This window comes from Brachybacterium sp. (assembly GCF_036379615.1).
GTDB lineage: Bacteria > Actinomycetota > Actinomycetes > Actinomycetales > Dermabacteraceae > Brachybacterium.
Window position 1 is genome coordinate 113,988 of record NZ_DASVGJ010000052.1, and the last position, 56,702, is coordinate 170,689.

The 56,702-nt window shown below is 71.2% G+C and carries 50 protein-coding genes (2 of these 50 cut by a window edge); 17 read left to right on the forward strand and 33 right to left on the reverse strand.

What is annotated here, in order from left to right; genetic code table 11:
- The 5 genes from VF289_RS10290 to VF289_RS10310 form a co-directional block, all read right to left on the reverse strand.
- A protein-coding gene (locus VF289_RS10290; protein ID WP_330883720.1) for a sugar-binding protein crosses the window boundary here: on the reverse strand, positions 1-1,377 show its 5' portion. 1,362 nt of this gene lie to the left of the window's left edge; 1,377 of the gene's 2,739 nt are visible here — the first part of the coding sequence; it begins with the start codon at positions 1,375-1,377; its stop codon lies beyond the left edge, outside the window.
- Positions 1,378-1,510: 133 nt separating this feature from the next.
- On the reverse strand, positions 1,511-2,698 hold the full coding sequence (locus tag VF289_RS10295) for a carbohydrate kinase family protein (protein WP_330883722.1): 1,188 nt from the start codon (positions 2,696-2,698) through the stop codon (positions 1,511-1,513).
- Positions 2,698-3,501: a carbohydrate ABC transporter permease gene (locus VF289_RS10300; RefSeq protein ID WP_330883724.1), complete on the reverse strand. Its 804-nt coding sequence runs from the start codon at positions 3,499-3,501 to the stop codon at positions 2,698-2,700. Before VF289_RS10300 ends, VF289_RS10295 begins: the two co-directional genes overlap by 1 nt.
- Positions 3,498-4,490 carry a carbohydrate ABC transporter permease gene (locus tag VF289_RS10305; protein ID WP_414644467.1) on the reverse strand — a complete coding sequence of 331 codons (993 nt, stop codon included), beginning with the start codon at positions 4,488-4,490 and terminating at the stop codon, positions 3,498-3,500. The genes VF289_RS10300 and VF289_RS10305 overlap by 4 nt, the downstream gene beginning before the upstream one ends.
- 151 nt (positions 4,491-4,641) lie before the next feature.
- A complete protein-coding gene (locus VF289_RS10310) occupies positions 4,642-6,003 on the reverse strand; it encodes an ABC transporter substrate-binding protein (RefSeq protein ID WP_330883726.1) in 1,362 nt (453 codons plus the stop codon).
- Between the two features lie 159 nt (positions 6,004-6,162).
- On the opposite strand from VF289_RS10310, the gene VF289_RS10315 reads away from it, so the two are divergent.
- Together VF289_RS10315 and VF289_RS10320 are read left to right on the forward strand one after the other, a co-directional pair.
- Positions 6,163-6,933, forward strand: a complete 771-nt coding sequence (locus tag VF289_RS10315; protein ID WP_330883728.1) for a DeoR/GlpR family DNA-binding transcription regulator — start codon at positions 6,163-6,165, stop codon at positions 6,931-6,933.
- On the forward strand, positions 6,930-8,450 hold the full coding sequence (locus VF289_RS10320; RefSeq protein ID WP_330883730.1) for a 6-phospho-beta-glucosidase: 1,521 nt from the start codon (positions 6,930-6,932) through the stop codon (positions 8,448-8,450). Before VF289_RS10315 ends, VF289_RS10320 begins: the two co-directional genes overlap by 4 nt.
- An 89-nt stretch (positions 8,451-8,539) precedes the next feature.
- On the opposite strand, the gene VF289_RS10325 is transcribed toward VF289_RS10320, so the two are convergent.
- A complete protein-coding gene (locus VF289_RS10325) occupies positions 8,540-9,373 on the reverse strand; it encodes an aldo/keto reductase (RefSeq protein WP_330883732.1) in 834 nt (277 codons plus the stop codon).
- Between the two features lie 77 nt (positions 9,374-9,450).
- Positions 9,451-10,818, reverse strand: a complete 1,368-nt coding sequence (locus VF289_RS10330) for an alpha-L-fucosidase (RefSeq protein WP_330883734.1) — start codon at positions 10,816-10,818, stop codon at positions 9,451-9,453.
- A gap of 173 nt (positions 10,819-10,991) precedes the next feature.
- On the opposite strand from VF289_RS10330, the gene VF289_RS10335 reads away from it, so the two are divergent.
- Together VF289_RS10335 and VF289_RS10340 are read left to right on the forward strand one after the other, a co-directional pair.
- Positions 10,992-12,524: a M81 family metallopeptidase gene (locus VF289_RS10335; protein WP_330883736.1), complete on the forward strand. Its 1,533-nt coding sequence runs from the start codon at positions 10,992-10,994 to the stop codon at positions 12,522-12,524.
- A gap of 194 nt (positions 12,525-12,718) precedes the next feature.
- Positions 12,719-13,807 (forward strand): hypothetical protein, encoded by a 1,089-nt coding sequence (locus tag VF289_RS10340; protein WP_330883738.1) that lies wholly within the window; start codon positions 12,719-12,721, stop codon positions 13,805-13,807.
- Between the two features lie 554 nt (positions 13,808-14,361).
- Here VF289_RS10340 and VF289_RS10345 read toward each other — a convergent pair.
- The 9 genes from VF289_RS10345 to VF289_RS10385 all read right to left on the reverse strand — a co-directional run bounded on the left by VF289_RS10345 (position 14,362) and on the right by VF289_RS10385 (position 23,906).
- On the reverse strand, positions 14,362-15,093 hold the full coding sequence (locus tag VF289_RS10345; protein WP_330883823.1) for a GntR family transcriptional regulator: 732 nt from the start codon (positions 15,091-15,093) through the stop codon (positions 14,362-14,364).
- A 273-nt stretch (positions 15,094-15,366) separates the two neighbouring features.
- Positions 15,367-16,407 carry a Gfo/Idh/MocA family oxidoreductase gene (locus VF289_RS10350; protein WP_330883740.1) on the reverse strand — a complete coding sequence of 347 codons (1,041 nt, stop codon included), beginning with the start codon at positions 16,405-16,407 and terminating at the stop codon, positions 15,367-15,369.
- A complete protein-coding gene (gene iolB, locus VF289_RS10355) occupies positions 16,404-17,300 on the reverse strand; it encodes a 5-deoxy-glucuronate isomerase (RefSeq protein ID WP_330883742.1) in 897 nt (298 codons plus the stop codon). Before iolB ends, VF289_RS10350 begins: the two co-directional genes overlap by 4 nt.
- Positions 17,301-17,324: 24 nt before the next feature.
- Positions 17,325-18,293, reverse strand: coding sequence for a Cgl0159 family (beta/alpha)8-fold protein (locus VF289_RS10360; protein WP_330883744.1), 969 nt, complete (start codon positions 18,291-18,293; stop codon positions 17,325-17,327).
- Positions 18,290-19,312 carry a 5-dehydro-2-deoxygluconokinase gene (iolC, locus tag VF289_RS10365; RefSeq protein WP_330883746.1) on the reverse strand — a complete coding sequence of 341 codons (1,023 nt, stop codon included), beginning with the start codon at positions 19,310-19,312 and terminating at the stop codon, positions 18,290-18,292. The genes VF289_RS10360 and iolC overlap by 4 nt, the downstream gene beginning before the upstream one ends.
- A gap of 147 nt (positions 19,313-19,459) precedes the next feature.
- Positions 19,460-19,849, reverse strand: coding sequence for a tautomerase family protein (locus VF289_RS10370; protein WP_330883748.1), 390 nt, complete (start codon positions 19,847-19,849; stop codon positions 19,460-19,462).
- A 25-nt stretch (positions 19,850-19,874) separates the two neighbouring features.
- On the reverse strand, positions 19,875-20,897 hold the full coding sequence (locus tag VF289_RS10375; RefSeq protein ID WP_330883750.1) for a sugar phosphate isomerase/epimerase: 1,023 nt from the start codon (positions 20,895-20,897) through the stop codon (positions 19,875-19,877).
- 58 nt (positions 20,898-20,955) lie between these two features.
- Complete coding sequence (locus VF289_RS10380) at positions 20,956-22,149, reverse strand: Gfo/Idh/MocA family oxidoreductase (RefSeq protein ID WP_330883752.1); 1,194 nt, start codon at positions 22,147-22,149, stop codon at positions 20,956-20,958.
- Positions 22,150-22,295: 146 nt separating this feature from the next.
- Positions 22,296-23,906 (reverse strand): MFS transporter, encoded by a 1,611-nt coding sequence (locus tag VF289_RS10385; protein ID WP_330883754.1) that lies wholly within the window; start codon positions 23,904-23,906, stop codon positions 22,296-22,298.
- 491 nt (positions 23,907-24,397) lie between these two features.
- Between VF289_RS10385 and iolD the strand changes: the two genes are divergently transcribed.
- The 8 genes from iolD to VF289_RS10425 all read left to right on the forward strand — a co-directional run bounded on the left by iolD (position 24,398) and on the right by VF289_RS10425 (position 34,382).
- On the forward strand, positions 24,398-26,380 hold the full coding sequence (gene iolD / locus VF289_RS10390) for a 3D-(3,5/4)-trihydroxycyclohexane-1,2-dione acylhydrolase (decyclizing) (protein WP_330883825.1): 1,983 nt from the start codon (positions 24,398-24,400) through the stop codon (positions 26,378-26,380).
- Between the two features lie 58 nt (positions 26,381-26,438).
- Entirely contained in the window at positions 26,439-27,938 is a 1,500-nt protein-coding gene (locus VF289_RS10395; RefSeq protein WP_330883756.1) for a CoA-acylating methylmalonate-semialdehyde dehydrogenase, read from the forward strand.
- Between the two features lie 258 nt (positions 27,939-28,196).
- Positions 28,197-29,144, forward strand: coding sequence for a TIM barrel protein (locus tag VF289_RS10400; protein ID WP_330883758.1), 948 nt, complete (start codon positions 28,197-28,199; stop codon positions 29,142-29,144).
- A 10-nt stretch (positions 29,145-29,154) separates the two neighbouring features.
- Positions 29,155-30,024: a sugar phosphate isomerase/epimerase gene (locus tag VF289_RS10405; RefSeq protein ID WP_330883760.1), complete on the forward strand. Its 870-nt coding sequence runs from the start codon at positions 29,155-29,157 to the stop codon at positions 30,022-30,024.
- A 64-nt stretch (positions 30,025-30,088) separates the two neighbouring features.
- Positions 30,089-31,264: a Gfo/Idh/MocA family oxidoreductase gene (locus tag VF289_RS10410; RefSeq protein WP_330883762.1), complete on the forward strand. Its 1,176-nt coding sequence runs from the start codon at positions 30,089-30,091 to the stop codon at positions 31,262-31,264.
- Positions 31,265-31,457: 193 nt separating this feature from the next.
- A complete protein-coding gene (locus VF289_RS10415) occupies positions 31,458-32,420 on the forward strand; it encodes a hypothetical protein (protein WP_330883764.1) in 963 nt (320 codons plus the stop codon).
- A gap of 46 nt (positions 32,421-32,466) precedes the next feature.
- Complete coding sequence (locus VF289_RS10420) at positions 32,467-33,690, forward strand: toxic anion resistance protein (protein WP_330883766.1); 1,224 nt, start codon at positions 32,467-32,469, stop codon at positions 33,688-33,690.
- Complete coding sequence (locus tag VF289_RS10425; RefSeq protein WP_330883767.1) at positions 33,690-34,382, forward strand: FadR/GntR family transcriptional regulator; 693 nt, start codon at positions 33,690-33,692, stop codon at positions 34,380-34,382. Before VF289_RS10420 ends, VF289_RS10425 begins: the two co-directional genes overlap by 1 nt.
- A gap of 7 nt (positions 34,383-34,389) precedes the next feature.
- Here the strand turns inward: VF289_RS10425 and VF289_RS10430 are convergent, their stop codons facing one another.
- The 5 genes from VF289_RS10430 to VF289_RS10450 are packed head-to-tail and all read right to left on the reverse strand — an operon-like array spanning position 34,390 to position 38,870.
- Positions 34,390-35,298 (reverse strand): amidohydrolase family protein, encoded by a 909-nt coding sequence (locus VF289_RS10430; protein WP_330883769.1) that lies wholly within the window; start codon positions 35,296-35,298, stop codon positions 34,390-34,392.
- A complete protein-coding gene (locus VF289_RS10435) occupies positions 35,288-36,328 on the reverse strand; it encodes an aldo/keto reductase (protein WP_330883771.1) in 1,041 nt (346 codons plus the stop codon). The genes VF289_RS10430 and VF289_RS10435 overlap by 11 nt, the downstream gene beginning before the upstream one ends.
- On the reverse strand, positions 36,325-36,660 hold the full coding sequence (locus VF289_RS10440) for an L-rhamnose mutarotase (RefSeq protein ID WP_330883773.1): 336 nt from the start codon (positions 36,658-36,660) through the stop codon (positions 36,325-36,327). Before VF289_RS10440 ends, VF289_RS10435 begins: the two co-directional genes overlap by 4 nt.
- A 12-nt stretch (positions 36,661-36,672) precedes the next feature.
- Positions 36,673-37,998 (reverse strand): enolase C-terminal domain-like protein, encoded by a 1,326-nt coding sequence (locus VF289_RS10445; protein WP_330883775.1) that lies wholly within the window; start codon positions 37,996-37,998, stop codon positions 36,673-36,675.
- Complete coding sequence (locus tag VF289_RS10450) at positions 37,995-38,870, reverse strand: fumarylacetoacetate hydrolase family protein (RefSeq protein ID WP_330883777.1); 876 nt, start codon at positions 38,868-38,870, stop codon at positions 37,995-37,997. The genes VF289_RS10445 and VF289_RS10450 overlap by 4 nt, the downstream gene beginning before the upstream one ends.
- A gap of 224 nt (positions 38,871-39,094) precedes the next feature.
- Here VF289_RS10450 and VF289_RS10455 point away from each other — a divergent pair, with 224 nt between their 5' ends.
- Positions 39,095-39,874, forward strand: a complete 780-nt coding sequence (locus VF289_RS10455) for an SDR family oxidoreductase (protein ID WP_330883779.1) — start codon at positions 39,095-39,097, stop codon at positions 39,872-39,874.
- Between the two features lie 169 nt (positions 39,875-40,043).
- Here VF289_RS10455 and VF289_RS10460 read toward each other — a convergent pair whose 3' ends face one another.
- The 12 genes from VF289_RS10460 to VF289_RS10515 form a co-directional block, all read right to left on the reverse strand.
- Positions 40,044-40,355 carry a hypothetical protein gene (locus VF289_RS10460; RefSeq protein WP_330883781.1) on the reverse strand — a complete coding sequence of 104 codons (312 nt, stop codon included), beginning with the start codon at positions 40,353-40,355 and terminating at the stop codon, positions 40,044-40,046.
- 113 nt (positions 40,356-40,468) lie between these two features.
- Positions 40,469-41,368, reverse strand: coding sequence for an NAD(P)-dependent oxidoreductase (locus VF289_RS10465; protein ID WP_330883783.1), 900 nt, complete (start codon positions 41,366-41,368; stop codon positions 40,469-40,471).
- A gap of 36 nt (positions 41,369-41,404) precedes the next feature.
- On the reverse strand, positions 41,405-42,760 hold the full coding sequence (locus tag VF289_RS10470) for a four-carbon acid sugar kinase family protein (protein ID WP_330883785.1): 1,356 nt from the start codon (positions 42,758-42,760) through the stop codon (positions 41,405-41,407).
- A 91-nt stretch (positions 42,761-42,851) separates the two neighbouring features.
- Positions 42,852-44,252, reverse strand: coding sequence for a GntP family permease (locus VF289_RS10475; protein ID WP_330883787.1), 1,401 nt, complete (start codon positions 44,250-44,252; stop codon positions 42,852-42,854).
- A gap of 167 nt (positions 44,253-44,419) precedes the next feature.
- Positions 44,420-45,391, reverse strand: a complete 972-nt coding sequence (locus tag VF289_RS10480; protein ID WP_330883789.1) for a 3-hydroxyacyl-CoA dehydrogenase family protein — start codon at positions 45,389-45,391, stop codon at positions 44,420-44,422.
- Between the two features lie 216 nt (positions 45,392-45,607).
- Positions 45,608-47,098, reverse strand: a complete 1,491-nt coding sequence (locus tag VF289_RS10485; RefSeq protein ID WP_330883791.1) for a tripartite tricarboxylate transporter permease — start codon at positions 47,096-47,098, stop codon at positions 45,608-45,610.
- A 12-nt stretch (positions 47,099-47,110) separates the two neighbouring features.
- Positions 47,111-47,638 carry a tripartite tricarboxylate transporter TctB family protein gene (locus VF289_RS10490; RefSeq protein WP_330883793.1) on the reverse strand — a complete coding sequence of 176 codons (528 nt, stop codon included), beginning with the start codon at positions 47,636-47,638 and terminating at the stop codon, positions 47,111-47,113.
- A complete protein-coding gene (locus VF289_RS10495) occupies positions 47,635-48,582 on the reverse strand; it encodes a tripartite tricarboxylate transporter substrate binding protein (protein ID WP_330883795.1) in 948 nt (315 codons plus the stop codon). The genes VF289_RS10490 and VF289_RS10495 overlap by 4 nt, the downstream gene beginning before the upstream one ends.
- Before the next feature lie 38 nt (positions 48,583-48,620).
- Complete coding sequence (locus VF289_RS10500) at positions 48,621-49,625, reverse strand: 4-hydroxythreonine-4-phosphate dehydrogenase PdxA (protein ID WP_330883797.1); 1,005 nt, start codon at positions 49,623-49,625, stop codon at positions 48,621-48,623.
- 249 nt (positions 49,626-49,874) lie between these two features.
- Complete coding sequence (locus VF289_RS10505) at positions 49,875-50,678, reverse strand: SDR family NAD(P)-dependent oxidoreductase (RefSeq protein WP_330883799.1); 804 nt, start codon at positions 50,676-50,678, stop codon at positions 49,875-49,877.
- 31 nt (positions 50,679-50,709) lie between these two features.
- On the reverse strand, positions 50,710-51,630 hold the full coding sequence (locus VF289_RS10510) for a sugar phosphate isomerase/epimerase family protein (RefSeq protein ID WP_330883801.1): 921 nt from the start codon (positions 51,628-51,630) through the stop codon (positions 50,710-50,712).
- A gap of 185 nt (positions 51,631-51,815) precedes the next feature.
- The gene (locus tag VF289_RS10515; protein WP_330883803.1) at positions 51,816-52,655 is read right to left on the reverse strand and encodes a FadR/GntR family transcriptional regulator; all 840 of its coding nucleotides are present in this window, start codon (positions 52,653-52,655) and stop codon (positions 51,816-51,818) included.
- 207 nt (positions 52,656-52,862) lie between these two features.
- Here VF289_RS10515 and VF289_RS10520 point away from each other — a divergent pair, with 207 nt between their 5' ends.
- From VF289_RS10520 to VF289_RS10535, 4 genes are all read left to right on the forward strand, one after another.
- Positions 52,863-53,687 carry a sugar phosphate isomerase/epimerase family protein gene (locus VF289_RS10520; protein WP_330883805.1) on the forward strand — a complete coding sequence of 275 codons (825 nt, stop codon included), beginning with the start codon at positions 52,863-52,865 and terminating at the stop codon, positions 53,685-53,687.
- A gap of 141 nt (positions 53,688-53,828) precedes the next feature.
- Positions 53,829-54,731: a phosphogluconate dehydrogenase C-terminal domain-containing protein gene (locus tag VF289_RS10525; RefSeq protein WP_330883807.1), complete on the forward strand. Its 903-nt coding sequence runs from the start codon at positions 53,829-53,831 to the stop codon at positions 54,729-54,731.
- Positions 54,732-54,798: 67 nt separating this feature from the next.
- Positions 54,799-56,280, forward strand: coding sequence for an SLC13 family permease (locus VF289_RS10530; protein WP_330883809.1), 1,482 nt, complete (start codon positions 54,799-54,801; stop codon positions 56,278-56,280).
- Between the two features lie 210 nt (positions 56,281-56,490).
- On the forward strand, positions 56,491-56,702 hold the 5' portion of the coding sequence (locus VF289_RS10535; protein ID WP_330883811.1) for a dihydroxyacetone kinase family protein. The gene runs 1,504 nt beyond the window's last position; the window shows 212 of its 1,716 coding nt (coding positions 1-212); it begins with the start codon at positions 56,491-56,493; the stop codon falls past the right edge of the window.

The following is a 56,702-nucleotide window of genomic DNA, read 5'->3' on the forward strand; positions in this document are numbered from 1 at the left end:
CAGTCGCTGCATGCCCAGCTCCGCTGTCCACTCCAGGAACTCCGCGATCTCGGGGCGGTCCTCGAGCCCGGCCTCGACGTAACCGGCGGTGCGCAGCGGCAGCACGTTCTCGCCGTCTCCCTTGCGGGAGGTGACCCGGGCGCGCAGCAGCACGTGCTGGCCGGGCTCGGTGCCGGCCGGCGCCGTCACGGAGAAGGTGGCTGTGCGCCGCTGCTTCGCGGGGATGGTCCCGATCCCCTGGCGCCGCCCGACGGACCAGCCCTCCGGGGCCCCGAGCTCCACCTGCACGCCCGGAAGGGCGCTGCCCGGAGAGCCGATGGTCACGTCCACCTCGACCGGGGCGCCGGGCAGGACGGCGAAGGTGCTCGCGCTGATCTCGAGCGTGGTCCCCAGCGGCAGCCCGCCCGCGATCGGCAGCGTCGCGCCCTGCAGTGCGGCGGTGTCGGAGCTGGTGGGATCCGCCAGCGGAGTGCGGGAGTCGATCAGTGTGAACCAGGTGGCGGGGATCTGCGCCGGGTCGGTGGGTGAGGGCGGGATCGCGAACCAGCCCTGCGTGCGGTAGGCGTGCACGGAGTCGTCCCGCACCGCGCTCCAGCGCTTGCCCCACGTCTCGGACTCGGTGCCGTTCCAGGCGCCGAACACCACGTCGCTGGCGACCTCGGGCTCGTAGCCCGCGGCGACGGCCTCCGGGCCGGTGCCGGCGCTGCCGTTGGAGCCCGAGCGCAGGATCCGCGCCGGGGAGAACGGCTCCAACCCCTCCTCGAAGTGCTCGGGGAAGACGTCCTCTCGGCCTGCCAGCAGATACGCCTCGACGGCGAACATCGCCGCCTGCTGGTGGTTGCCGTGATTGCCCTCGACGGCGGAGGGGTTCATCGTGACGATGACGTCGGGCCGGGTCGCGCGGACCACCCGGATCACGCGGCTGAGCGCCTCCGCACCGCCCCACACGTCATAGGTCAGCGGGGCGGAGAGGGTGTAGAAGAAATCCACCGCGTCGAGGGTGAAGACGTGCTCGATGCCGGCATAGCCGACGGCGATACGCTCCTCGCCCTCGCGGAGCAGGCCCAGCGCCGGACCCTCCTCAAGGCCCACGGCGTTGCCGCCGCCCTCACCGCGGGTGAGGGTGATGACCCCGGCGCGCTGGCCCTCGTACTCGTTCCACTGTCCGAGGGCCGCCAGCGTCCAGGCCTCGTCGTCCGGGTGGGCGCCGATGTAGAGGATGTCGAGGTCGACGGTGCCGTCGGCGAGAGCGCGCTCCGTCGGGGGCAGGCCGGGGAGATCCAGCGCGGTGGCCCCGGCGGCGAGGCCGAGCACGGCCGATCCCTGCAGCAGCCGGCGGCGGGAGAGGGAGGGGGTGGAGGGAGTGGTGATCGACATGCGGTGGTGCCTTCTCTCTGATGATCGACGCGGCGATGCGTCGGGTCGGGGGACGAGTCAGCGGGAGGCGCGGTGTGAGGGCCGCGGAGCAAGGGACCGGGCAGGACAGGACCGGGCGGCGGGCCGAAGGGGCTCAGTGCCGCCCCGCGTCGGAGCGGAGCGCGAAGGTGCCCTGGGCGCGGCGCCGGCCCTGGACGGGATGGTCGGGGACGACCTGTTCGAGGAAGCGGTACCCGCCGCGGGTGTATCCGGCGCGGAGGTTCCCGCCGTCGGCCGCGGCGGAGAGCGCACCCCACCAGTCCATGATGTCGCCCCAGCCGGGGGCGGCCAGGGAGCCGCCGAACTGCTGCACGGCGAGGCCGGAGCAGAGGGACCCGAACTTCAGACGCTCCTCAAGGGGCCAGCCGGCCAGGGTGCCCAGCACGATCGCGGCGGCGAACACGTCCCCGGCGCCGGTGGTGTCGATCGCGGTGACCGGGACGGCGGGGCAGTACGCCTCCTCGCCGGTGGCCCCGTCGATCGCGTAGGAGCCGTGGGCGCCGTCGGTGACCACCGCCAGCGGCACCTTCTCGGCGAGCGCCCGCACGGCCCGGTCGGGGCTGTCGGTGCGCGTGTAAGCCATCGCCTCGAGCGCGTTGGGGGTGAAGGCGTGGCAGTGAGCGAGCGGGGCGAGATCGGCCACGTCCCAGCGGCCGGTCTCGTCGAAGCCGATGTCCGCGAAGATCAGCGAGCCGCGACGGGCGAGGTCCGCCCACCAGGAGGTCTCCCCCGCGAGGTCCACCACGGCGGCGCGGGCGTACGGCGCCTCCGCGATCAGGGTGGACAGCGGTTCGGGCAGCTCGTGGCCGTGGGTGGCCATGGCGCGGTCCCCGTCGGCCGCGATCGAGACGGTCAGCGCCGAGTGGAAGTCGGTGAAGCGGCGGGAGGCGGAGAGGTCGATGCCCTCCTCGTGCGCCATCGTGTGCCACATCCAGTCGGCGTAGGCGTCGTCCCCGAAGCCGGCGACGAGGCCCGTGCGCAGGCCCAGGCGGGCTGCGGCGGTGGCGAGGTTCGCGATCCCGCCGGGGCTGGAGCCCATGCCCTTGCTCCACAGCTCCTCGCCGGGCCGGGGCAGGCGATCCATGCCGGTGAAGACGATGTCGAAGAACACCGTGCCGGAGAGCAGCACGTCCAGCGGCGGGTCGCCCTCGGTGCGCTGGGCGGCCAGGGGGTCCCAGTCCTGGCACTCGGCGGCCCCGGGCGGGGCGGGGGTCGAGGCGCCGGCGGGGTGGGAGGGGTCGGCGGGGTGGGAGGGGTCGGCGTCGGTGGGGCGTTCGGTCATCACTTGGCGACTCCTTCGAGCATTCCGCGGATGAAATGGCGCTGCAGGAACAGGAACAGGATCACGGTGGGCAGGGCGACGATCACGGCGCCCGCGGCGAGCAGTGCGGTCTCGGAGGTGTACTGGCCCTGGAAGTTCGCCAGCCCCAGCGGGGCGGTGCGCAGCGAGCCGCCCGGCGCCATGATCAGCGCGATGAGGAACTCGTTCCAGGTCCACATGAACACCAGCACCAGCATGGTGACGATCGCGGGCCGGGAGGCGGGGACCAGGATCCGCACCAGGGCCTGCAGGGGCCCGGCGCCGTCGAGCGCCGCGGCTTCGACGAGGCTCGAGGGCATCGCCCGGAACTGCGCCCGCAGCCAGAACGTGCCGAAGGCGATCGACTGCGCGACCTGCGGCATCGCGATCGCGATGTAGGTGTCGGTCAGGCCCAGGGAGCGCAAGTCGAAGAACAGCGGGATGATCGTCGCCTCGGAGGGGATCATCAGCCCCAGCAGGAACAGGTAGAACAGCACCGTCGCACCCCGGAAGCGCATGGTGCCGAAGGCATAGCCGGCGCCGATCGCGAGCACGGTCGCGAGGCTCACCACGATCGCGGCGACCACCACCGAGTTCCCGAGCGACTCGCCGAACCCGCCGATCGTCCAGGCACGGGCGAAGTTCTCCAGGTGCAGCCCGCCGCTCTCACCGAGCGGCGCGGAGACGGAGGTGGCGAGGATGGTGAGCACGGGCAGCAGCGCGAAGGCGGCGAAGCCCAGCAGGATCACGTAGTTCAGCGTTGTCTCGGCGCGGGAGACCCTCATGACTCACGCTCCCCGATCCGGGTGACGCCCACGTTGATCACGAAGATCAGCACGGTCAGCACGATCGCGACTGCGGAGGCGGAGCCGACGGACCGCAGCTCGAAGGCCCTGAAGTACACCTCGAAGCTGGGGACGGTGGTGGTGTTGCCGGGACCGCCCGAGGTGGTCATGTAGACCAGGTCGAAGGTCTTCAGCGCCGCGATGATGGTCAGCACGAGGGCGACGGTGATCTCGCCGCGCACCGCGGGCAGGGTGATGGCGAAGAACTCCCTGACCGCGCCCGCGCCGTCGAGGCGGGCGGCCTCGAACAGCTCAGCGGGGATGCGGCTCATGCCCGAGAGCATCAGGAGCATCACCAGGCCCATTTCCACCCAGGTGCCGATGAAGCCCACCGCCGCCAGCGCCGTGCCCGGGTCGCCGAGCCAGCCGCGGGCCAGGGCATCCAGGCCCACCGCCCGCAGGGCATCGTTCAGCAGCCCGTAGGGGGAGTAGATCTGCCGCCACGCCACGGCGACCACGACCAGGGCGATCACCTGGGGCAGGAAGATCACGGTCCGGAAGAAGCCCATCCCCCGCACCTGCCCGCGGCGCAGGATCGCGGCCAGCACCAGGCCGACGACCAGCGGGATCACCGCGTAGAAGACGATCAGGACCAGCGCGTTGCCGATCGCGCGGAGGAAGGCCGCATCCCCGGCGAGGTCCACATAGTTCCCCAGCCCCACGAAGGTGGAGGCGCCGAAACCCTTCCACTCGAACAGGGAGAACTGCGCGGCCCGGCCCAGGGGGTAGAGCGCGAACGCGCCGTAGACCAGGAACGCCGGCAGGATGAACAGGTACGGGATCAGCGGGCCGCGCGCGACCGCCGAGGGCCGGGCGCGACGCCGGCGGGCACGGGTGACGCCCCGTGCACCACTCCGCAGGCTCCCGCCGGTGTCGCCCGCGGGCCTATGGCGAGGTGAGCTAGCAGATATGCCACCTCGCGTCGCCATAGGCCCATCCGCGACGCGACCCGCCGCCCCATCGGCCGCGCCGCCCACCGCACCGCTCACCGCACCATCGGCCGCACCGCCCACCGCACCATCGGCCGCACCGCCCAACGCACCACCCGCCATCCCGCCGGTCGTTCCGGACGTCATGGGGTCAGGACCCCTCGGTGAACGCGGCGTAGTCCTCCTGCAGGGTGCCTGCGGCGCCGGCCGGATCGGTCTGGCCGCCGATGAGCTCCTGCAGGGTGGCGCCGGCGGTGTCGGCGAAGGAGGGCGTGGCGTAGTCGAGGTAGGGCAGCAGGGTGCCGCCTGTGGAGACTGCGTCGAACGCCTCGTAGATGTCCTTGTTGACCCCGGAATCGGGGGCGAGCTCGGCCGTGCGGTTCACGGGCATGCCGCCGTTCTCGGCGATCATCTCCATCGCGTCATCGCTGGTGATGAAGTCGATGAAGGCCGCGGCCGCGGCCGGATTCTTCGCACCGGCGGGGATCGAGAAGGGGATGCCGGTGCCGCCGGTGGTGGCGACCTTGCCGTCGGCCCCGGGCGGCGGGGCCATGAAGCGCAGGTCCTCGCCCATCACGGCCTCCATGTCAGGGCCCAGCCAGGAGCCGCCGATCAGGAGCACGCCCTCGCCCTCGGTGTACCGCGGCCAGGCATCGTCATAAGCGAGGCCGTTGGGGGATTCGCCGAGCGCTCCGCTGCTGCCCCAGTCGGCGAGCTGGGTGAGGGCGGCGAGATTGTCCTCGGTGGTCCAGTCCGCGCCGGAGTTGCCCATGCCGAGGGTCACGATGGTCTCGGCAGGGACGAAGTTCGCCTGCAGCGGGCCGAAGACGTGCAGTGCCGGCCACTGGTCGAGGTTGCCCAGCGCGATCGGCTGCTCGTCCGCCTCGACGGCGGCCTCGACCAGGGAGAACACCTCGTCCCAGGTGGTCGGCGCCTCGAGGCCCAGCGCGTCGAGCTTCTTCTGGGAGTAGTAGATGCCGCACACCTCGCCGGTCTGGGCGAGGCCGTAGAGGTTGCCCTCGCCGAAGGTGACACCATCCTCGGAGTAGCTCATCTTGCCCAGCACGCTCGGGGCGAAGCGGTCCGTCCAGCCGTAGGCCTCCGCGTAACCGGTGAGGTCGGTGAGCAGTCCGTCGGCCACGAAGGTGCCCATGTCGCCGCGGGCGTTGTTGACCTGCAGCACGTCCGGCACGTCGTTCCCGGACAGGGCGAGGCCGGTCTGCTGCTGGAGATCGTCGAAGGACTGCGAGTTCCGCTCGACGGTCACGTTGGGGTACTTCTCCCCGAACGCACCCAGCAGCGCCTCGATCGCGTCGTTCTGCGCGCCGCGGACCTCCTGATCCCACACCACCAGGGTGATGTCGCCGAGGGCGGCTATGTCGGTGTCGACCTCGTCGGCCGCGGGAGCCGGGGCCCCGCCGCCCTCCCCGCCGTCGGAGCCGGGGGCGCAAGCCGCCAGGAGTCCGAGCCCGCCGAGCGCTGCGCTGGTTCCGAGGAAGTTCCGTCGTCGCATGATGTCCTCCTGTGTGATCGGCGGCGTCGCGCCATCACGGTCGCCGGGCCGGGCGGATGCCGGTGTGGTTCAAGCCACCATGATGACATGAGCTGCACGGAACTGCACGCTCATGCTCGAACATGCGCGAAACTGCTTGCGCAGTGCTACGGTGACGCCATGCTCAGCGAAGAACGGCACCAGGCGATCACGGCGGTCATCCACCGCCGGGGCACCGTCACGGTCGCCACGCTGACGGAGGAGCTGGGCGTCTCCGAGGCCACGATCCGCCGGGACCTCGACGTGCTCGATGAGGCCGGCACCCTGCGCCGAGTGCGCGGCGGCGCCACCCTCCGGCGCGGCTCCGTGCGCCCCGAGGCCGATCCGCGCTCCTTCGCCGACGTCGCCGGCTCCGCCACCGCCGCGAAGCGGGCGATCGCCGAGCGCGCCTGCTCCCAGGTGGAGGACGGCGAGGTGATCGCCCTGGACATCGGCACCACGGTCGCGGCGATGTGCCCGCTGCTGGCCGAGCGCTCGCTCACCGTGGTCACCGCCTCGCTCGCCGTGGTGCGCGCGCTCGCCGCCGCCCCCGACATCGACATCATGATCCTCGGCGGACTGCTGCGCCCCAACTACGACTCGATGGTCGGCACGCTGACCGAGTCCGCGCTCGCGCAGGTGCGCGTGGACCGCGCCTTCCTCGGCGCGGCCGGGGTGCGACCCGACGGGGCGGTGCTCGACTCCACCCCCAGCGAGGTGCCGATCAAGCGCGGCCTGCTCGAGGTCGCCGCCCGCTCCTACCTGCTCGCCGATCACGAGAAGTTCCCCGGCTCGGGGTTCCTCGAGGTGGCGCGCCTCTCCCGCTTCACCGCTCTGATCACCGACCACTCCCCCCTGCCCTTCGACATCACCCTCCCCGAGGGGGAGGACGTGGAGGTACTGCTGCCATGAAGCTCGCCATCCTGGGAGGCGGAGGGTTCCGCGTGCCCCTCGTGCACGAGGCGGTCGCCACCGCCGCCACCGGGCTCACCGTCGACGAGATCGCCCTGCACGACGTCGACCCCGCGCGCCTGCGCACCATCGCCGCCGTGATCCGGGCCCAGGGCGAGGAGCTCACCGCCTCCGGCCGCGCGGTGGCCCTCCCCCGCCTCACCGCCACCACGGAGCTCCGCGAGGCCGTGACCGGCGCGGACTTCGTGTTCTCCGCCGTGCGGGTGGGCGGCGCCGAGGCCCGCACCGTCGACGAGCGGGTCGCACTCGGACTCGGCCTGCTGGGCCAGGAGACCATCGGGCCCGGCGGACTCGCCTACGCGCTGCGCACGATCCCCGTCGCCCTCGACATCGCTTGCGCGATCGCCGAGGTCGCCCCGGACGCCTGGGTCATCAACTTCACCAACCCCGCCGGGATCGTCACCGAGGCGATGCGCACCGTGCTCGGGGACCGCGTGGTGGGCATCTGCGACACCCCCATCGGCCTGGTGCGCCGAGTGGGCCGCCTGCTGGACGTGGACCTGGTGGCCGCGGAGCGCGGGGCCGGGGCCGACGGGACTGGGGCCGGCGGGACTGGGGCCGGCGAGGCCGAGTCTGAGGCCGCGGCGAGCTTCGACTACGTGGGCCTGAACCATCTGGGCTGGCTGCGCTCGGTGACGATCGACGGGGAGGACCGCCTCCCGGCCCTGCTCGCCGACGACGCCGCCCTCGAGGAGATCGAGGAGGCGCGCCTGATCGGCAAGGACTGGGTGCGCGCGGACGGCGCCCTGCCCAACGAGTACCTCTTCTACTACCTGCACACCTCCCAGGCGATCGATCGGATCACGGGGGCCGCGACCACCCGCGGGGAGTTCCTCGCCGCGCAGCAGGGTGACTTCTATCTCGCCGCGGGCGCGGCCGACGGGCATGTCGCGGGTGCGGCCCACGGGGCAGAGGCCGACCCGTCGGCCGACTCCTGCTGCACCTCGCCGCTGGACCTGTGGCGCTCCACCCTCCACGAGCGCGAGGCGACCTACATGGCCGAGTCGCGCGACGAGGAACGGCGCGAGGAGGACATCGCCGGCGGCGGCTACCAGGAGGTGGCGATGCGGCTGATGACGGCGCTGGCCACGGGGCGTCCGGAGCGGATGATCCTCGACGTGGGCAACGCGCCCGCAAGTGCGGACGCCGCCCCGGAGCAACGGATCGTGCCCGAACTGCCGGCCGATGCCGTGATCGAGGTGCTGTGCGTCGTGGACGGCGAGGGCGTGCACCCCCAGCCGGTGGCTCCGCTGGAGCTGGGCCGGCTGGGGATGATGAGCACCCTGCGCGCCGCGGAGCGGAAGATCCTCGAGGCCGCGAGGACCGGATCCCGCGAGGCGGCTTGGCAGGGATTCTCCACACACCCGCTGGTCAGCTCGCCGGAGCTGGGTCGGCAGCTGCTCGAGGGCTACATCGCCGGCCACCCGCAGATCGCGGACCTGCTCGGCGAAGGCTGAGCGGCCGACTCCGCTCGGCGGGTCCGTGCGCCGTGCCGCGGGCCGCGGCGGCCGCCGGCCCGGAGCCCCCGGGCCGGCCGATCAGCGGCTCAGAAGCCGGGGTTGGCGGGGTCGGCGCCGATGCGGCCGTCGGCGCGGTCCAGGCCGTTGATGCGCTGGACCTCCTCGGCGGTGAGCGTCAGCTCCGCCGCGGCGAAGTTCGAGACGATCCGCGCCGGGGTGACCGTCTTCGGGATGACCACGTTCCCGATCGCGAGGTGCCAGGCGATGATGACCTGACCGGAGTCGGCGCCGTGCGCCTCGGCGATCTCGGTGATCACCGGGTTGCTGAGGATGTCGCCGCCCTGGCCCAGCGGCGACCAGGCCTCGGTGACGATGCCCTTCTCCGCGTGGACCGCACGGAGCTCGGCCTGCTGGAACTCGGGGTGGAGCTCGATCTGGTGCATCACCGGGACCACGCCGGTCTCGGCGATGATCTCCTCGAGCTGCTCGATCGGGAAGTTCGAGACGCCGATGGACTTCGCCTTCCCCTCCTTCTGCAGCTCGATGAGCGCCTTCCACGACTCGAGGTACGTCCCGCGCTGGGGGCTGGCCCAGTGGATGAGGTACAGGTCCACGTAGTCGGTGCCGAGCTTCTCGAGCGAGGTCGCCAGCGCCTCCTTCGCGGAGTCGAAGCCCTGGTCGCCGTTGGCGAGCTTGGTGGTGACGAACAGGTCCTCGCGGGCGACGCCGGAGTCGGTCACCGCGCGGCCCACGCCGCCCTCGTTCTGGTAGCCGGCGGCGGTGTCGATGTGGCGGTAGCCGGCGGCGATGGCCTGGACGACCACGTCGGCGGCGACCTCGTCCTCCACCTGCCAGACGCCGTAGCCGAGCTGCGGGACGGAGCGGCCGTCGTGGAAGGGGATGGCGGGAACTGCAGACATGCGAAGCCTCCTGGGTATGCGGTTGCTCGGCCAGCCTATGTCTGACGGGCGTCGGCGTGCAGGGACCAGCCGGTCGGTCAGTCCTGCGGGGCCCGACGGGCCCGCATCGGCAGGGCGCGCACCGCCACCGCCCCATCGCCCCCGTCTGCCTCCGGACCGATCGTCACCGCCCCCTCCCCCGACACCTCGGCCATCTCGCGCACCGCGACGCTGACCTGCGCATCCAGCGTCACCGGCCCCGCGGCCGGATCGAGCAGGAAAACGTTCAGCACCTTCCGCCCGTCGGCCGCGCGCCCGAGCGTGAACCGCACCCCGGGCGGCGGGGTGCGCACCGCCTCGTGGAACCAGGGGCGGGTGCCGTGGATCGCCGCGCCGTGGAGGGCGAGCCAGTCCCCCAGGCGCTCGAGCGCGGCGGACTGCAGCGGCGGGATCGACCCGTCGGCCCGGGGCCCGACGTTGATCAGCAGGTTCCCGTTCTTGGAGACGACGTCCACGAGCAGGCGGATCAGCGAGTCGCCGTCCAGGGCGTGCTCGGCCGATTCATCGGCGTTGTACCCGAAGGAGAGCCCCAGGCCACGGGTGGATTCGAAGACGTCGTCCTGCACGAGGTCGATGTCCTGGTACTCGCGGGTGAGCACCCCGTGGACGGGCACGCCCCAGCGGTCGTTGACCATGCCGTGCGGAACGGCCCCGAGGTGATCGCGGAAGAGCTGCTGGAGGGAGTCCGGGCCGTCGTGCTTGCCGGCGTCGGGCCAGTCGATGTCGTTCCACAGCAGGTCAGGGGCGAAACGGTCGATGAGCTCGCGCAGCTGGGCGGCGGTGAAGGCGGCGAAGGCTGGGTCGTTGCGGCGCAGCGCGAACAGGTCCTCGTTCGAGCTCAGCGGCGGGAAGTCGCTGACATGCCAGTCGTGGGCGCCGGAGTAGTAGAGCCCCAGCCGCAGCCCTGCCTCTCGTGTCGCGGCCGCGAACTCGGCGATCAGGTCCCGGCCCGGGCCGCGGCGGGCGGCGGTGAAGGGCGTGGTCGCGGAGTCCCACAGGCAGAAGCCGTCGTGGTGCTTGGTGGTGGGGACCAGGTAGCGGGCCCCGGCGCGGGCGGCGAGGCCGACGATCTCCTCCGCGCTGCCCTCCGCCGGGTGCCAGTCGTCGGCGAAGTCCTCATAGGAATGGCCCACGCCGTAGCGCTGCTCGTGCCGGTTCCTCGTGGGGCTGCCCTCGATGCGCACGGTGTTCGCGTACCACTCGGCGTACTGGTGGCGGGCGTAGGCGGTCTCGGCGGTGACGTCGCTGCGGTCCAGCACGTCGGCCCAGGCGGGCACCGAGTACAGGCCCCAGTGCACGAACAGACCGAGCTTCGCGTCGCGGTACCAGTCCGGCACGGCGAGGTCCGGGTAGGCGCTCGCGGGAGCGGCGCCCGCGGGGCCGTGACGGTCATCGAAGCTGATCATGAGTCTCCTTCGGGCGGGCCGCTGCGACAGATCCGAGCCGGGATGCCCGGGATCGTCCGGCACGAGGACCTCGGGGGTGGCGACGACTGGCGGCGGTGGCATCCCCTGGCGGCGGCACTGCGCGGATGCGAGGATGGCCCCACGTTATCAACCGCTTAAGCACCGGAGCTCCCATGTCTGCGCCGACGCAGCCCCCGTCCGCTCTCCCCCGGACCGCTCGCCCCCGCCTCGGCATCGCCGGGATCGCGATCGAGTCCTCGACCTTCACCCCCTACCGCTCCGGCGCCGAGGACTTCGAGGTGCGTCGCGGCACCACGCAGATCCTGGACCGCTACCCCTTCACCGTTCCGGACGCCGACTACGTGGGAGTCCTCCATGCGCGCGCCCTGCCCGGCGGCCAGCTGCACCGCGAGGTCTACGAGGGCTGGAAGGCCGAGATCACGGACGGTCTCGCCGCCGCGATCGCGGAGGCACCGCTGGACGGGTTCTTCTTCGACATCCACGGCGCGATGAGCGTGGTGGGCCTGGATGACGCCGAGGGCGATCTGATCACCGCGATCCGCGCCGTGATCGGCCCGGAGGTCGTCGTCGGCACGGCGATGGACCTGCACGGCAACGTCTCCCACACCCTCTTCGAGGCCTGCGACCTGCTCACCTGCTATCGCCACGCCCCGCACATCGACGCCTGGGAGACCCGCGAGCGCGGCCTGCGCGACCTGGCCGAGGCGGCCGCGCGGGTGCGGGACGGCGGCGCACGTCCCGCGAAGGCGCTGGTGCACGTGCCGATCCTGCTGCCCGGGGAGAAGACCTCCACCCGCATCGAGCCGGCGAAATCGCTCTACGCCCGCATCCCCGAGCTCACCGCGCGCGACGGCGTGCAGGACGTGTCCTACTGGATCGGCTTCGCCTGGGCGGATCAGCCCCGCTGCCAGGCCGCGATCGTCGCCCACGGGGACAGCGCCGAGGCCGTCCGGGCCGCGGCGCTCGAGCTCGCCACCGCCGTCTGGGAGCAGCGCCACGCCTTCGAGTTCGTCGCGCCGACCGGCACCTTCGAGCAGTGCCTCGAGCAGGCGATCACCTCCAGCTCACGGCCCTTCTGGATCTCCGACTCCGGGGACAACCCCGGCGCCGGCGGGGCCGACGACACCACGCACGCCCTCGCCCAGCTCGCCGCCCGGCCCGAGATCCGCTCGGGGGAGGTGAGCGCGCTGATGGTCTCGCTGGTCGATCCGGCAACGACCGACACCGCCTGGGATGCGGGCGTCGGCGGGCGGGTCGATGTGCAGGTGGGGGCCAGGATCGACGCCCGGGCCCCGGGCCCGGTGCCGCTGCTCGTCGAGGTGGCGGCGCTGGATGAGTCCGGGCCGACGGGCCGCGCCGCTGCACTGCGGGTGCTGGACGGAGGGCGACCGACGGGCCTGACCGTCGTGGTGACGGGCCGGCGCTCCCAGTGGGCGACCCGGTCCATGTTCGCTCGGCTCGGGCTGACGATGACCGGCGTCGACATCGTCACCGTCAAGATGGGCTACCTCGAGCCCGAGCAGTACGAGGCCGCCGCGGACTGGCTGCTGGCCCTGACCCCGGGCGGCGTGGACCAGGACCTGCTGCGCCTGGGCCACTCCCGGATCCCGCGCCCGATGATCCCCTTCGACGCCGAGATCCCGGCGCCCACGGCGGCCGATGTGGTCGTCGGGGGCGGGGCGTAGGCACCGTCCGCAGGGAGGTCGTCGGGACTGGGCGTAGTCACCATCCGCAGAGCCGTCGTCGGCCCCTCGCCATCCTCCCGTGCCGGTGCATTCCCAGGGAACTCCAGGCTCGGACCCGGCGGGCACGGAGGCACTGCCGTCACTCTCGTGCAGCGCCCGGACTCTCGGGCGCCTCCCTCACCGGAAGGACCGACGTGAGCACTTTCCGCCGCCTCCTCGGCACCGCACAGAAGGCCCTCGACGCGAAGAGCTCCGGCTCGTCCTCGTCCTCCCCATCGCAGGGCTCCGACTGGCGCTCCCTCGTGCGCAATGCCGCCGACACCCTGACCGGGGACAGTTCTCCATCCCAGCACTCGCGCGGACCCGGCTCCACGCGCGATGCCGCTTCCGGGCGGGATTCCGCCCCTTCGCGGGACTCCGCTCCTTCGTGGGATTCCGCCTCTTCGCGCGGGCCAGTCGTGGGCATCCCGACCACCTCCATGCCCTCGTTCGGTGACCGCCAAGCCGCCGGCGGGACCGGCCGCGGCGCAGACTCCGCAGCGTCGGCCGACGCCCCCGCCGCGGACCTCTCCGAGACGGATCGCCGTGCGATCGCGCGTTACGACTACCTGGTGCGCACCGCGGAGCCCGACCAGCTCGAACGAGTCCACCGTGAGGCCTTCGAGAAGCTCACCCCTCAGCAGCGCACGCAGCTCACCGACACGATGCGCTCCGAGCTGCCCGAGGGCGAGCGCCCCCGCACGGACGCCCCGCAGGACCTCGCCCGCTCCGCGACCCGGCTCGGGGCGCTCGATCCTCGCCGGCTCACTCGCCTGCTCGGCCGCTCCAGCGGTGACGGGCGCGGGCGGGGCGCCTCCGCCCACGGCACGGGAGCACGCGGTGCCGGTGCGCTCGGTGCGGGCGCGCTCGGGGCCGGTGCGCTCGGGGCGGGCGGACTGCTGGCCGCCGTCGCAGGCGGCGCAGTCGTCACCTCCGTCGGCGGCTCACTGCTGCAGGACGCCGTGGGCGCGGGCATCGACATCGACTCCCTGGCCCCGGATCTCGCCGGTGAGCTGGGCGGGCTCACCGAGGGGCTCGAAGGGTTCGGCGAGTTCGAGACGATCGAGGGCCTCGAGGGTCTCGGCGGCCTCGACGAGGGGATCGCCGGAATCGACGGGGCCGCCGACGGGCTGGGCGGCATCACCGACGGACTGGGCGGCACGGTCTCCGGCGCCGGGGAGCAGGTCTCCGGCCTCGGCGACCGGATCTCCGACCTCGGCCTCGGAGATCTGTTCGGCCGCTGAGATCCGCACCAGCCCCGCCCCGGGGCGCCGCGGAAGCACGCGACGAGGCGAGGAATGCGCGGTTCTCAGCCACTTCCGGCGCGAAAGTGGTTCAGATCAGCGCATTCCTCGCCCCCGCGAAAGCACCGAGGCAGCGGGGGCGCCGGGACGACCGGTGCCATCGGCGTGAGCGCAGTCCCGCGGTTCGACGATCGGGAGCACGCCACGAGGCGAGGAATGCGCGGTTCTCAGCCACTTCCGGCGCGAAAGTGGTTCAGATCAGCGCATTCCTCGCCCCCGCGAAGGCACCGGGGCAGTCGAGGCATCGGGATGACCGGTGCCATCGGGGTGAGCGCAGTCCCGCGGTTCGACGAGCGGGAGCACGCCACGAGGCGAGGAATGCGCGGTTCTCAGCCACTTCCGGCGCGAAAGTGGTTCAGATCAGCGCATTCCTCGCCCCCGCGAGGGCACCGGGGCAGTCGAGGCATCGGGATGACCGGCACCGGCGCCCGGCTGCCTCAGGAACCGCAGGCCGACTCAGGAACCGCAGGCCGACTCACGAACCGCAGGCCGGCTCAGGAGTCGACGAGCGTGACCTCGAAGGAGTAGCGCGAGGCGCGGTAGACGTGGAAGCCGTACTCGACCACGGAGCCGTCGTTCGCGAAGGACTTGCGCTCCATGGTCAGCAGCGCCGCGCCGAGCTCCTCGTCGAGCAGCTCCGCGTGCTCCTCGTCGGCGACCGTCGCCCCGATCCGCTCATGAGCCAGCACCGTGGTGATGCCGGCCTCGCGCAGGCAGGCGTAGAGCCCGTTCGCGGCGAGCGCCTCACGGGTGGGGGCGATCCGCTCGGGGATGGTGTTGCGCATGACGGCCAGCGGTTCGTCGTCCGCGTAGCGCACCCGGATCAGATCCAGCACCTGCTCCCCCGGCGCGAGCTGCAGGCGATCCACGGCCTCCGGCGAGGGGCGGCCGATCCGGTACTCGATCACCTCGGTGCGGGGCGCCTTCCCGGCGGTACGCAGGTCGTCGTACAGCGAGGTCAGAGCCACCTGGCGGTTCACCGGTGCCTGGATCACCTGGGTGCCCACGCCGCGCTTGCGCACCAGCATGCCCTTGTCCACGAGCTCCTGGATCCCTTGGCGGACCGTCGGCCGCGAGAGGCGCAGCCGCTTGGAGAGCGCGAGCTCGTTCTCCAACCGGCTGCCGGGGCCCAGCACGCCGCTGCGGATCGCGTCCTCGATACCTCCGGCCAGCTGCAGGTACAGCGGGGTGGAGCTGTCGCGGTCGACGGTGAGGTCGAGGGTGATCGGGCCGTTCGCGGCGGCTGCGGCGCCGGTTGCGGTGGCCGCTGCGGCAGTGCCATCGGTGGCGTCGGCGTCGGTGGCGCCGGGAGTGCCATCGGTGGCGTCGGTGGCGCCGGAAGTGCCATCGGCTGCGGTGTCATCGACGGGGAGGGTGGTCTCACGGTCCACGGCGAGCTCCTTCGGATCGGGGCCGGGCCGCTGCGATGCGGTCCCACCGGCGGGCGGAGCGGACCTGATGCGCTGCAGGTCCGCTCCAGAGGATACGGGCCGGCCCGGTCAGGCCGGCCGGTTCTGCAGAGCCACCTCGACCGGGCCGTCGGCCGTGAGGGACTGCTCGGCAGCCTCGCACACCGCGGCGGCGACGTATCCGTCCCAGGCGGTCGCCGAGCGGGGCGCGACGAAGGAGCCGTCGGCCACTGCGGCGATCCAGGCCTGGACCTCCGCGTCGTAGGCGGCGACGAAGCGGGGCCGGAAGTCCAGCGGCACCTCACCGCCCCAACGGGAGCCGGTCTGCTGGGTGGTGACCATGCCGGTCTCCTGCCCGATGGTGGCCGCGCCCAGCGATCCGACCAGCTCGGTGCGCACCTCGTAGCCGGCGTCGGTGCTGACCCACAGCTCGTCGGTGATCACGGTGCCGGAGGCGGTGCGGAACAGGAACAGCAGCGGGTCGTGCAGGCCCTCGGGCGCCTTCTCGGAGCTGCGCGGCATGACCGTCTGGACCGAGACCGCGGGCTCCTCGAGGAAGAAGGAGATCGCGTCGATCTCGTGCACGGCCGAGTCGTAGACCATGTGGGTGTCGGTGAAGCCGGGCAGCACCGAGGCGTTGCGGTGCTTGCAGTTCAGCAGCAGCGGGGCGCCGAGGTCGCCTGCCTCGAGCGCGTCCTTCAGCTCGCCGTAGCCGGCATCGAAGCGGCGCATGAAGCCGAGCGACACGGAGGCGCGGCCGGCCTCGTGCTCGGCGCGCACCACGTCGAAGGCGTCCGCGGAGTTCATCGCCAGCGGCTTCTCGCACAGCACGGGCTTCCCGGCCGCGATGCAGGCCAGCACCTGTTCGCGGTGGAACTGGCCGGGGCTCGCGATGAGGACGGCGTCGACGTCGTCGGCCGCGATGACCTCCTCCGGGGTGTCCACGACGCGGGAGCCGGGGGCGGTGGCGGAGACCGCCTCGGCGGTCTCGCGCAGGTAGTCGCTGATCACGCTGATGCGGGCGCCCTTGGTGCGGCGGGAGATGCGTTCGACGTGGTCGGCGCCCATCCGGCCCACGCCGATGATGCCGACGCGGATGTCCTGCGGGGGTGCTGACTGCTCTGCGGTCATCGGGTCTCTCCTTCGAGTCGGGGGTCGATCCCGGCCGTCTCCCAGGTGCCGCGCACCCAGGTCTGCTCGGGATGGTCGGTGATGTTCCAGGCCCGCTCCGCCTCGGGGCCGGCCATGACGTTGAGGTAGTACATGTCGTGCCCGGGGGCGGCGGCGCAGGGCCCGTGCCAGCCGTGCGGCACCAGGACGGCATCGCCGCTGCGCACCTCGGTGAGCACGTCGATGGGCTTGTCATCGTCGCTGGCGGTGGTCTGGTGGAAGCCGAAGCCCGGGGTCCCGCCGGGGGCGGGCTGGATCTCGTAGTAGTAGATCTCCTCGAGCTCCGATTCGCGATGCTCGCCGTCGTCGATCGTCTCGTCGTGCTTGTGCGCGGGGTAGCTGGACCAGTTGCCGCCGGGGGTGATGACCTCGCAGGCGATGAGACTGTCCATCTGGTCGAACACGCCGACGGTGCCGAAGTTGCGGACCTTGCGGGTCATGGTCCCGCCGCCGCGGATCTCGACCGGGACGTCCTCGGCCCGGATCAGGGCGACCGGATGGTTGCCGGTGGCCACGGCCGTGGCGAGCGCGAAGCGGCCACCACCGGCGGAGGCGATGGTCAACTGGGAGCCGACGGGCACGTAGAGCACGTCGGTCGCGGAGGCGAACACGTCCTCACGGCCCCGCAGCGCGTGGGTCTCGCCGCCGACGGAGACCTCGCAGCCGCCGTTCAGCGGCACGATCATCGCCTCGACGCCGTTCGCGGTGACGACCTCGCTGTCGCCGGGCGCGAGGGCGAGCACGCGCAGACCGGTGTGGACCCAGCCCTCGCGCGCACCGGGGTCGATGATCGTCTCGTAGCTGCCGCGACCGGTGGAGCCGGCGGGCAGGTGGAACTGCTCGTTCGTGGTCATGCTGCTCTCCTCTCGAGGGGCCGGTCAGCGGATCATGTCGACCGAGGCGCGCACCGCCGCGGTGACATCATCCCCGGCCGGGTACAGCAGGGTGCGGCCGACGACCAGCCCGCGCACGTTCGGGCGATCCAGGGCGCGCTTCCAGGTGGCCCGCAGGGTCTCGGGATCGTCGTCCGCGGGGTCGCCCCCGAGGATCAGGGTGGGCATGGTGGTCGCGTCCATGACGCGCTCCATGTCCTCCACCGCCGGCAGCTTCAACCAGGTGTAGGCGCTGGTGGCGCCGAGCCCCTGGGCGATGTGGATGGATTTGATGACGGCCTCCGGGGAGAGGTCGTTGATGACCTTCGTGCCGGGCCCGCCGGGGCGGGAGGACAGGAACGGCTCGACCATCGCGATCAGCTCGTGGCGGGCGAGGTCGGTGACGGCGTGCGCGCTGGCCTCGAGGATGAAGGAGGTGCGGTCGTCGTCGAGGTCGATGCGGGTGAGCATCTTCCCGCCGTCGAAGCCGGCCGCCTTGATCGACGCCGCGTCGTAGGCGGTGAAGCGGTCCTCGATCTCCCAGGAGCCGCCCTGCAGCCCGCCGCGGTTCATCGAGGCGAACACGACCTTGTCCTCCAGGGCGCCCATCACCAGCAGGTCCTCGAGGATGTCGGCGGTGCCGAGCACCCCGTCCACCCCGGGCACGGCGAGCGCCTCGCGCATCCGGTCCAGCAGCTCGGTGCGGCTGGCCATCGCCTGGCCCCGCGCGCCGACGCCCAGGGCGCCGCGCGCGGGATGGTCCGCGGCGATGATCATCATGGTGCCGTCGGTGTCGGCGACGGTGCGCCGCCGACGGGTCGCGGCGAGGCGGGCGAAGCGGCCCGGATCCTCGATGCGGACCCTCGTGACGTCCTCGTAGGTGGAGACGAACTCCGTGGAACCGGCCGACGCCGTGGTGCCGGCCGACGCCGTGGTGCCGGCGGTGAGGTCGGTGGAGGCGGTGCTGGCGCTCATGCCTGCTCCGCCCCGACCGTGCCGCGGCTGCGCAGGGCGCTGAGCATCTGGTCGACCGTCTGCCCGTGGTTGGGGTCGCCGCCCCCGATGAGCAGGTCGATCTCCTCGGTGGTGGGCATCGCGGTCGAGCACTCCAGGCGGCTGGTGACGATGGCGCCGGCCGCGTTGCAGCGGGTGAGCGTCTCCTCGAGGGACTGGCCGGTGAGCAGGCCGTGGCAGAGCGAGCCGCCGAAGCTGTCGCCGGCGCCGAGGCCGTTGATCACCTGAATGAGGTTCGGGGCGACCACCACGTGCTCGTCGGCGGTCTTGCCGAGCACGCCTCGGGGGCCCTGCTTGACGATCGCGATCTGCACGCCCGCCTCGAGCAGCGCGTCGGCCGCCCGCTCGGGCTCGGTCTCCCCGACGGCGACCTCGCACTCCTCCTTGTTGCCGACGGCGACGGTGGTGTGCTTCAGGGCCTCGCGGTACTGCTCGCGGGCCTCGCCGGGGCTGGACCAGAACATCGGCCGGTAGTCGAGGTCGAAGACGGTGTGCGCGGTGCGGCCGCGGGCCTCGAGCGCGGCGAAGTGCGCGGAGCGGCTGGGCTCCTCGGACAGGCCGGTGCCGGAGAACCAGAACAGTGGGACGTCCCTGATGGCCTCGAGATCGAGGTGCTCGGGAGCGACCTGCAGGTCCGGGGCGCTGGGCTTGCGGTAGAAGTACAGCGGGAAGTCGTCCGGAGGGAAGATCTCGCACAGGGTGATCGGGGTGTTGAGTTCGTCGTTCTTCACCACGAATCGGCTCGCGACCCCCAGCCGCTCCATCTCCTTGACCACGTACCGGCCGAAGGGATCATCGCCCACGCCGGTGATCACTCCGGGCTGGTGGCCGAGCCGCGCCGCCGCGACGGCGACGTTCATGGGGCTGCCCCCGAGGAACTTGCCGAAGCTGTAGATGTCCTCGAGCCCCTTCTCGATCTCCAAGGGGTAGATATCGACGCCGCTGCGTCCGAACGTGATGATGTCGAGGTCTGCTGCCATGGGTCTCCATGCCTCCCTGCGTCGAAAAACCTGGGTCGGTGCCGTGTGTGACTGCTGCCGTGCCCGACGGTCCGGCGGATGCTCCCATGATCCCACGAGCATCAGTCTTTGTCCAGACAAATGGCGGTCAATGTCTGGCAGTGCTGTTCACAGCTCGCCGGTGAGGAACTGTGCGCGGCCGTGACCGAAGGACCAGTCCTCGCGGTCGTTGTGGACCACCGAGACGATGAGGTCCTCCGGCCGCACCAGCCCTGCGGCCGCGAGGCGCTCGGCGAGCGCGGCGTAGATGGCCGTCTTCTGCTCGGTGCTGCGGCCCTGCTGGGTGACGTGGACGATGACCACGCCGTCGCTGCGCTCGATGCCGAGCCCGGTGTCCTCGGCGATGATCGAGCCGACCGGCAGGGCCTCCACGATCTGGTAGCGGTCGCCGGGCGGGGCGTCGAACAGCTCGAGCATGACCTCCTGGACGATGTCGGCCATCTGGCGGGACTGCTCGGGGGTGCGGACGTCGTGCTGGGTGATGCGGACGAGAGGCATATCAGGGTCCTTTGTCGTGGCCGGGTCAGGCGCCGGCGCGCTCGGCGGCGGCCAGCAGGGTGCGGGCACCCCGCTCGAGTCCCTCGACGTTGCCGAAGGCGGCGTCCTCGTGCTCGATGTTGATGTTCAGATCCGGGTTCACGGCCGCCAGGGCCCCCAGGAACCGGGCCCAGTAGTCCGCGTCGTGCTCCCCGAGCGCGGTGCGCCCGTCGCCGAGGGCCACGAATCGCCAGGCCGGGTCCTCCGGCCAGGTGGAGCAGTGGTGGCCGATGCCGGTGGGGGTGCGCTGCGCCGGGTCCTCGGGGACGGGGTCGAAGGCGGTGTCGAGCACGCCGCGCACCGCGGCGCCCGGGAGCACAGCGGCGTCCTTGGCATGGACGTGGGTGATGTGCGTGCCCAGCCGCTCGATGCAGGCGATCGGATCCATCTGCTGCCAGAACAGGTGCGAGGGGTCGAGGTTCACACCGATGTTCGTCGGCCGGACGAGCTCGACGAACCGCTCGAAGGTCGGCGGGGAGAACACGAGGTTGCGGGGGTGCATCTCGAGGGCGACCTGCACGTCATGCTCCCGCGCGAGCGCGTCGATCTCCTTCCAGAAGGGCACGGCGACGGACCACTGGTAGTCCAGGATCTCCAGGTCGATGCCGTTCCAGGGGTTCACGATCCAGGCGGGGTAGCGGGCGCCGGGATCGGTGCCGGGGGTGCCGGACATGGCGACCACGTCGCGGATCCCGAGCTTTCCGGCGAGCTCGATGGTGCGGCGCAGGTCGTGAGCGTGCGGGAGTCCTTCGGTGGGCAGTGGGGACAGCGGGTTACCGGAGACGGTGAGGCCGGTCAGGGCGATGCCCTGGGCGTCGAAGATCGTCAGGTAGTCGGCGCGGGCCCGCTCGCTCGACAGCAGGAGGTCGACGTGGGCGTGGGGCGCGGGGATGAACCCGCCGGTGTTGATCTCCGCGCCGCTCAGACCCGCCCGGGCGAGCACGTCGAGCGCCTCCTCGAGGGTGCGGTCCTGCAGGCAGGCGGTGTATGCGCCGTAGGTGAAGGCCATGGCGGGGTTCCTTTCGGGATCTGTGCGAGGGGTGCGCGGCCGACGAGCGGCGGGGCGGTCAGTCGATCGTGATGGCCGCGCCGCCCTCGGCGGCGGAGCGGGCGACGGCGTCGAGGATGCGCATCTGGCGGTAGCCGTCGGTGAAGCTCGCGCAGCGCGGCAGCGCCCCCTCGGTGATGCCCGCGACCTGCTGCAGGAAGGCGTGGGCCTGGTAGGTGAACTGCTCGATCTGGTTCAGGCCCACGCCGCCGAAGGCCATCGAGGAGCCGTTGCCGAAGTAGGGGAACTCGGGGTTGACGAGCACCTGGCGCAGGCCGCCGAGCCCGGCCGGCGAGGACCCGTCGGCGATCTGGATCTCGCCGGTGCGGTCCAGGGACCAGCTCGCGGTGCCGCCGGTGCCCAGCACCGTGAGGGCCTTGTAGTTGGGCAGGCCGCGGGCCACGCGGGAGACCGAGAAGGTGCCGGCCGCGCCCGAGGCGAAGCGGGCGGTGAAGGTGGCGACGTCGTCGTTCTCCACCTTCTCCTTCGGGGCGTCGGAGGCGGCCGCGACTCCGCGCCCGCCGGCGACGGCGCCGCTGGCGACGGGACGCTCGGTGATGGTCTGCACCAGCTGCGCCCCGGAGACCTCGACCAGCGGGCCGAGGATCAGCTCGGCGGAGTCGACCAGGTGGGAGCCGACGTCTCCGAGCGCACCCGAGCCCATCGGCCCCTTGTAGCGCCAGGCCATCGGCACGTTCTCGTCGGCGCCGTAGTCGCACCAGTAGCGGGCGTCGAGGTGGGCGACCTCGCCGAGCGCGCCCTCCTCGGCGAGCTTGGCGAGCATCGCGATGCCGGCGTTGCGGCGGAAGGTGTACCCGGTGGCGAGCACCAGGTCCGGGTGCTCCTGCTCGAGGGCGGCCATCGCCTCGGCATCCTCGAGGGTGCCCGCCAGGGGCTTCTCGCACAGCACGTGCTTGCCGGCCGCGGCCATGGCCTCGGCGATCTCGCGGTGCAGCGCATTGCCCACCACGATCGAGACGATGTCGATCGAGTCATCACCCGCGACCTCGCGCCAGTCGCCGACGGCGCGCTCGTAGCCGTAGCGGGCGGCGGCGTCCTCGGCGAAGGGCAGGTGCGCGTCGGCGATGGTGGCGAGCCGCACCGGCGGCAGCCCGAGGTCGTAGACGGTGCCGGCCTGACGCCAGGCGTTCGCGTGGGTCCTGCCGGCCATGCCGGCGCCGATCACGGCGACGGAGAGCGGAGCGGAGGTCATGGTGAGGGTCCTTTCGGGGGTCGGAGAGAGCTTTCGGGGGTCGGACGGTGCTCAGCGGGGAATCTGCCAGCTCTGCGGCGGGGCCGACCCTGCGACGGGGCGGGCGGATCGTGCGACGAGCGTGGCGAGCAGCGTCGGCCAGGGGATCAGCGCAGGCGGATCACGCCGCCGGCCTCGCGGAACTCCCATTCGATGCGTTCGAGGGTGAACTTCTTGGTCTCCGGGATCCGCACGAAGTACCAGATCACGGCGAAGATGTTGATGGCGGCGTAGATCCCGTAGGTGAGCACCGGGCCGAGCCCGGACATCATCAGCGGGAACGTGAAGGTGACGACCATGTTGGCGATCCACAGGATCATCACGGCGAAGCCGTTGGCGGCGCCACGGATCGCATTGGGGAAGATCTCCGAGAGCATCACCCACATCACCGGGCCGGGGCCCGCCTGCATGCCGAGCATGAACAGCACGATCACGACCACCACGAGGTACGGCACGAAGCCGGGGATGTCCTCGGAGACGGCGCCGGAGGCATCGATATAGGGGTTGATCCCGAGCAGGAAGATCGCGGTCATCGCGATCAGGGAGAGGGTGAGGATCGTCTGGCCCACCAGCAGCACCTGGCGTCGGCCGAAGCGGCGCAGCGCGAGCAGGCCGAGGGTCGAGCCGATCACCGAGGCGAGGCCCGTGAAGACGTTGAGGATGATCGAGGCCTGCGCGTCGAAGCCGGCCGCCATCAGCACCCGCGGGGCGTAGTACATCATCGTGTTCACGCCGGTGAGCTGCTGGAGGATCGCGAAGATGCCGCCGAAGATGATGATCGAGCGCAGCCACGGGACCTTGATCGCGTGGCCCAGGCTGAGCTTCTCGCGCTTCTCCTCCTGCCGCTGGTTGTCCGCCATCTCGGCGACCTCGACGACGACGTCGTGCTTGCCCTCGACACGGATCCGTTTGAGCGAGCCGATCGCCGCGGCGAGCTCGCCGCGGCGCACGTGCCAGCGGGCGGACTCGGGCATCATGCGGATCCCGATCCACAGCGCGATCGCGGGCAGGGAGCAGATCGCCAGCATCCAGCGCCAGGCATGGCCGTTGCCGTCGGCGACGGTGACGCCGCCGATCGCGGCGAGGGTGTCCCAGCCGACGCTCTCGCCGGCCTGGTACGTGCCGGAGGGGTCGCTCGCGACCTCGGCGGTCGGGCCGCCCTGGATCGAGGCGATGATCGCGTTCATGACGAAGGCGGCGAACTGGCCGGTGACGATCATCAGCTGGTCGACGGCCACCAGCATGCCGCGCTGCTCCTTGGGAGCGGATTCGGAGAGGTAGACGGGCACCGTGGTGGAGGCGCCGCCCACGGCCAGGCCCAGCACGAAGCGGGCGAGGTACATGACGGTGAGGTTCGGTGCCAGCGCACAGCCCACGGCGCCGACGAAGAACACCCCGGCCAGCAGCAGGATGTTGTGGCGGCGGCCGTAGAGGTCGGACATCCGGCCGCCGACGACGGCGCCGACGGCGCAGCCCAGCAGCAGGATGCCGCCGATCAGCCCCTCCTCGAGGGAGGTCAGCTCGAGGCCTCCGGCGGCCTCGGGCATGAGCATGTAGGGCAGGGCGCCGGAGATGACGCCGGTGTCGTAGCCGAACAGGAAGCCGCCGAGGCAGGCGACGACGGCGAGCAGGCCGATGGAGCGCTTGGGGCCGGAGGCGGGTGTCGAGCGCACCAGTTCTCGTATCCGGGCGGTCTCCGCTGTGGGGGTGGAGCTCATGTTCCCTCCTTGGAACCTGAGTCCGACGCCGGGGCGTCGGTGCGCGGTGCCGGCGGCGATGCGATGCCGTGCCGGTTCCTGCGCGGTGGGTGGGCCGTTCCCGGTGCCACGGCGACCGGACACTTTGTCAGGCCTAAGCTTGCCGGGAATCATGAATTGTTCGGTCTTATAGGCCGAGTCATGCGGACTTGGCGGCAAGCTAGCACACGATCTTCATGCCAGGGAAGAGGTGGTCGACCCGCGGAGCCTGGAGAATCCCCTGCACCCAGGGCGGAGGCGCGAGAATCTCTTGTCAGGACAATGTCTTGACATGGCCTCGTCGGAGGTCCATGCTGGTGCCTGACGAACTCACCGTCGAGTGGACCGCGTCCGACGGTGCCACCCATGTCCCGCCCTGCGCGGCGGGCCTGCACAACGGAGGCAGCATGAGCGAGAACTCCCCGACCGCCACCGGGAGCGCGCGTCCCGCCGGGAGCACCCACCCCGCGGGGATGCCCCGCCCCGTCGGCACCGTCCGCCTGACCGTCGCCCAGGCACTGGTGCGGTTCCTGACCGTCCAGTACGCCGAGCGCGACGGCCTCCGCGAGCGCTTCATCCCCGGCACCTTCGGGATCTTCGGCCACGGCAACGTCGCCGGGCTCGGCCAGGCGCTGCTCCAGAACGCTCAGGATCCGGCCGACGGGGAAGCGGCGATGCCGTTCCACATGGCGCGCAACGAGCAGAACATGGTGCACACGGCCGTCGCCTACGCCCGGACGAAGAACCGCCTGCAGACCTTCGCCTGCACCGCCTCGATCGGCCCCGGCTCCACGAACATGCTCACCGGCGCGGCGCTGGCCACCATCGACCGCATCCCCGTGCTGATCCTGCCCAGCGACATCTTCGCCACCCGCACCGTCGACCCGGTGCTGCAGCAGCTCGAGGACGAGACCGGCGGGGACGTCTCCGTCAACGACGCCTTCCGCCCCGTCTCGCGCTACTTCGACCGCATCTCACGGCCCGAGCAGCTGATCCCCGCCGCGCTCCAGGCCATGCGCGTGCTCACCGACCCGGCCGAGACCGGCGCGGTGACCCTCTCCCTGCCGCAGGACGTGCAGGCCGAGGCCTTCGACTGGCCGCTGGAGTTCTTCCGCGAGCGCACCTGGCACGTGGCCCGCCCGGTGCCCGAGCCCGCCGCGCTCGAGCGCGCGGCCGAGGTGATCCGCTCCGCGAGGAGGCCGGTGCTGATCGCCGGCGGCGGCACGATCTACTCCGAGGCGAGCGAGGCGCTGGCGGCCTTCGCCGATGCCACCTCCATCCCGGTGCTCGACACCCAGGCCGGCAAGGGCGCGCTCAGCGCCGACCATCCGCTGTGCATCGGCGGCGTCGGCTCCACCGGCAACAACGCCGCCAACGAGCTCGCCGCCGAGGCCGACGTCGTGATCGGCGTGGGCACCCGCTACACGGACTTCACCACCGCCTCCCACACCGCCTTCCAGAACCCCGATGTGCGGTTCGTGAACCTCAACGTCAAGGCGTTCGACGCCGCCAAGCACTCCGCGACCATGGTCGTCACCGATGCCCGCGCCGGGCTCGACGCCCTGCGCGGGGCACTCGCGGGCACTGACGCACACGGGCCCGACGCGACCGGGACCGGCGCCGCCGAAGAGTCGGCCGCACCCGACACCGCCCCGTCGGCCGCCGACTATCGAGCACCCGCCGCGCATGCCGAGCGCGCCCGCGCCCTGCGCGCCGAGTGGGAGCGGCTGATCGAGCCCTGCTTCGCCCCGCACGACCAGGAGCTGCCCGCCCAGACCGAGATCTTCGGAGCGCTCAACGAGATGATGGGCGATGAGGACATCGTCATCAACGCCGCCGGGTCCATGCCCGGTGACCTGCAGGCGCTGTGGAAGGCACGCTCGCCGCTGCAGTACCACCTGGAGTACGGCTACTCGTGCATGGGCTACGAGCTGCCGGCCTCGCTCGGCGCGAAGATGGCCGCCCCCGACTCGGAGGTGGTCGCGATCATCGGCGACGGCACCTTCCAGATGGCTCCGCAGGAGATCGCCACGATCGTCTCGGAGCGCGTGAAGGTCATCCTGGTGATCCTCCAGAACCACGGCTGGTCCTCCATCGGCTCGCTGTCCGAGTCGCACGGCAGCCAGCGCTTCGGCACCAAGTACCGCATGCGCGACGAGAAGTCGGGACTGCTCGACGGCGCTCTGGTGCCGCTGGACATCCCGGCCAACATCCGCTCCTACGGCGTCGAGGTCCAGGAGGTCTCCGACACCGAATCCTTCCGCGAGGCGTACCGCCGCGCCGAGGCCTCGAGCGAGGCCACCGCGATCGTGGTCAACACGAACCTGTACGGGCCGCACCCGCCCGGCAACGGCTGGTGGGACGTGCCGGTCTCGGAGGTCTCGACCCTCGAGTCCACCCGGACCGCCCGCGGCGTCTACGAGGACAAGCAGTCCCCGCAGCGCCACTACCTCTGACACCCCGGCCCGAGACGTCGGCCGCCCCCACATCACCCGCTCACCCGAGGAGAGACCCATGGGATACGAGATCACGCACTGGATCGACGGCCGCGAGGAGGCCGGGACCACCGGCAGCACGCAGCCGATCATGAACCCTGCCACCGGTGCGGAGGTCGGCACCCTGCATCTGGGGGACGCCTCGACCGTCGACCGGGCGGTGCAGGTCGCCGCGGCCGCGCAGAAGGAGTGGGGCAGGACGTCGCTGGCCAAGCGCACCCAGATCCTCTACCGCATGCGTGAGCTGATGATCGAGCACACCGACGAGATCGCCCAGGTCATCTCCCGCGAGCACGGCAAGACGATCGGTGACGCGAAGGGCGAGATCGCTCGCGGCCTGGAGACTCTGGAGTTCGCGACCTCGATCACCCAGGACCTCAAGGGCGGGTTCTCCGCGAACGTCTCCACCGGGGTCGACGCGCACACCCTGCGCCAGCCCCTCGGTGTGGTCGCCGGGATCACCCCGTTCAACTTCCCGGCCATGGTGCCGTTCTGGATGCACCCGGTCGCGATCGCGACCGGCAACGCGTTCATCCTCAAGCCCTCCGAGCGGGACCCCTCGGCCTCGAACATCGTCGCCCGCCTCTACCAGGAGGCCGGACTGCCCACGGGTGTGTTCCAGGTGGTCCACGGCGGGAAGACCGTGGTCGATGCGCTGTCCACGCACGATGGCGTCTCCGCGGTGTCGTTCGTGGGCTCCACCCCGATCGCCCGGCATGTCCACGCCACCGCGTCCGCGGCCGGGAAGCGGGTCCAGGCCCTCGGCGGGGCGAACAACCACGCCGTGATCATGCCGGATGCGAACATCGAGTTCGCCGCCGGTCAGGTCGCCTCCGGCGCGTTCGGCTCCGCGGGTGAGCGCTGCATGGCCGTGCCGGTCGCGGTCACCGTGGGTGATGCGCATGACGCGTTCGTCGCCGCGATCACCGCCGAGGCGAAGAAGCTGGTGGTGGGCCCGGGTGATGACCCGGCGACCGATATGCCGCCGGTGATCACCCCGGATGCCCGCGAGCGCGTGATCCGCATGACCGATGAGGCCGAGCAGGCCGGCGCCACGATCGTGGTCGACGGTCGCGGCCTGGTCGTCGAGGGCCACGAGAACGGCAACTTCGTGGGCCCGACGGTCATCACGGACCTTCCCGCCGACCACCCCACCTACACCGACGAGGTGTTCGGGCCGGTGCTGGTGGTGATGCACGTGAACAACTTCGACGAGGCGATCGCCCTGGTGAACTCCTCCCCCTTCGGCAACGGCACCGCGATCTTCACCGACTCCGGCCACTACGCCCGCCGCTTCGAGGACGAGATCCAGGTGGGGATGATCGGCATCAACGTCCCGATCCCCACCCCCGTGGGCTACTACTCCTTCGGCGGCTGGAACGACTCCCTGTTCGGCGAGCACCACGCCCACGGACCCGAGGGCGTCAGCTTCTACACCCGCCAGAAGGCCGTCACCACCCGCTGGCCCTCCCAGAACGAGACCGTCGACGCCTCGATGAGCTTCCCGACCCACGACTGACCCCGGCGCTGCACGCGGCACCTCGCGTAGAAATGCTTCGATCTGAACCAGTTTCGGCTCCGAAGTGGCTCAGATCGAAGCAATCCCCGAGGTCGGGCCGAGGCCGACGCCACACCCACCGCCGCCACCTCCGCCACCGCCGCCGCCACACCCGCCGCCCGCCACCAGCCACCAGCCACCAGCCACCAGCCACCAGCCACCAGCCACCAGCCACACACCAGCCCACCAGGCATCCCGCACGTCGAAGGAGAAGCCCGCATGACCACTGCTCCCGAGCGCCTCGACACGTCCCGCAATCCCGAGGCCCCGTTCGACAAGCTCACGATCGGGGTGTGCCCCGACCAGTGGGGCGTGTGGTTCCCCGAGGACGAGAAGCAGATCCCCTGGCGCACCGCGCTCGGCGAGATGGCCGAGGCCGGCTTCTCCGTCATGGAGACCGGGCCGTGGGGCTACTTCCCGAAGGACGCGAAGCAGCTGCGATCCGTCATGGACGAGCACGGCTTCCGGGTCGTCGCCGGCACCGGCTGGGGGATCCTGCACAAGGAGGAGGCCTGGGCGGAGACCGAGCGGACCTTCCGCACGATCGCCGAGACCCATGCGGCCGTGGGCGCGGAGTACATGGTGCACCTGCCGCCGATGTACCGCGACGAGAAGACCTGGCAGTTCACCGACGACCGGGAGCTGACCGGCGAGGCGTGGAAGCGGTACGTCACCAACGCCAACGAGCTGGGTCGCATCATGAAGCAGGACTACGGGCTCACGATGGTGCTGCACCCCCACGGCGACTCCCACATCGAGACCCCGGAGGAGATCGCCCGCGTGTTCGAGGCGACCGACCCGGAGCTGGTGAGCTTCTGCCTGGACACCGGGCACATCGTCTACGGCGGCGGCGACCCGATCTCGATGATCGACGAGTACCCCGAGCGCATCGGATACGTGCACATCAAGGCCTTCGACCCGGACAGAACCCGCGAGGCGCATGAGAAGGACTGGCCCTTCGGCGAGGCGGTCGCCAAGGGCGCCTCGGTGTGCCCGCCGAAGGGCCTGCCGGACATGCGGGACCTGGTCGCGAAGCTCGCGACGCTCGACAAGGAGCTGTACGTGATCTGCGAGCAGGACCTCTACCCCTGCGAGCCGGGGCTCCCGCTGCCCAACGCGATCGCCACCCGCGAGTTCCTGGCCGAATGCGGCCTCGGCATCAAGTGAGGAGCCCGAGATGGTGAAGATCCTGCTGGACCCGTCGATGTACCACCCGCACCTCTCGGTCGCGGGCGAGCTGCGCAAGGCTGCTGAGCTGGGCTTCGAGTACCTCGAGCTCTCACCGCGCGCCGACTTCCACGAGTGGCACCACCACCCCAAGGTGGACCGTCACCAGATCGCCGAGGTGAAGGCCGCGATGGCCGAGACCGGCGTGAAGATCTGGACCCTGAACCCGGTGTTCGACTGGGCCTCCCCCGACGAGCAGGAGCGCCAGGCGCAGGTGCGCAACTGGCGACGGCTGCTGGAGATCGCCGACGCCCTCGAGGTGCCGCTGATCGCCACCGAGTTCTCCGGGGACCCCCGCCGCGCCCGCCAGAGCGAGGCGCAGTTCTACCGGTCGATGGAGGAGCTGATCCCCGTCTTCGAGAGGTACGGGCTGGAGTGCACGATCGAGGCGCACCCCTACGACTTCGTCGAGGAGAACGACCGGGCGGTGCAGGTGATCCGCGGGGTGGACCGCGACTGGCTGAACTACGAGTTCTGCTTCCCGCACGCCTACCACCTGGGCCAGGGTGCCCGTGACCCGCGGGAGATGATGGATTACGCCGGGGACCGGCTGAAGCACCTGCACATCGCGGACGTCTTCGACCACACCGCGAACGTGGGCAACCGCTACATCATGAACCCGCCCGGGGTCGACGCCCGCATTCACCAGCACAACGAGATCGGCAACGGCGAGATCGACTGGGACTCCGCCTTCGCCTATCTGCGCGAGCGCGAGTACGACGGGCCCGTCTCCGTCTGCGTGTTCGGCTGGGAGGAGGAGGCCGACGCGATCAACGTGCGGATGCGCGAGCGGATCCAGAAGGAGCTCGGCGGCCGCTGAGCACCGGGCCGACGGGTGCTGCGCACCGGGGCCGACGACGAACACCCGACGAAGGAGCACGCGCATGCGAGAGATCGGCATCGGCCTGGTGAGCCTGGGCTGGATGGGGCGCCTGCACGCCTCCTCCTACCAGCGACTCCCCTCCCGCTTCCCGGAGCTGGGGATCCGTCCCCGCCTCGTGGTCGCGGCGGACCCGGTCCCGGAGAACCAGCAGGCGGCCGTGGAGCAGTTCGGCTTCGAGAAGGCGGTGGCCGGCATCGAGGAGGTGCTCGCCGATCCCGAGGTCGAGGCAGTCTCGATCTGCTCGCCGAACTTCCTGCACCGCGACTTCGCCGTCGCCGCGGCCCGGGCCGGGAAGCCGTTCTGGATCGAGAAGCCGATGGGCGTCTCCGCGGCGCAGTCCCGCGAGATCCATGATGCGGCGGCCGCCGCGAACGGTGGCGTCGGGGTCGCGACCGCCGTCGGCTTCAACTACCGCCACGCGCCCGCCGTCGCCCACCTGCGCGAGCTGATCGCGAGCGGCCGGCTGGGCCGGATCACGAACGTGCGCTGCTGGCTGAACGCCGACTACGCCTCCTCCCCCGATGGCCCGCTGACCTGGCGCTACGACCGCGACAAGGGCGGCAGCGGCGTGATCGGGGATCTGCTCTCCCACGGCGCGGACCTCGTCCAGCACGTCACCGGGCAGCGTCTCACCGAGGTCACCGCCACCTCGGACATCTTCCTCCCCGACCGTCCGATCCCCACCAAGCTCGGGGTGGGCCACGGCGGCTTCGAGGTCGGCGACGAGCGCGGCCCGGTGCAGAACGAGGACTGGGTGGCCGCGCTCGCCACCCTCTCCGGCGGGGCGCACGCGACCCTGGAATCCTCCCGCGTGGCGCGCGGCCACCGCAGCGACTACGCCCTGGAGGTGTTCGGCACCGAGGGCTCGGCGCGCTGGTCCTTCACCCGCATGAACGAGTTCGAGGTGATGATCGGCGAGGGCGGCACCGAGCACGGCTACACCACAGTGCTGGCCGCCCCCGGCCACGGCGACTACGCCCGCTTCCAGCCCGGCCCGGGCATCCCCATGAGCTTCGACGATCTCAAGACCATCGAGGCCGCCTCGTTCCTCTCCGACGTCACGCGCGGCACGCACCTCGCGCCGAATGCGGCCGACGGGCTCTCCGCGGCGGAGATCTGCGAGGCCGTGGTGCGCTCGGCGGCCTCGCGGCGCTGGGAGTCCGTGCCGCAGGGGTGAGTGCGCAGTTGTCCGTCCGAGCTGCCGTTACCGCACTGAGCACACGCCCGAGAAACCCTCGGCCGATGTCCAGCGCTGCGCGATAACCTGTTCGCACGCCCTGACGGGGCGCCTGCACGAGAGCGGGAACGTCCGTGGACCGCTCCCGCCGCACCGTGCCCCGTCACCCTCTCGGGCAGGACAGCGGGGACCAATGAGCGCAGAGCACGATCCGTCGGCCCAGCAGCCGACCAGCGGGACCAACCGGTTCCCGGATCCCTTCGCGCCCGCTTCTCCCCCGTCCGGCGCCCAGGGCACGCCGCCGCGGAGCGCCTCAGCATCCTCCCCGCAGACAGCCCCCGGCGACGTCGACCTGCCGTGGAAGGCGACCGCCGAGCGCCGCGACCTGTGGGGACCGATCGAGAAGCCCCTCGAGGGGAAGGTCCACTCCCCCACCTCCCGTGCCGTCGGCCACCCCCGCCGCTCTCCGCTGGTGCGCTTCGGGGCGCCGGTGCTGCTGGGCGGGCTCGCCGCGGTCCTCACCCTCGCCGTCGGGCTCGGCACCGGGCTCCTCGGCCCCCTGCTCGCGCTCGGCGCCGCGGCGGGCGTGGGCGTGGTGACCCTCGGCGGCAGCGGTGCGCTGCTCAACACCCCGCGCCGCGACTCCGCGGAGCGCCCGGTGCTGGATGCGTCGGTGCCGGACAGCACCCGGGAGGTGCTCGAGAAGATCCTGGCCGCCGATGAGCGCACCCGCGGACGGGTCGCGCAGCTGCGCTCGCAGGCCAGCAGCGCGCCGTCGGCCGCGCTGGTGCTCACCGACGTGGACGCCCTGCTCACCCGGATCGACGCGCTCGTGGGCACCGAGCAGCTGCAGTCCCTGCGCCCCTCGGCCTCCGAGGTGATGATGCTCGAGGGGATCGCCTGCCGCTATGTGCCCGAGCTGCTGGATGCGGCGAGCGACACCATCGGCTTCCTGCAGACCTTCGCCGGCTCCGCCCGGCAGGAGGCGCTGGCGAGCCTCGAGAGCGTCGACCAGCAGCTGAACGTGCTGGCCGAGGGGGTGGAGCAGATCGAGGCCGACATCGTCGGCGGGGTCTCCCGGTCCCTCGAGGTGCACGCCGAGTTCCTGCGCACCCGCTTCGCCGACCAGCACCTGAACCCCATCATCGACGTCTGACCGCCACCCCGAACACTCCCACCTGACAATCGCCCAGGAGGCACTGATGACCACGCTCGAGCCGCCCACACCCGCCCAGGAGATCACTCCCGCCGAGCCCGTCGAGTCGGTCGAGGACGACCAGGCCGGCGCGATGCTGCCGGACGTCCCCGCCGAGCAGCAGGCCGAGCTCGAACAGAGGGCCGACGCCTGGGTCGAGCAGGTCGCGCAGCTGAACCCTCACTCCCAGGAGTACACCGCGCAGGTCAACGCGCTCGGCGCGGTCGCGCGGCGCACCTTCGAGCGCACCAGCCAGACCTCCTCCCGCTTCATGCAGCAGTCGCTGCGGGAGTCGAAGGAGAAGGGCAACGCCCAGGAGTCGGTCGCGAAGTCGCTCTCCGAGCTGCGCACCACCATGGAGGATCTCGCCCCGAAGGAGGAGACCTTCGCGGACAAGGCGCTGGGCTGGCTGCCCGGCCGCAACATGGCCAAGCGGTACTTCCGCGGCTTCGAGACCAACCAGGATCAGCTCGACCAGGTGCTCGGCGCGCTCGGCCGCGGTCAGGAGATGCTGCAGAAGGACAACGCCGAGCTGGCCGTGGAGCGCCGCGCGCTGTGGGACGACCTCGCCGCGCTGAAGAAGGCCTCCTACCTGCTGAGCCTGCTGGACGACCGCGCCGTGCGCCGGGCGGAGCAGACCCGCGCCGAGGGGAAGGCCGCCGAGGCCGACGCCCTCGAGCGGGACGTGCTGTTCGCCGTGCGCCAGCGCCGCCAGGACGTGGCCACCCAGATCGCGGTCACCGTGCAGGCCTACCTGTCGATGGGCCTCATCGAGGACAACAACACCAAGCTCCAGCAGGGTGTGGAGCGGGCACGGACCACCACCGTCACCGCCCTGCGCACCGCGGTGATCACCGCCCAGGCGCTCGAGAACCAGAAGATCGTGCTGGACCAGATCGACGCGGTCAACCGCACCACCGACAACCTCATCTCCCGCACCTCGCAGATGCTCGCGGACAACTCCCTGAAGATCCAGGAGCAGGCCGCGACCAGCGGGGTCTCCGAGGAGACGCTGCAGAAGGCCTTCGACAACCTGTTCACCACGATGGACGGGATCGATGCCTTCCGCACCCAGGCCAACCAGAACTTCCTCACCACGGTGACGAACCTGGAGCGCCAGGTGGAGCGCTCGCAGCCCTACCTCGAGCGGATGCAGAAGGAGCAGCCGGAGCACGAGCAGATCGAGCAGGCCAGCGCGATGGACCTGCTGGAGATCGAGGACGAGCGCTGATGGCCTCCGCCGTCACCGATCGGGCGATCAGCGCAATCAAGCAGATGGTGGTCGACGGGACGCTGAAGCCCGGGGATCGCCTGCCCACCGAGAGCGAGCTGTCCGAGCGGATCGGCGTCTCTCGCAACTCCCTGCGCGAGGCGGTCAAGGCGCTGTCGGTGATCCGTGTGCTCGACGTGCGTCAGGGCGACGGCACCTACGTCACCGCGCTCGAGCCCGAGCAGCTGCTGGAGTCCCTCGCCTTCGTGCTGGACCTCCACCAGGACTCCAGCTATGTGGAGATCATCGAGCTGCGCCGCCTGCTCGAGCCGACCGCGGTCGAGCAGGCCTGCGCGCACCTGACCGATCGGGACTTCGCGCAGCTCGAGCAGACCATGGCCGATCTCGACGACAGCTCCACCATCGAGGAGCTGGTCGAGGCGGACATCGCCTTCCATCACCTGATCAACGACCGCTGCCCCAACGACTACCTCTCCTCGCTGCTGGACAGCCTCGCGAGCTCCACCTCCCGGGCGCGGGTGTGGCGCGGGCTGACCGACGACTCCGCCGTGGAGCGCACGCTCTCCGAGCACCGTCGGATCCTCGATGCGCTCAAGGCCCGCCGGCCGGACCTCGCCCGCACCTATGCGGCCGCGCACGTCGCGGGCGTCGAGTCGTGGCTGATCCAGCAGGGTGACGTGTCGATCCCGTGAGCGGGTCTCAGCCCGCCTGCTCCGCGGCGTCCGTCAGCCCCGCCCCGTCCGTCAGCTCCGCCTCGCACGGCCGACGGTAGATCCGCGCCGCGGTCCCGTGGGTGACGGCTCGGACGTCGGCCGCGGACCAGGTGCGCACGTGGGCGAGCAGGGGCGCGAAGCCGCTGCCGAGATCCCGGTGCGTCGGCGCGATCGGCCAGTCCGAGCCGACCATCAGCCGCTCCGCGCCGAAGAGCGTCAGTGCGAGGTCCGCGGCGGCGGCGAAGTCCCCGTTCCCGCTGGTGGAGAGGCCGGAGACCTTCGCGACCAGGTTGGGGCGGGCGGCGATCTCCTCGAGCTGCTCCTGCCAGCGCGCCATCGCCTCGGCGTCGCCCAGCGGCGGCTTGCCGAGATGGTCGAGCACCACGGTGAGGCCGGGGTGCCGGCGAGCCACGCGCACCACCTGCGCCATATGGCGCTCGAAGGCGTCGGGCACATCGAGCGGAAACCCCGCCTCGGCGAGCAGGTCCAGCGACTCCGCCACCTCGGGACGGTCCAGGAAGCCGGGATCGGGCTCGTCGTGGACCAGGTGGCGGACGCCGACGAGGTGGTCGGTGCGCTGCGGGTCGGCGAGCGCGGCGCTCACCGCGGCAGGGTCCGCGAGCGGCAGCCAGCCCACGACATCGGCCCGAGGGATCGTGCCCTCGGCCTCGATCGCGCGGGCGGTGCGCTGCAGGTGAGCGGTGTCCGAGGCGGTGTCGTCGGCCTGGACCAGCACCACCCGGGTGACGCCGAGTGCGACGAGTTCCGCGCGCACATCCTCGATCGCGACCGTGCGGCGCAGCTCCGCATCGGCCCCGGCGAGCCAGGCATACGGGCTCTCGGCGAGGTCCCACAGGTGCAGGTGGGTGTCGGTGACCTGCTGCTCAGGCTCCATCGTCGCTCCCCACCGTCCGCTCCACGTCCTCCCAGGCGGCCTCGGGGATCTGCGCATCCATACGGTCTGCGTTGGAGCGGACCTGCGCCTCGGTGCGCATGCCCAGCACCACGGAGCGCACGGCCGGGTGGCGCAGCGGGAACTGCACGGCGAGATCGGGCAGCTGCGCGCCATGCCGCTCGGCGATGTCGGCGAGCTCGCGGGCGCGGGCGATGATCTCGGCGGGGGCCTGTGCGTACTCGTAGGTGGCCTCGTCGGGCACGCGGTGCTGGGCGAGCAGGCCCGAGTTGAACACCGAGACCGCGACGATGCCGACGTGGTGCTCGACGCAGGCCTCGAGCAGCTCGTCGGCGGCGTGCTGCTCGAGCAGGGTGTACCGGCCCGAGAGCATGACCAGGTCGATCAGTCCGGTGCGGACGGCGCGGGTGAGCACGTCCGCGTCCTTGGAGCCGACGCCGACCGCGCGGACGAGGCCCTCCTCCCGCATTCGGGCGAGGGCCGGCAGCCCTTCGGCGAAGGCCTGCTCCGTCGGCCCCTCCTCCGGGTCGTGCGCGAAGAGGATGTCCACCCGGTCCAGGCCCAGCCGATCGAGCGACTCCTGGTGGGAGCGGCGCACGCCGGCCTCGGAGTAGTCCCACTCGCGCACGTGGTCGTCCGGAACGGCGAACGCGTTCTCGAGGTCGTCCCCGGTGCCGGGCCCGGGCAGCAGCAGGCGTCCCACCTTGGTGGAGACCAGGTACTCCTGGCGCGGGAATGCGGCCAGTCGCTGCCCGAGGCGGCGTTCGCTGGTGCCGATCCCGTAATGGGGGGCGGTGTCGAAGTACCGGATCCCGGCGTCCCACGCCGCACGCACCGCGCCGTCGGCCTCCTCCTCGCTGGTGGCGCGGTAGAGGTTGCCGAGCTGGGCGGCGCCGAAGCCCAGTCGCGGGAGCTCCAGCGGCGCGGCGGCCGACGGGCTGGCGGCCCCTGCCGCCCGGGCAGCGGCCGACAGGGTGACGGATCCCGCGGCCGACGAGTCGTCGGCGCTCATGCGATGGCTCCGGGGGCCTGGCTCGGCAGGGACCACACCGGCCGGATCCCGGAGTCCTCACCGCCGTAGTCATCGACCACCTCGAGGAACTGGTTGATGTGCTCCTGCCAGCGACGGTTCACCGGATCCGTGGCGAGCTGCCGGCGCATGGCGGCATAGTCCTCGACCTCGACCAGATGGAAGATGTCGCGGCCGTCGCGCCAGATCCGCCAGGCATGCACTCCGGCGGCGCGCAGCGAGGCGTCGAGCTCGTCGGAGATCCGGGCGTGCTCACGGTCGTAGTCGGCCTCGTGCCCTTCGGCGATGCGGGTGTGCAGGGCGATGTGCTCCATGCCGGGATCCTCTCAGCCTGCGGCGGTCGGGGCGAGCGCCGCCTGCTCGTCCGCCCAGACCGGTCCGTCGGGGAACAGATGATCGGAGACCGAGGCGGCATGCATGCGGGCACCGCCGCCGGGCTCCTCGGGGGCCATGTAGGCGCCGTCCACGATCCGCACCGGGACCTCGAAGTGCTCGTGGAGGTGGTCGACGAACTCGATGCGTCGGCGGGAATCGGTCCCGGCGATGGCGACCGCGTCGAGGAAGGCGAGATGCTGGACCATCTCGCACAGGCCCACGCCCCCGGCGTGCGGGCACACGGGCACGTCGAACTTCTTGGCCAGCAGCAGGATGGCGAGGTTCTCGTTGACCCCGGCGACGCGGGTGGCGTCGGCCTGGAGCACGTCGATCGATCCTGCCTGCAGCAGCTGCTTGAACAGCACACGGCTGGCACCCTGCTCACCGGTGGCGATCCGGATCGGGGAGACCCCCCGACGGATCGCGGCGTGGGCGAGGATGTCGTCGGGGCTGGTGGGCTCCTCGACCCAGTAGGGGTCGTACGCAGCGAGGGAGCGGATCGCCTCGATCGCCTCGGCGGCGCCCCAGCGCTGGTTCGCGTCGATCGCGATCGGGAAGCCCTCGCCCAGCACCTCGCGGGCGATCCGCATCCGGCGCTCGTCGTCCGCGGCGTCGGCCCCGACCTTGAGCTTGACCATCTCGAAGCCCTCAGCGCGGGCCTCGCGCAGCAGGCGGGTGAGCTTCTCGTCGCTGTAGCCGAGCCAGCCGGGAGTGGTGGTGTAGGCGGGGACACCGCGTTCGCGCAGCGCGGCGATGCGCCGCTCCTTGCCCTCGGCGCCCCGGCGCAGGATCTCCAGCGCCTCCTCGCGGGTCAGGGCGTCCTCGAGGTAGCGCAGATCCACCAGATCCAGCAGCTCCTCGGGGCTGAGCGAGGCGAGGGTGAGCCACAGCGGGCGTCCCTCGCGCCGGGCGCGCAGATCCCACAGGGCGTTGACCACGGCGCCGATCGCCATGGTCATCACACCCTTGTCCGGGCCCAGCCAGCGCAGCTGCGAGTCGTGGGCGAGCTCCCGGTACATGCCGCCGAGGTCGGCGAGGACCGCCTCGACCTCCCGGCCCACCAGATGCGGGGCCAGGGCCGCGATCGCGGCGCTCTGGACGTCGTTGCCGCGCCCGATGGTGAACACCAGCGCGGTGCCCTCGTCCGGTGCATCGGTGCGCACGGTGAGGTACGCAGCGGAGTAGTCCGGATCCGTGTTCATCGCATCGGAGCCGTCGAGGTTGCGGCTGGTGGGGAAGCGGACGTCCTGGACGTCCAGGGCGGTGAAGGTGCTCATCGGGTCACTCTCTGCACAGCGGCCGGAGCCGGGACGAAGGTGGTGCGCTGCGTGCCGAGCTGCTCGATGCCGATCTCCACCACGTCCCCGGCACCGAGGTACGGGAAGCGGCCGGAGAGCGCGACGCCCTGCGGGGTGCCGGTGTTCACGAGGTCGCCCGGCGAGAGCACCATGAACTGCGAGAGGTGGTGGATGATCTGCGCGACCGTGAAGATCATGTCCGCGGTGGTGGAGTCCTGGCGCGGTTCGCCGTTCACGCTGGACCAGAGCCGCAGCGACTGCGGGTCGATCCGGTCGGCCGGGATCAGGGAGGGGCCCAGCGGGTTGAAGCCGCGAGCGTTCTTGCCCTTGGACCACTGGCCGCCGGACTCGGCGAGCTGGTAGTTCCGCTCGGAGACGTCGTGGCTGGTGACATAGCCGGCGATGACGTCGAGGGCGGCCTGCTCATCGGGGAGATAGGCGGCTTCGGCGCCGATCACGACGCCCAACTCCACTTCCCAGTCGACCTTCTCGGCGCCCGGCGGGATCTCGACGTCGTCGTGGGGGCCGACGACGGTGTTGGGGTGCTTGTGGAACAGGATCGGCACCTTGGGCGGCTCGGCCCCGGACTCCGCGGCGTGCGCGGCGTAGTTCTGGCCGATGCACAGCACGGCCTGCGGGCGCGCGATCGGGGGCCCGACGCGCTCGGCCTCGGCCCCCTCCCAGACGGTCAGGTCCCCGGCGAGGAGCGCCTCGCGGACCGCGGCTATGCCACCGCCGGCGAGGAAGTCCCCGTCGATGTCACCGGTCACCGGGGCGAGCCGATAGGTCACCCCTTCGGAGACGACAGCCGGCTCCTCCTGGCCCACCGGGCCGAGACGTCGCAGTTCCACAGGCACTCCGTTCGAGATCGGGCAACGGTACTGATAGCCGAGGGACGCCCATGTTCCATCGACTCCGACCTATCATCCCATGTATGGAGCAGATACTGGCACAGGGAGCGGGGGGAAAGGGCGTGGACGGCTCGGCAGAAGGTGTCGCATGCACGTGCAGGCACCGTCAAGAGCTAGGATGATTAGGCAGAGTTGCCGCCCCCGATGCTTCCAAGGAGCCCGCCGTGCCCTCCACCTCTCCCTCCGAGAACGCACCCGCCCGGGAGTTCTCCGGCCTTCGCGCTCTGGTCACCGGTGGCGCCTCCGGTATCGGCGCCGCCACCGCGATCGCCCTGCTGGAGCGCGGTGCGCAGGTCGCCGTGCTCGATCTGACGCCCGAGAGGGCGCCCTCGGGCACGCTCCCGCTGCACTGCGACGTCGCGGACCCGGCGAGCGTCCAGGAGGCCGTGGCCACGGCGGCCGAGCAGCTCGGCGGGGTGGACGTGGTGATCAACAATGCCGGGATCGGCGCACAGGGGGACGTCGCTGCGAACGACGACGCGGAATGGGCGCGGGCGTTCGACGTGAACGTCACCTCGGTGGCGCGCGTGGTCCGCGCCGCGCTCCCCCACCTGCGACGCTCCGCGCATGCCGCGATCGTCAACACCGCCTCGATCGCCTCGGCCGTGGGCCTGCCGCAGCGGGTGCTCTACTCCGCCACCAAGGGCGCGGTGCAGTCGATGACCCTCGCGATGGCCGCGGATCTGATCGGCGAGGGGATCCGCGTCAACGCGGTGCTGCCCGGCACCGCGGACACCCCCTGGGTGGGGCGGCTGCTGGAGGCGGCCGATGACCCCGTCGCCGAGCGTGCGGCGCTCGAGGCCCGCCAGCCCCACGGCCGGCTGGTCGCGCCCGAGGAGGTCGCCGAAGCGCACTGCTACCTCGCCTCCCCCCGCAATCGATCGACCGTGGGCGTGCTGCTGTCGATCGACGGCGGTGTCACCGGGGTGCGCACGCGCAGCTGACGGGCCCGCAGGAGGCCGACGCCAGCCCCCGAAGCTCATTCCCAGGGCGAGCCCCATACCGATGCACCGGAGCTTCCTCTCCTCCAGGGTCTCGGGCGTGGGAGGCCCGGGGGCACCGTCGTCGTGGTCCTGCGCCATCTCGCCCTCCTCCGTCCGTGGAGCCCTGTTCTTACTCGGCGCCGGCGCCCTCCGCACGGCGCATGTCGCCGGCTTCCTCCGCACGGCGCACGATCTCCCGGTCGATCGCGTCTGCCCGACGCGTTCCGATCGCGGCCCCGAGCGCAACCCCCGCGCCGAGCCCGATCCCCGTTCCGACGGCGAAGTCCCCTGGAAGCGCCTGCCCGATCAGGTGGCCGACCGCGCCGCAGAACACCGCGCCCAGGATGATCCACAGGGTGAGGATCCCGCCTCGGCTCGCAGGCTCTGCCGAGCGCTGCTCGATCTCCTCGCGGCGCTCCTGGTGATGATTCGACGTCGTCATACCTCGCTCCTCAGGTCTGAGACCTCCATGCGACCAGAGTCAGCCGTGACGGGACACCGACTTTCGTCGAGCCTGGCCGTGAGGGCGAGAGCCGTCGAACCGCGCGCGGCCCGTCAGTCGGCCGCGCCGCGCAGCACCTCGTAGACGATCGAGTCGTCGCGACGGTCCCAGCCGAGCTCGCTGCCACGCTGGTACAGCTCCTGGGCCGACGCTGCGAGCGGCACCTCCTGGCCCACCTCCGCCGCGGCCTCGGCGACCAGCCCCATGTCCTTCACGAAGATGGTCAGTGCGGAGCGGACATCGTCGAAGGCGCCGTCGACCATGCGCTGGCCGCGGTCGCCGAACATGAAGGAGGCCGCCGCGCCGGTGCCGAGGACCTCGTGGACCTGCGTCAGGTCCAGGCCCATCGAGTCGGCGAGCGCGAGCGCCTCTCCGGCGGCGGCGATGTGCACCCCGCACAGCAGCTGGTTGACGATCTTGAAGCGCTGGCCGTCGCCGGGCGTCGCTCCCACCACGGGGGCGTTCGCGGCGAGGGCGTCCAGCAGCGGCCGCACGGCGGCGACGTCGGACTCGGCGCCGCCGACCATCACCAGCAGGTCGCCGGTCGCGGCGCGGACGGCGCCGCCGGAGACGGGGGCGTCGACCACGTGGGAGGTGATGCCCTCGAGCGTCGTGAGGGTCTGCTCGATCGCGGCGGGACCGACGGTCGACATGATCAGCAGCGTCGTCGTCTCGGTGAGGACCTCCGCGATGCCGTCCTCGCCGACGAGGACGGAGTCCAGCTGGGCGGGGGTCGCGACCATGACGACCACGACATCGGCACCCCGGGCCGCTTCGCGGGCCGAGGCGGCAGGGGTGGCGACGTCGGCCACGGCCTCGCGGGCGGCGGGGTTCAGGTCGAAGGCGGTGATGCGGAATCCGCCCGCGGCGGCGGTGCGGGCCATCGGGGTGCCGATGGCACCGAGCCCGATCCAGGCGACGGCAGTGTCAGCAGCAGCGGCAGCGATGGTCATGGGGACTCCTCAGCGAACAGCGATGGGACGGGCGGGTCAGCGGGCCGTGACGGCGGCGGTGAGGGTGTCGACCACGTCGGCGAGGGCCTGCGCCCCACCCACGTTGCCGGGGAAGACGACGTAGGGCATGCCGAGCACCTCCTCGGGGGCCTCCTCGGCGGCGAACAGGGAGACCTGCCCGGCCCAGAACTGGCCCTCGACCCGGGCGCGGCGGATCCCGAGGCCGTGCGCGGCGACCTCGTGGGAGGTGATGCCGCCCTTGGCGACCACCCAGGCGGGCCGGGCGGTGCGCACCCGCTGGACGATCTCGACCACCGCGTCCGAGACGCTGCGGGCGATCGCGAGGGACTCGGCCGGGTCCTCGGTGCGCACCAGGTCACGGCTGGTGTAGAGCACGCAGTCGCTGCGGGTCAGGCTCTCGCGCACCGTCTCCGCGAGCTCGCCGAGGTGCTGCTCGCGGCGCTCGTCCAGGACGGCGGGGACGTCGATCTCGATCTCGGTGAGGGTGCCGCGCTCCTGCACGGCGCGCAGCTGGGTGGTGGTGAGGCCCACGTGGGAGCCGACGACGACCAGGCCGTGCTCCAGCCGCCCCGCGGGGATGGTGATCGCGCCCGCATCGACCACCCGGGCACCGGACTGGCCGGTCAGCGGCCGCACGAAGGACGGTGCGCAGCGGGAGACGAAGGTGCGGCCCTCGGCCTCGAGCGACGCCATCGCCGCGGCGACGACCTCCATGTCGGAGTACTCGGTGGCGTTGACGACCACCCAGGCCCGCTCGCGAGCCCCGGCGAGGATCTCGCGCACCCGCTCCGGGCCGCCGGTGCGGATGTCCTCGAGCGAGATGCTGAGCACGCTCGCCGCGTCGATCGCGCCGCCGGAGCGCTCGGCGAGGAACTCGCGCAGGTTCGAGCGGCTGAACCCGAAGGTCGCATCACGGGCGAAGTCGGTCTCGGCGACCTCGACCGCCTGCCCGTCGACCGTGGCGTAGTGGATGTCGCCCTCGGTGAAGCGGCCGGCCTCGATCATCGCCGGGCACAGCACGAAGGCGTCGACCTCGACCCCGTGGGCGGCGAGCTCGTCGGCGATCGCGAGGGGTTCGGCGATCACATGGCCACGCAGGGTGGAATCCGAGCGGGACACCACATGCAGCCCGCGCGCGGGGATCCCGCCCTCGAGCACTCCCCCGACGATCCGGCGGTTCATCGCTGTCGCCGCCGTCTCGTCCAGGGCCCGGGTGTTGGTCAGCACGAAGCAGGCGGAGCCGGGCTCGGCGAGCACCTGGACCGGGATCGCCGGGTCCTGGTCGAAGGCGACATCGATGCCGGCCACGCACTGCGAGCCGGTGGGGTCGTCGTCGAGGATCAGCAGGCGGCGGGCGGCGGCGACGGTCACAGGGGCCTTCTTCCGATGGGCAGGAGCGGAACGGGAACGTGCGAGGGCCGATGCGACATCGCGCACCGGCCCTCACTCTGTCAGACGCAGATCAGGCGACGATGACGAACACCACCGCCGACAGCGCGAAGCCGACGAGCGAGATGGTCGTGCCCACGACGGACCAGGTCTTGAAGGTGGTCACGGTGTCGAAGCCACAGAACTTGCCGATCAGCCAGAAACCGGAGTCGTTCACGTGCGACCAGCCGATCGAGGCGGCACCGATCGCGATGACCATGGCGGCCACGGCGACCGAGCTGAAGTCTCCGCCCGCGATCGCCGGAGCCATGATCGCGGCGCCGGTGGTGGCAGCAACGGTGGCCGAGCCCTGGGCGATGCGCATGGCCATGGTCACGAGGTAGGCGGAGACGATGAGCGGAAGGCCCATCGCATCCAGACCGTTCGCGATCTCGGTGCCGATGCCGGTCTCGGTGAGGATGCGGCCGAAGGCGCCGCCCGCACCGGTGATCAGAATGATCGAGCAGACGGGAGCGAGCGCGTCATCCACCAGATCCTCGAGCAGCCCGCCGACCTTCTGACCGCGGCGGCGCCGCGGGATCACGTACAGCAGCAGCATCGCGGTCAGCGCGGACAGCGCCATGGCCACCGGGGTCGCCCCGAGGAGGCGGGAGAACTCGAAGAAGATGTTGTCATCGCCGACCGTGCCGGACTTCTCGAGGGTCGCCATGCCGGTGTTGAAGAAGATCAGCACCAGCGGCATGAGCAGCACCACGATGATCGAGCCGAAGGCGGGACGCTCATCCTTCGGGACGTCTCGCGGCTCGCCGAGCAGCGCCGGCACCGGGGTGTTCGGGAACCGCTTGGCGATGGCGACAGCGACCAGGTAGCCACCGAAGTACCAGGTGGGGAGACCGATGAGGAGGCCGATGACGATCACGAGGCCGACGTCCACGCCCATGACGGTGGCGGCGGCGGTGGGGCCCGGATGCGGGGGCAGCAGGGCGTGCATCATCATGAACGACGCGATCGACGGCAGCACATAGAGCATGAAGGAGCCGCCGAGACGCCGGGCGACGGTGTAGATCACCGGCAGCATCACGATGAAACCGGCGTCCAGGAAGATCGGGAAGGCGTAGAACAGCGAGGCGACGGCGAGCGCGAGCGGAGCTCGCTTCTCCCCGAAGGTGTCGAGCATCTTGTCGGCGAGCACCTGGGCGCCGCCGGTGATCTCGATGAGTCGTCCCAGTACGGCGCCGAAGCCGACCAGGAGGGCGACCGTGCCGACGGTCGTGCTGAAGCCGGAGATCACCACGTCGATGACGTCACCGACGCCGATCCCGGCCGCGAGGCCGGTGGCGACCGCGACGATCAGGAGGGAGAAGAAGGCGTGCAGGCGCACTTTGATGATGAGGACGAGCAGGACGGCGATCGCGATGACCGCGATCGACAGAAGCAGCCAGACGGGCCGGTCTGCGAGGACGAGTTCTTCCACAGCGGTTTCTCCTGAGGATGGGTGGGCTCACGACGTCGGGAGTCACGGAGCGCGAACGCTCGGGACCCGGGCTCGAGCACGGGTCCCGAGCGTTCGGCTCAGGCCCCGGGCGGCGATGCCCGGACGACGGGCAGCGCCCGTGGGATGAAGAAGGGGAAGGGTGGGGGTCAGTCGTTCTTCGGGAGGGGCTTGGGGGCCGGACCGAGCTCCGCCAGGAGCTGGGACATCTTGGCGTACGCCTTGTTGCGATAGGCGACCAGCTCCGCGGCGGTGGCCTCGTCGTAGTCGCCGAGCAGGCCCTTGCCGTTCTTGACGCCCTTGCGGTCCGCAGCGACGGCGTCGGCGAGGATCTTCGGGGTGGACAGGCGGTCCCCGAAGGCGTTCTCGAAGGTGACGAAGGAGTTCGCGTAGACGTCCGCACCGGCCTGGTCGACGATCGCGAAGGGCCCGAAGAAGCCCAGGCGGAAGCCGAAGGTGGTCCGGACGATGGTGTCGACGTCCTCCGCGGTGGCGACGCCCTCCTCGACCACCGAGGTGGCCTCCTTCAGCAGCGCGTACTGGAGGCGGTTCAGCACCATGCCGGGGGTGTCCGCGACCTGCGCGCCCTGGTTGCCGCTCTTCTCGAGCAGCTCCTTGACGGCGGCGACGGCCTCGGGGGTGGTGTCCTTCCCGGCCACGAGCTCGACGCCCGGGATGAAGGGCGCGGGGTTCGAGAAGTGGACGGTGAGGAACCGCTCGGGGTGCTTCACCGCGCTCTCGAGCTCCTTGACCGGGATGGTCGAGGTGTTGGTGCCGATGATCGCGTCGGGGCGGGCGTGCTCGGAGATCTTTGCGAGCACGTCGCGCTTGACGTCGATCCGCTCGAACACGGCCTCCTCGATGAAGTCGACCTCCGCGACGGCCTCTTCGATCGTCTTGCCGGCGGAGATGTTCTTCGCGACGAGGTCCGCGGAGCCGGGGGCGTACAGACCCTGCTCCTCGAAGTCGCGGGCCTCCTTCTGGAGGCGCTCGAGGGAGGCGTCGGCGACGGCGACGTCGACATCGGCGATGGTCACCTGGAAGCCGGCGATGGCCAGGACCTGGGCGATGCCGCCGCCCATGTAGCCGGCGCCGACGATCGTCACGGTGGAGATGGTCATGAGATGAACTCCTTCGTCCGGGTTGCGCGCCGTCCCGGAGGACGGAGCCTGTACCGCCGGTGCCACGGCCGGAGCCGTCGGGCGGATGCAGCTTCGAGGATAGTGATCCTATTGGATATCGGCTACCCCTGTGGAGCACCGCACCGCGGACCCCTCGTGACCGGTGCCCCTCACGATCTCGCGCCGCCCTCGGCCCGGCTCCGAGGGCGGCGCTCCTCAGGCCGCCGCGACGGTCCGATGCGAGCGGAGGGCGCGCAGGACCACGGGTGCCGCGCCGAGGACGACGGCGAGCACCAGGATCACCACGGCCACCGGGGAGCCGAGGATGATCGACAGGTCCCCGCGCCCGAAGGCGGAGGTCTGCACGAGGGCCTTCTCCGTCATCGGGCCGAGGATGAGCCCCAGGATGAGCGGGGCGCTCGGGTAGTCGAACCGCTTGAGGAAGTACCCGAGCAGGCTCGCGATCACGACCACCACCAGGGCGAAGGTGTTTCCGGCGACTGCGAACGCCCCGATCAGGCTGAAGAAGATGATGAACGGGTAGAGGTGGTTGTAGGGCAGGCGCAGGATCTGGGCGAAGAACGGGGCCAGCGGCAGGTTCAGCACCAGCAGGATCACGTTCCCGATGAAGAACGAGGTGATCAGGCCCCACACCAGAACGGGCTCCTCCTCGAAGAGGAGGGGACCGGGCTGGATCCCGTACATGATGAACGCCCCCAGCAGCACGGCCGTGGTGGAGCCGCCCGGGACGCCCAGCGCCAGCGTGGGGATGAAGTTCGCGTTGGCCGCGGAGTTGTTCGCCGACTCCGGGGCTGCGACACCGCGGATCGCCCCCTTGCCGAACTCCTCGGGATGCTTGGAGACGGACTTCTCCACGCCGTAGGCGAGGAAGCTCGCCAGGGTCGACCCGGCACCGGGCAGCGAGCCGAAGACGAAGCCGAGGCCGGTGCCGCGGCCGATCGCCGGAGCGGCCTCCTTCAGCTCCTTCCGGGAGATCATGAGGTCTCGGAAGCGGGCGCGGATCGGCTCCGCCCCACCCTGGGAGATCTGGGTGAGGACCTCACCGATCGCGAAGACACCGATCATGACGACCACGAAGTCGAGGCCGCCCAGCAGGTTCACGCTGCCGCCGGTGAAGCGGGCGGTCGTGAAGCCCATCGCGACGCCGACCGTGGAGAGCAGGATGCCGAGGCCCGCCATCATCAGGCCCTTCGAGACGCTGCCGCCGGAGAAGGACACGATGGTGGCCAGGGCGAACACCATGATGGCGAGGTTCTCGACCGGGCCGAAGTTCAGGGCGAGGTCCGCGATGGGAGCGGCCAGCGCCGCGAGCAGCAGCACCGAGACGATCGCTGCGACGAAGGAGCCGATCGCGGAGATCGCGAGGGCCGCGCCGGCCCGGCCCTTACGGGCCATCGCGTAGCCGTCGATGACGGTGGAGACGGCGTTGGCGTCGCCCGGCGTCGCGATGAGGACGGCGGAGATCGTCGAGCCGTACTGGCAGCCGTAGTAGATGCCCGCGAGCATGATGAGCGCGGTCAGGGGGTCCATCCCGAGGGTGAGCGGGATCAGGATCGCGATGCCGGTCGTGGCCCCGAGGCCGGGCAGCATGCCGATCACGGTGCCGGCGACGACGCCGATCAGGCACCAGAGGAGGTTCTCCGGGGAGAGCGAGGCCGCGAAGCCGGTGGCAAGGTTGTCGATCATCGGTCACTCGCCTCAGATCAGGCCGAGGAGGCCGGTGGGAAGGGATACGTTCAGGAGGGTGGCGAACACGAGCCAGCCGAACAGCCCCGCGGCGGCGGTGGCGATCAGCGCGATCGCGGGCCGAGAGCGGTCGTTGACCAGGAACAGCGCGCCGACCAGGAGCGACACCGAGATCAGCATGCCGATCAGGAAGGTCGCCCCGACAGCGAGCACGATCAGCAGGAAGATCGTGGCGACCAGGCGGGCGTCCGTACGGGGAGCACCCGTGCCCTCGGCGACGGCCTCGGGATGAGCCGGCTCGTCCGGACCCTCCGACAGAACCTCCGGCGCGTGCACGGGCGTCCGCAGCCGGGCGACCGCCTGCACGGCGACGGTCAGCAGCATCAGGATGCCGGCGGCGAACGGCATGAGGCCCGGGCCGACGCGCTCCTCGAGCTCCAGGCCGTAGCCGATGCCGCCGATGATCGCGGCGAGTCCGAGGACCGCCACCACCGCGAGGAAGATCAGCTGTTCTCGCTTCTCGCGAGCGGTCTGTGTCATGAGAAGGCCTCCGCGAGGTCGTCGTTGTACTGCGTGAAATACTCACCGAGCTCGGCACCGAACAGAGGCGCCTCGACCAGGAAGTTCTCTGCGAGGTAGGAGCGGTACTCCTCCGTCTCCGCGTACTCGCGGGCGGCCTGGATCCAGGTCTCGGCCGCCTCGTCGCTGATGCCTCCGGCGGCGATCACGGCGCGGAACTGGGCGAAGGCCACGTTCAGTCCCTGCTCGAGCCCGGTCGGGATGTCCGCGAGCTCCTCGGCCTCGTAGCGCTCCGGGGCCAGTGCGCACAGGGCGAGGAGGTCGCCGGACTGCAGCTGTCCGAGCACCTCGCTGGGGTTCAGCGAGGCGGCCTCGATGTGTCCTCCCAGCAGCGCTGCGAGCACCTCGCCGCCGGACTCGTACGGGACGCGGTCGAACTCGACCTGCTGGTCGTCCTCGATGAAGGAGAAGAGGATCTCGTCGAGGCTCGTCGCCCCGGAGACCCCGACCAGGATGCTGCGCTCCCGCGCCGCATCCACCAGGTCCATCCCGGTCTCGTACCCGGCGTCGGGCCGGGTGACGAGCAGCGCGAAGTCGTCACCGGCCTTGAAGATCGGGGTGAAGTCCTCGTAGGAGAACCTCACGTCCTGGGTGAGGGCGAGCGCCATCAGAGCGGTCTCGGTGGCGAGCAGCTTGGAGCCGTCACCCTCCATCCCGAGGAACTCGGAGTAGCCGATGGCCCCCGAGCCGCCCTGGATGTTCTCCACGGAGATGGTGCGGCCGGTGGCGCGCTCGAGGCCGTCCCCGAGGGCCCGACCGGACTGGTCGGAGCCGCCACCGGGGGCGAACGGCACGATCATCGTGACGCTCGAGGTCGAGGGTCCTGCCTCCCCGCGGGAGCAGCCCGCGAGGGCGGCGGCGGCGAGCGGAGCCGCCACCAGGGCATGGCGTCGTGTCAGGTGCACCGTGCCTCCTTGCATGGTGTGAAGGGATGAGGGTCCGGTCAGGCGTGGCGCCGTGCGGCGGTCTGCACGCCGAGGCCCACGGCGATGTCGAAGGCACGCTGGCTGGGGCCGATGCTCGCCACGTTCTGACCGACGATCTCGTAGGCGGTGCCATGGGCCGGGGTGGCGATCGGGACCGGCAGCCCGCCCTGGACCGTCACGCCGTCGGAGAAGCCGATCAGCTTCATCGCGATCTGTCCCTGGTCGTGGTACATCGTCACGACGCCGTCGTACTCGCCGTCGCGCGCCTTGATGAAGATCGTGTCGCTGGGGAACGGGCCGGACACGTCGATCCCGTCGACCTCGCGTGCCAGCTCGACACCGGGGCGGATGTGGTCGATCTCCTCCCGGCCGAACTGGCCGTTCTCGCCGGCGTGAGGGTTCAGCGCGGCGACGGCGAGGCGCGGTGCGTCGATGCCGGAGCCGGCCACCACGTCGCGCAGCAGGCCGACGGCCTGCCGCACCCGCCCGGCGCTGATCTGGGGTGCGACCTCGGAGACCGGGATGTGGGAGGTGACCCGGGAGGTGATGAGGCCGGGGATCACGTTGACCTCGCTGGTGAAGCCGTCGAAGCCGAGCTTCTTGGCGAACCAGCGCAGCTCGTCCTCCTCGTGCATACCGGCGAGGTGGAGGGAGGTCTTGTTCAGCGGGAGGAACATGATCGCGTCGGCCTCACCGGCCTGGAACAGCGCGAGCGCCTTCTCCAGGTCACGGATCACCCGCTCGCCGGCCTTGACGGTGGTCTCGCGCAGCGGCACCTCGACGTCCTGCAGATCGGAGCCGATGAGGTGGACGGCACCGGTGGTCGGCTCGTCCGCGACCGGGATCTCGACGCCTGCGGCCTCCGAGGCGGCCGCGAGCTCGCCCGGGGAGACGAGGGCGGAGATCCGGGCGGCGTCGAGGTTCTTCGGGTCGGAGAGCAGGCGCACGGCGAGCTCGGGACCGATGCCGGAGAAGTCTCCGAAGGTCAGGGCGATTCGGGGTGCGAGTGCGGGTGCGGGCATCTTCGTCCTCCAGCAGATGCGGAGCTCCAGCGGTGCACGGCATCGTTCCGGCGCCGGGGGAGTCTCCAAAATAAAATAGGATCTAGGAATAGTGAACGGTCTCTCAGACCGATTGTCAAGAGACGCTCGGAGCCCTTCTGGGGCCTGTCTCCCCAGGTCAGAGGGCACGCCGAAGACCCTGCGGGCGCTCGGCCCCAGGGTCCGCGGACAGGGTGACGGGTCCCGGGGCGCAGCCCCGGATCCGTCCGATCAGTGCATGTGCTTGCCGCCGTCGACGCTGATCGACGTGCCGTTGACGTAGCTCGAGTCCTCACCGACCAGGAAGGCGACCAGGCCCGCGACCTCCTGGGGCTGACCCACGCGCTGCAGCGGGATGTTCTCGCTCATGCCGGCCTTGCGGTCGTCGGTCAGGGTGCCGCCCATGATGTCGGTGTCGATGGGGCCGGGCAGGATGACGTTGGCGGTGATGCCGTGGACTCCCAGCTCACGGGCGGCACCGCGGGTCAGGCCCTGGATCGCGGCCTTCGCGGCGGCGTAGCCGGACTTCGAGAAGGTGCCGCCGCCGTCCAGGGCGGTGATCGAGGCGGTGTTGACCACACGACCCCCGACGCCTCCGGCGATCATGCGCCTCGCCGCGGCCTGGGTCATCAGCAGGGTGCCCTTGGCGTTGACGTCCATGACTCGGTCCCAGCTCTCCGGGGTGATCTCCATCAGCGGCTGCGGAGAGGGGATCCCGGCGAGGTTCACGAGCGCCACCAGCTGCGGCATCTCGGCATCGACGCGGGAGAAGCCCGCCTCGACCGAGGCGGGGTCGGCGACGTCGATGCCCACACCGAGGACTGTCAGCCCGGAATCGGCGGGGATCTCCTGATTCAGCTCGGCCGCGAACGCCTCGACGGCGGAGCCGTCGATGTCGGCCGCGACCACGCTCCAACCCTCGGCGACGAGCTTGCGGACGACGTGGCGGCCGATGCCGCGCGCGGCGCCGGCACCGGTCACGACGGCCGTGCGCGCCTCGGGGAAGGGCTGGACGCGATGGATCTCGAGGGTCATGGTGTCTCCTTCGACAGGTGGACGGCGAGAGTCAGGCCAGCGCTGAGGTCAGCACCTGGCGGATGTACTGGACGTTCTCGGCGATCACGCCGAGGGAGTCGGAACCGTAGTGCTCACAGCAGAACGGCCCGGTGTAGCCGAGCTCGAGCGCCCGACGGATCACGGTGCGGTAGTTGATGTAGCCGTACTTCAGCGGCATCGGCGCGCTCGAGTAGGCGCCCGTCGCCGGATCCAGGTCGCGGGTGTAGTTCTTGATGTGCCAGAAGTTCGAGTGCGGCAGGACCTTCTCGAACATGTCTGGCCAGGGCTCGACCTCGCGGTGCAGCCGCACCAGGTTCCCGATGTCAGGGTTCAGGCCCACGGCGTCGTGGTCGACATCCTGGAGGAAGGCGACGGCCTCGTCGGCGGTGCCGACGTAGGTGTCCTCGTACATCTCGAGGCTCAGCTGGATGCCCTGCGCCTTCGCGGCGTCGCCGAGCTCGCGGACGCGCTCGATGGCGAGGTCCCGCAGTGCGGGGTCGTCCACGTGCCCGTCCTCGAGCCAGAACCAGATCGCCTCAGCCTGCTTCTCGGTGATGGCCTGCATGAAGCCGGTGTTCACGACCGTGACGCCGAAGCTCGGGGCCAGCTCGATGAAGCGGTGCGCATCGGCGAGGTTCTGCTCGCCGTGGTGCACATCCACGACGGAGTTGCGGGTCATGGAGATCGAGGAGAGGGACATCCCCTCGCCGTCGAGCACGCGACGGAACTCCTCGATGCGCTCGTCGCTCAGCTTCGCGAGCGGCAGCCAGGCGTCCGTGGGGTCGACGTGGTCGACGCCGAGCTCCTTGACCTGGCGCAGCTGCGAGGCCCAGACGCTGGAGGAGGCCTCCAGCGTGGGCGTGCCGTCCGAGGTGGTGCTGCCGAACGAGAGCATGTTGGCGCCGATGGGCCAGTTCTCTGCCGTGAACATCGTTGTCCCTTCATGGGGGCGGAAGTGTCTGAGGGTGATCCTATAGGATAGACGGACCGGAGGACAGCCCCGAGGGCTCGGGCGCGCCCCCCGGCGGCAACGAACGGCGGCAGCGCCCGCGCCCGCGAGGCAGCCGGCTCCCGGCGCCGCGGTCACCCGGTCACCCGGTCACCGAGGCCCGGAGATCACCGCAACCTCGTCTCTCCGCCGTCGACGTGGCCCCGATGACCCTCGGGACCGTCCGCGTCGCGCAGGATCCGGACCGTCGCGGTCCCCATGTGCCGCGCCATCGCGGCGGAGGCGGCCTCGACGTCCCGGTCGGCGATGGCGCGGGCGATCTCGCCGTGCTCGCGGATCGCGTCCTCGATGTCCGAGCGGCGGTCCACGGAGTTCTCGAACCACACGCGCAGCAGCGTGCGCGTCGTCGAGAGGATCTCCGAGAGCAGCCGGTTCCCACCGATCAGCGCGAGTTCGCGATGGAAGGCGATGTCCGCTTCGACGTACCGCTCGTGGTCGTCGACCGCCTCGCGCTGCACCTCGACGAGCTCGAGCAGGTGTCGAGCCTGCTCCTCGGTCCGCTGGGTCGCGGCGAGCTCGGCGGCGCTGCGCTCGAGCGCGGAGCGGACCACGGTCAGTTCGGAGGTGCGGTCCTGATCCAGCAGCAGGGACCACGACAGGGTGCTGGGCAGCAGCTCGGACGTCCCCGAGCGCAGATAGGTGCCAGATCCGGCACGTGTCTCGACGATCCCCAGCACCTCGAGCGCCGAGATGGCCTCCCGCACGGCGCTCCGCCCGACCCCGAGATCCTCCGCGAGCGACCTCTCCCCCGGCAGGCGGTCCCCGGGCCGCATGCTCTCGCCGAGCAGCAGGTCCAGCAGACGGAAGGTCACCGCGCTGCTCGGGGAGCGGCCTATGCGCAGCGGGACCTCCGGCGCACCCGGCTCCGCCCCGGAGGAGCTCAGCAGGGAGGGCGAGCCCTGCCTGCCCGGGCGGTCCTGCGGGGCGGGGGATGTCGTCGCGTTCACGGTTCTCAGCCTACCGGCGGCATGCCACCTCCCCACTCCGGATTGGCCAACCGGTTGACCAGTTGGGGGTTCCGCCTCTAGGGTGCTCGCAACAGCACGCACTCGGAGCGGCTGCGGACAGGCGCGAGGACCACTCGCCGCGACGAGAGCGCACCCCTGCCGCACCGGCCCCGACCACCGCGACGCACACGACGGAGTGATCAGCGCATGAAGATCGGCATCGGCACCTACGCCCTGTTCTGGGAGTTCTCGGACCGCAACCCCGAGCCGTTGGGCATCGCCGGAATGATCGACCGCGCCGCCCAGCTGGGCTGTGACGTCTTCCAGATCTGCGACGACCCCCGTATCGAGGAGCTCGATGCGCACGCCCTGCGGGAGCTGCGCGAGCGCGCCGAGATCCTGGGCCTGGACCTCGAGCTCGGCACGCGCACCATCGGCCGCGACCACCTGGCCCGCTACCTCGACATCGCCGAGACGCTCGGGGCCCGGACCCTGCGCACGATGATCCAGACCCACGAGATCGACGCCGGCCCCGAATCGGCCGTCACCGAGCTGCGCGCCACCGTCCCTCGCGTGGAGAGCGGCGACATCACCCTCGCGCTCGAGACCTACGAGCAGGTCCCCACCGCGACCCTGCGCGGCATCGTCGACGCGCTCGACTCCCCCCGCGTCGGCATCTGCCTGGACCCCGCAAACTGCGTCTCCGCCCTGGAGCACCCCAAGGACGTGGTCGAGTCCTGCGCAGACCGCACCGTGAACCTGCACGTGAAGGACTTCGCCTTCGCCCGCCAGGAGGGCTGGGTCGGGTTCACCTACTCCGGAGCACCCCTCGGCGAGGGCCTGCTCGACCTCGACCACGAGCTCGGCGCGGTCTACGCCGACGGCCGCTCCCCGAGCGCCATCGTCGAGCACTGGCTGCCCTGGCAGGGAGACCTCTCGACCACCCTGGCCGAGGAGAGGGCCTGGACCGATCGCACCCTGGCCGCTCTGCGCGACTGGCGGTCCGTGCACCGCCCGCCGGCGTCCGCCTGACCGCTGCGGGGCCACGGCCAGCGCCCCGAGGCCTGCCCACCTGCCCCACCCCACATCCTGCGGCCCCGCGTCGCACCGCACCGCGGCACCGCCGCGACCATCCCGCGACGCCCCCGTCGCACCGTCACGAAGGAGTCACCGATGACCAGCACCAAGGAACTGAACCCCCTCTACGGCAAGTCCGTCGAGCTCGACCCCTCGATCAGCGTCGCCGTCGTCGGCGCCGCGGGCAAGATGGGTACCCGCGTCTCCAACAACCTCAACCTCACCGACGCCCCCATCTACTACGTCGAGGCGTCCGAGGCCGGCCAGGAGCGCCTCCAGGAGCTCGGCCGTGAGGTCTCCACCCTGGAGGAGGCGGCACAGGCGGCCGACGTGGTGATCCTCGCGGTGCCGGACGTCATCCTCGGGAAGATCTCCGAGCAGGCCGTGCCCCTCATGAAGGACGGCTCCGTCCTCCTGACCCTCGATCCGGCCGCCGCCTACGCCGGACTCCTCGCCGAGCGCGAGGGCGTCCACCAGGCGTGCGCACACCCGGCCCACCCGTCCGTCTTCCTGGAGCGCACCACCAAGGAGGAGTGGGCCGACACCTTCGGCGGGATCGCCGCTCCGCAGGAGGTCGTCGCCGCGTACGAAGGAGGGGACGAGCAGATCCGGGACACGACCGCCCAGGTCATCCGCGCCATCTACGCCCCCGTCATCGACGTGCACTGGGTGACCGTCAAGCAGCTCGCCCAGCTCGAGCCGACCCTGGTCGAGACCACCGGCTGCATGATCGGCCAGTTCCTCAAGGACTCCATGGACCACGCCATCCACGAGGTCGGAATCCCGGAGGAGGCCGTCAAGGCACTGTTCTACGGCCACATCTTCATCTCCCTCACGAATGCGCTCCGGGGATCGAACCCGTTCTCCGAGGCCTGCCTGCGGGCCATGGACTACGGCCGCGAGAGCATCATCAAGCCCGACTGGACCAAGGTCTGGGACGACGAGGAGCTCGACAAGGTCCTGGCCCAGATGCTGAACCTCGACAAGATCGAGCGCTGACCAGAACCGACTCCGCGCCGGGGGCGGCCGACGACGGTCGCCCTCGGTCTCATCGAAAGGTCTCGCAATGGACCCCCTCCTGCTCGTCGCCATCGCCGTCGGCGCGATCGCGATCCTGCTCTTCGCAGTCATCAAGCTGAAATGGCCCGCCTTCGTCGCACTGCTGTTCGTCGCCGTGCTAACGGCCCTCGCCGGCGGTGTCGCGGTCCAGGACGTCGTGCCCCTCATGATCGAGGGCATGGGCGGCACCCTGGGCAGCGTCGCCCTGCTGGTCGGTCTCGGCGCGATGCTCGGCGGCATCATCGAGAAGACCGGCGGTGCCGAGGTCATCGCCCACGCCGCCGCCCGCGCCCTCGGCGAGAAGCGGCTCGAGCAGGCCCTGCTGATCGCGTCCGGCCTCGTCGCCATCCCGATCTTCTTCGACGTCGCCTTCATCATCCTGGTCCCGATCATCTTCGCCTTCGCGAAGGCCGCCGGGCACCGCGGACCGGTGGCGATCGGCATGCCGATCGCCGTGTTCATGGTGTTCCTCCACAACACCGTCCCGCCCCATCCCGGCGTGGTCGGCTCCACCACCCTGCTCGGCCAGGACCTCATGGGTCTGGTCACGATCTCCGGCATCGTGCTCGCGATCCCGATGGGACTGCTGGTGTACGTCGTCGGCAAGCGCGTGACCTCTCGGGTCTTCGCCCTCTCCCCGGAGATCGAGCAGAAGTACGCCGCGGCCGGTGCCGCGACCTTCGGTCGCAGCGGCGCGGTCGGCGAGCGCGCAGACTCCCCCGTCGGCCCCACCGGATCCTCCGTCGGCACGGCCGATGCGGGACCGGGGACCGCGAGCTCGGGGACGGCTGTCACGGTCGCGCCCCTCTCCGACCGTCGCCCGCCGGCCGCACTGGTGGTCGCCCTGATCCTGCTGCCGATCCTGATGATCGCCGCCGGCACCGTCGGTGCGGTCATCTTCCCGGAAGGCTCCACCGCGGCGCACGTCGTGTCCTTCCTCGGCGCCCCGGCGTTCGCGCTCATGGTGGCCACGCTCGCCGCGATGTACCTGATGGGCATCATGCACGGCTGGGGCCGTGCGCAGATCAGTGAGGTGATGGACGGAGCCCTCGGCCCGGCCGCGATCGTCATCCTGGTCACCGGCGCGGGCGGCGTCTTCGCCAAGGTCCTCACCGAGACCGGGGTCGGAGATGCCGTCTCCGGGCTGCTCCTGGGCGCCGGCGTGCCGATCCTGCTGCTCGCCTTCCTGGTCGCGCTGGCGTTCAAGGTCGCACAGGGCTCGGGCACCGTGGCGACGCTCTCCGCCGCGGGCATCGTGCAGGGCACCGTGCTCGCCGGAGACTACTCCTCCATGCAGATCGTCCTGATCATCCTCGCGATCGGTCTGGGCTCCGTCTCGCTGTCGCACATCAACGACTCCGGGTTCTGGATCGCGACGAAGTTCCTGGGGCTCTCCGTGGCCGACGGTCTGCGGACATGGACCGTGATGACCTCCGTGCTGGGCTTCACCAGCATGGCGATCCTCGGCCTGGTCTGGCTCGTCGTCTGAGGCCCGGGAGCGGGCGTCCCTGCTCGGACGCCCGCTCCGGCACCGCTGACCGGGGGGCCCGCCCCGGCACCGCCGACCGGGGGCGGCTCTGACCTGTTTCCCGCCACCAGATTCCTATAGGATTACTGGGGCCGTGGGCGGCCACCCGCCCCGTCCCATCCACGACCACATGCCGCCCGCCCCGCGCGGCAGCCATCGGAGGAAACCACGATGACGTACCTCTTCAACGATCCGGCCGATTTCGCGAGCGATGCCGTCGCCGGCCTCGCCGCCGCCCACCCCGACCATGTCGCGGTCGTGCACGGCGGCGTGGTGCGCCCCACCGAGACCCCGCAGGGACAGCCCGCGCTGGTGATCGGCGGCGGCTCCGGCCACTACCCCGCCTTCGCCGGCTGGGTGGGACCGGGCATGGGCCACGGCGC

What these genes read in the sequence shown, in the direction of transcription:
- VF289_RS10375 (WP_330883750.1), bottom strand. Translation starts at nt 20,897, where the DNA reads ATGGCCTTCACCTACGGCGCATACACCGCCTGCCTGCAGGACCGCACC.
- VF289_RS10360 (WP_330883744.1), bottom strand. Translation starts at nt 18,293, where the DNA reads ATGAGCGCCAGCACCGCCTCCACCGACCTCACCGCCGGCACCACGGCG.
- VF289_RS10300 (WP_330883724.1), bottom strand. Translation starts at nt 3,501, where the DNA reads ATGAGGGTCTCCCGCGCCGAGACAACGCTGAACTACGTGATCCTGCTG.
- VF289_RS10490 (WP_330883793.1), bottom strand. Translation starts at nt 47,638, where the DNA reads ATGACACAGACCGCTCGCGAGAAGCGAGAACAGCTGATCTTCCTCGCG.
- VF289_RS10480 (WP_330883789.1), bottom strand. Translation starts at nt 45,391, where the DNA reads ATGACCATCTCCACCGTGACGATCGTCGGCGCCGGCTACATGGGCGGC.
- VF289_RS10310 (WP_330883726.1), bottom strand. Translation starts at nt 6,003, where the DNA reads ATGCGACGACGGAACTTCCTCGGAACCAGCGCAGCGCTCGGCGGGCTC.
- VF289_RS10325 (WP_330883732.1), bottom strand. Translation starts at nt 9,373, where the DNA reads ATGTCTGCAGTTCCCGCCATCCCCTTCCACGACGGCCGCTCCGTCCCG.
- VF289_RS10335 (WP_330883736.1), top strand. Translation starts at nt 10,992, where the DNA reads ATGTCTGCGCCGACGCAGCCCCCGTCCGCTCTCCCCCGGACCGCTCGC.
- VF289_RS10485 (WP_330883791.1), bottom strand. Translation starts at nt 47,098, where the DNA reads ATGATCGACAACCTTGCCACCGGCTTCGCGGCCTCGCTCTCCCCGGAG.
- iolC (WP_330883746.1), bottom strand. Translation starts at nt 19,312, where the DNA reads ATGGCAGCAGACCTCGACATCATCACGTTCGGACGCAGCGGCGTCGAT.
- VF289_RS10525 (WP_330883807.1), top strand. Translation starts at nt 53,829, where the DNA reads ATGACCAGCACCAAGGAACTGAACCCCCTCTACGGCAAGTCCGTCGAG.
- VF289_RS10385 (WP_330883754.1), bottom strand. Translation starts at nt 23,906, where the DNA reads ATGAGCTCCACCCCCACAGCGGAGACCGCCCGGATACGAGAACTGGTG.
- VF289_RS10320 (WP_330883730.1), top strand. Translation starts at nt 6,930, where the DNA reads ATGAAGCTCGCCATCCTGGGAGGCGGAGGGTTCCGCGTGCCCCTCGTG.
- VF289_RS10370 (WP_330883748.1), bottom strand. Translation starts at nt 19,849, where the DNA reads ATGCCTCTCGTCCGCATCACCCAGCACGACGTCCGCACCCCCGAGCAG.
- VF289_RS10350 (WP_330883740.1), bottom strand. Translation starts at nt 16,407, where the DNA reads ATGACCGCAGAGCAGTCAGCACCCCCGCAGGACATCCGCGTCGGCATC.
- VF289_RS10400 (WP_330883758.1), top strand. Translation starts at nt 28,197, where the DNA reads ATGACCACTGCTCCCGAGCGCCTCGACACGTCCCGCAATCCCGAGGCC.
- VF289_RS10425 (WP_330883767.1), top strand. Translation starts at nt 33,690, where the DNA reads ATGGCCTCCGCCGTCACCGATCGGGCGATCAGCGCAATCAAGCAGATG.
- VF289_RS10330 (WP_330883734.1), bottom strand. Translation starts at nt 10,818, where the DNA reads ATGATCAGCTTCGATGACCGTCACGGCCCCGCGGGCGCCGCTCCCGCG.
- VF289_RS10465 (WP_330883783.1), bottom strand. Translation starts at nt 41,368, where the DNA reads ATGACCATCGCTGCCGCTGCTGCTGACACTGCCGTCGCCTGGATCGGG.
- VF289_RS10380 (WP_330883752.1), bottom strand. Translation starts at nt 22,149, where the DNA reads ATGACCTCCGCTCCGCTCTCCGTCGCCGTGATCGGCGCCGGCATGGCC.
- VF289_RS10505 (WP_330883799.1), bottom strand. Translation starts at nt 50,678, where the DNA reads ATGACCCTCGAGATCCATCGCGTCCAGCCCTTCCCCGAGGCGCGCACG.
- VF289_RS10305 (WP_414644467.1), bottom strand. Translation starts at nt 4,490, where the DNA reads ATGGCGACGCGAGGTGGCATATCTGCTAGCTCACCTCGCCATAGGCCC.
- VF289_RS10315 (WP_330883728.1), top strand. Translation starts at nt 6,163, where the DNA reads ATGCTCAGCGAAGAACGGCACCAGGCGATCACGGCGGTCATCCACCGC.
- VF289_RS10510 (WP_330883801.1), bottom strand. Translation starts at nt 51,630, where the DNA reads ATGTTCACGGCAGAGAACTGGCCCATCGGCGCCAACATGCTCTCGTTC.
- VF289_RS10430 (WP_330883769.1), bottom strand. Translation starts at nt 35,298, where the DNA reads ATGGAGCCTGAGCAGCAGGTCACCGACACCCACCTGCACCTGTGGGAC.
- VF289_RS10445 (WP_330883775.1), bottom strand. Translation starts at nt 37,998, where the DNA reads ATGAGCACCTTCACCGCCCTGGACGTCCAGGACGTCCGCTTCCCCACC.
- VF289_RS10500 (WP_330883797.1), bottom strand. Translation starts at nt 49,625, where the DNA reads ATGCCCGCACCCGCACTCGCACCCCGAATCGCCCTGACCTTCGGAGAC.
- VF289_RS10415 (WP_330883764.1), top strand. Translation starts at nt 31,458, where the DNA reads ATGAGCGCAGAGCACGATCCGTCGGCCCAGCAGCCGACCAGCGGGACC.
- VF289_RS10395 (WP_330883756.1), top strand. Translation starts at nt 26,439, where the DNA reads ATGGGATACGAGATCACGCACTGGATCGACGGCCGCGAGGAGGCCGGG.
- VF289_RS10435 (WP_330883771.1), bottom strand. Translation starts at nt 36,328, where the DNA reads ATGAGCGCCGACGACTCGTCGGCCGCGGGATCCGTCACCCTGTCGGCC.
- VF289_RS10295 (WP_330883722.1), bottom strand. Translation starts at nt 2,698, where the DNA reads ATGACCGAACGCCCCACCGACGCCGACCCCTCCCACCCCGCCGACCCC.
- VF289_RS10460 (WP_330883781.1), bottom strand. Translation starts at nt 40,355, where the DNA reads ATGACGACGTCGAATCATCACCAGGAGCGCCGCGAGGAGATCGAGCAG.
- VF289_RS10530 (WP_330883809.1), top strand. Translation starts at nt 54,799, where the DNA reads ATGGACCCCCTCCTGCTCGTCGCCATCGCCGTCGGCGCGATCGCGATC.
- VF289_RS10520 (WP_330883805.1), top strand. Translation starts at nt 52,863, where the DNA reads ATGAAGATCGGCATCGGCACCTACGCCCTGTTCTGGGAGTTCTCGGAC.
- iolB (WP_330883742.1), bottom strand. Translation starts at nt 17,300, where the DNA reads ATGACCACGAACGAGCAGTTCCACCTGCCCGCCGGCTCCACCGGTCGC.
- iolD (WP_330883825.1), top strand. Translation starts at nt 24,398, where the DNA reads ATGCCCCGCCCCGTCGGCACCGTCCGCCTGACCGTCGCCCAGGCACTG.
- VF289_RS10410 (WP_330883762.1), top strand. Translation starts at nt 30,089, where the DNA reads ATGCGAGAGATCGGCATCGGCCTGGTGAGCCTGGGCTGGATGGGGCGC.
- VF289_RS10440 (WP_330883773.1), bottom strand. Translation starts at nt 36,660, where the DNA reads ATGGAGCACATCGCCCTGCACACCCGCATCGCCGAAGGGCACGAGGCC.
- VF289_RS10420 (WP_330883766.1), top strand. Translation starts at nt 32,467, where the DNA reads ATGACCACGCTCGAGCCGCCCACACCCGCCCAGGAGATCACTCCCGCC.
- VF289_RS10405 (WP_330883760.1), top strand. Translation starts at nt 29,155, where the DNA reads ATGGTGAAGATCCTGCTGGACCCGTCGATGTACCACCCGCACCTCTCG.